Source organism: Streptomyces sp. SID13726 (assembly GCF_010548375.1).
Lineage (GTDB): Bacteria > Actinomycetota > Actinomycetes > Streptomycetales > Streptomycetaceae > Streptomyces.
This window is the reverse complement of record NZ_JAAGLY010000004.1, coordinates 285,345-343,015: the sequence shown is the minus strand read 5'-3', so window position 1 is coordinate 343,015 and position 57,671 is coordinate 285,345. Positions and strand designations below refer to the sequence as shown.

The 57,671-nt window shown below is 71.4% G+C and carries 41 protein-coding genes and 1 riboswitch (1 of these 42 only partly in view); of the genes, 23 read left to right on the top strand and 18 right to left on the bottom strand.

The annotated features are described in order from the left end of the window. Window positions 1-133: 133 nt before the first annotated feature. A complete protein-coding gene (locus tag G3I78_RS12755; RefSeq protein WP_164423659.1) occupies window positions 134-907 on the bottom strand; it encodes an SDR family oxidoreductase in 774 nt (257 codons plus the stop codon). A gap of 97 nt (window positions 908-1,004) precedes the next feature. After that, window positions 1,005-1,673, bottom strand: a complete 669-nt coding sequence (locus G3I78_RS12750) for an MOSC domain-containing protein (RefSeq protein WP_164423657.1) — start codon at window positions 1,671-1,673, stop codon at window positions 1,005-1,007. An 80-nt stretch (window positions 1,674-1,753) separates the two neighbouring features. On the opposite strand from G3I78_RS12750, the gene G3I78_RS12745 reads away from it, so the two are divergent. Then, window positions 1,754-2,653 (top strand): LysR family transcriptional regulator, encoded by a 900-nt coding sequence (locus G3I78_RS12745; RefSeq protein ID WP_164423655.1) that lies wholly within the window; start codon window positions 1,754-1,756, stop codon window positions 2,651-2,653. Between the two features lie 57 nt (window positions 2,654-2,710). Here the strand turns inward: G3I78_RS12745 and G3I78_RS12740 are convergent, their stop codons facing one another. Continuing rightward, complete coding sequence (locus G3I78_RS12740) at window positions 2,711-3,037, bottom strand: WhiB family transcriptional regulator (protein ID WP_007384136.1); 327 nt, start codon at window positions 3,035-3,037, stop codon at window positions 2,711-2,713. Window positions 3,038-3,418: 381 nt separating this feature from the next. Between G3I78_RS12740 and G3I78_RS12735 the strand changes: the two genes are divergently transcribed. From G3I78_RS12735 to G3I78_RS12720, 4 genes are all read left to right on the top strand, one after another. After that, the gene (locus G3I78_RS12735) at window positions 3,419-4,030 is read left to right on the top strand and encodes a response regulator transcription factor (protein WP_003948568.1); all 612 of its coding nucleotides are present in this window, start codon (window positions 3,419-3,421) and stop codon (window positions 4,028-4,030) included. A gap of 284 nt (window positions 4,031-4,314) precedes the next feature. Further along, window positions 4,315-4,902 carry a sigma-70 family RNA polymerase sigma factor gene (locus tag G3I78_RS12730; RefSeq protein ID WP_007384137.1) on the top strand — a complete coding sequence of 196 codons (588 nt, stop codon included), beginning with the start codon at window positions 4,315-4,317 and terminating at the stop codon, window positions 4,900-4,902. Window positions 4,903-5,055: 153 nt separating this feature from the next. Further along, window positions 5,056-6,558, top strand: coding sequence for an IMP dehydrogenase (gene guaB, locus G3I78_RS12725; protein ID WP_164423653.1), 1,503 nt, complete (start codon window positions 5,056-5,058; stop codon window positions 6,556-6,558). A gap of 118 nt (window positions 6,559-6,676) precedes the next feature. Further along, window positions 6,677-7,801 (top strand): GuaB3 family IMP dehydrogenase-related protein, encoded by a 1,125-nt coding sequence (locus G3I78_RS12720; RefSeq protein ID WP_020135750.1) that lies wholly within the window; start codon window positions 6,677-6,679, stop codon window positions 7,799-7,801. A gap of 670 nt (window positions 7,802-8,471) precedes the next feature. Here the strand turns inward: G3I78_RS12720 and G3I78_RS12715 are convergent. Continuing rightward, the gene (locus tag G3I78_RS12715) at window positions 8,472-9,689 is read right to left on the bottom strand and encodes a nucleotide sugar dehydrogenase (protein ID WP_164423651.1); all 1,218 of its coding nucleotides are present in this window, start codon (window positions 9,687-9,689) and stop codon (window positions 8,472-8,474) included. Window positions 9,690-9,976: 287 nt separating this feature from the next. On the opposite strand from G3I78_RS12715, the gene G3I78_RS12710 reads away from it, so the two are divergent. Next, window positions 9,977-11,683, top strand: coding sequence for a glycerol-3-phosphate dehydrogenase/oxidase (locus G3I78_RS12710; RefSeq protein ID WP_164423642.1), 1,707 nt, complete (start codon window positions 9,977-9,979; stop codon window positions 11,681-11,683). A 138-nt stretch (window positions 11,684-11,821) separates the two neighbouring features. Here G3I78_RS12710 and G3I78_RS12705 read toward each other — a convergent pair whose 3' ends face one another. Continuing rightward, window positions 11,822-12,889: a serine hydrolase domain-containing protein gene (locus tag G3I78_RS12705; RefSeq protein WP_164423640.1), complete on the bottom strand. Its 1,068-nt coding sequence runs from the start codon at window positions 12,887-12,889 to the stop codon at window positions 11,822-11,824. Window positions 12,890-13,182: 293 nt separating this feature from the next. Between G3I78_RS12705 and G3I78_RS12700 the strand changes: the two genes are divergently transcribed. The 8 genes from G3I78_RS12700 (at window position 13,183) to G3I78_RS12665 (ending at window position 29,277) form a co-directional block, all read left to right on the top strand. Next, window positions 13,183-15,435, top strand: a complete 2,253-nt coding sequence (locus tag G3I78_RS12700) for a serine/threonine-protein kinase (protein ID WP_164424178.1) — start codon at window positions 13,183-13,185, stop codon at window positions 15,433-15,435. 174 nt (window positions 15,436-15,609) lie between these two features. Next, window positions 15,610-18,555 (top strand): protein kinase, encoded by a 2,946-nt coding sequence (locus G3I78_RS12695; RefSeq protein WP_164423638.1) that lies wholly within the window; start codon window positions 15,610-15,612, stop codon window positions 18,553-18,555. Between the two features lie 152 nt (window positions 18,556-18,707). Further along, window positions 18,708-20,522: a serine/threonine-protein kinase gene (locus G3I78_RS12690; protein WP_164423636.1), complete on the top strand. Its 1,815-nt coding sequence runs from the start codon at window positions 18,708-18,710 to the stop codon at window positions 20,520-20,522. Between the two features lie 58 nt (window positions 20,523-20,580). After that, entirely contained in the window at window positions 20,581-22,293 is a 1,713-nt protein-coding gene (locus G3I78_RS12685; protein ID WP_164423634.1) for a serine/threonine-protein kinase, read from the top strand. Between the two features lie 85 nt (window positions 22,294-22,378). After that, a complete protein-coding gene (locus G3I78_RS12680; protein ID WP_164423632.1) occupies window positions 22,379-23,947 on the top strand; it encodes a serine/threonine-protein kinase in 1,569 nt (522 codons plus the stop codon). 196 nt (window positions 23,948-24,143) lie between these two features. Next, window positions 24,144-25,718, top strand: coding sequence for a serine/threonine-protein kinase (locus G3I78_RS12675; RefSeq protein WP_164423629.1), 1,575 nt, complete (start codon window positions 24,144-24,146; stop codon window positions 25,716-25,718). A gap of 137 nt (window positions 25,719-25,855) precedes the next feature. After that, on the top strand, window positions 25,856-27,469 hold the full coding sequence (locus tag G3I78_RS12670; protein WP_164423626.1) for a succinic semialdehyde dehydrogenase: 1,614 nt from the start codon (window positions 25,856-25,858) through the stop codon (window positions 27,467-27,469). 29 nt (window positions 27,470-27,498) lie between these two features. Continuing rightward, entirely contained in the window at window positions 27,499-29,277 is a 1,779-nt protein-coding gene (locus G3I78_RS12665) for a GMC family oxidoreductase (protein WP_164423624.1), read from the top strand. Between the two features lie 177 nt (window positions 29,278-29,454). Here the strand turns inward: G3I78_RS12665 and G3I78_RS12660 are convergent, their stop codons facing one another. Further along, entirely contained in the window at window positions 29,455-30,483 is a 1,029-nt protein-coding gene (locus G3I78_RS12660) for an LPXTG cell wall anchor domain-containing protein (RefSeq protein WP_164423622.1), read from the bottom strand. A 215-nt stretch (window positions 30,484-30,698) separates the two neighbouring features. Between G3I78_RS12660 and G3I78_RS12655 the strand changes: the two genes are divergently transcribed. Then, on the top strand, window positions 30,699-31,802 hold the full coding sequence (locus G3I78_RS12655) for a hypothetical protein (RefSeq protein WP_343243733.1): 1,104 nt from the start codon (window positions 30,699-30,701) through the stop codon (window positions 31,800-31,802). Between the two features lie 631 nt (window positions 31,803-32,433). Here G3I78_RS12655 and G3I78_RS12650 read toward each other — a convergent pair. Continuing rightward, window positions 32,434-32,688, bottom strand: coding sequence for a chorismate mutase (locus G3I78_RS12650; RefSeq protein ID WP_164423618.1), 255 nt, complete (start codon window positions 32,686-32,688; stop codon window positions 32,434-32,436). Window positions 32,689-32,954: 266 nt separating this feature from the next. On the opposite strand from G3I78_RS12650, the gene guaA reads away from it, so the two are divergent. Then, window positions 32,955-34,529 carry a glutamine-hydrolyzing GMP synthase gene (gene guaA / locus G3I78_RS12645; RefSeq protein WP_164423616.1) on the top strand — a complete coding sequence of 525 codons (1,575 nt, stop codon included), beginning with the start codon at window positions 32,955-32,957 and terminating at the stop codon, window positions 34,527-34,529. Between the two features lie 6 nt (window positions 34,530-34,535). Here the strand turns inward: guaA and G3I78_RS12640 are convergent, their stop codons facing one another. Beyond that, window positions 34,536-35,003 (bottom strand): pyridoxamine 5'-phosphate oxidase family protein, encoded by a 468-nt coding sequence (locus G3I78_RS12640; protein WP_164423614.1) that lies wholly within the window; start codon window positions 35,001-35,003, stop codon window positions 34,536-34,538. 138 nt (window positions 35,004-35,141) lie between these two features. On the opposite strand from G3I78_RS12640, the gene G3I78_RS12635 reads away from it, so the two are divergent. Then, a complete protein-coding gene (locus tag G3I78_RS12635) occupies window positions 35,142-35,948 on the top strand; it encodes a class II aldolase/adducin family protein (RefSeq protein WP_164423612.1) in 807 nt (268 codons plus the stop codon). Window positions 35,949-36,013: 65 nt separating this feature from the next. Here G3I78_RS12635 and G3I78_RS12630 read toward each other — a convergent pair whose 3' ends face one another. After that, a complete protein-coding gene (locus tag G3I78_RS12630; RefSeq protein ID WP_164423610.1) occupies window positions 36,014-36,886 on the bottom strand; it encodes a DUF4429 domain-containing protein in 873 nt (290 codons plus the stop codon). A gap of 219 nt (window positions 36,887-37,105) precedes the next feature. On the opposite strand from G3I78_RS12630, the gene G3I78_RS12625 reads away from it, so the two are divergent. Both G3I78_RS12625 and G3I78_RS12620 read left to right on the top strand, forming a co-directional pair. Continuing rightward, complete coding sequence (locus G3I78_RS12625) at window positions 37,106-38,392, top strand: hypothetical protein (protein ID WP_164423608.1); 1,287 nt, start codon at window positions 37,106-37,108, stop codon at window positions 38,390-38,392. A 484-nt stretch (window positions 38,393-38,876) separates the two neighbouring features. Next, on the top strand, window positions 38,877-39,407 hold the full coding sequence (locus tag G3I78_RS12620) for a DoxX family protein (RefSeq protein ID WP_164423606.1): 531 nt from the start codon (window positions 38,877-38,879) through the stop codon (window positions 39,405-39,407). A 39-nt stretch (window positions 39,408-39,446) separates the two neighbouring features. Here the strand turns inward: G3I78_RS12620 and G3I78_RS12615 are convergent, their stop codons facing one another. Together G3I78_RS12615 and G3I78_RS12610 are read right to left on the bottom strand one after the other, a co-directional pair. After that, a complete protein-coding gene (locus G3I78_RS12615) occupies window positions 39,447-39,707 on the bottom strand; it encodes a hypothetical protein (RefSeq protein ID WP_164423604.1) in 261 nt (86 codons plus the stop codon). Beyond that, window positions 39,694-41,100 carry a PspC domain-containing protein gene (locus G3I78_RS12610; RefSeq protein ID WP_164423602.1) on the bottom strand — a complete coding sequence of 469 codons (1,407 nt, stop codon included), beginning with the start codon at window positions 41,098-41,100 and terminating at the stop codon, window positions 39,694-39,696. Before G3I78_RS12610 ends, G3I78_RS12615 begins: the two co-directional genes overlap by 14 nt. A gap of 178 nt (window positions 41,101-41,278) precedes the next feature. Between G3I78_RS12610 and G3I78_RS12605 the strand changes: the two genes are divergently transcribed. After that, window positions 41,279-42,571, top strand: a complete 1,293-nt coding sequence (locus G3I78_RS12605; protein WP_164423599.1) for an ATP-binding protein — start codon at window positions 41,279-41,281, stop codon at window positions 42,569-42,571. Then, window positions 42,568-43,278, top strand: a complete 711-nt coding sequence (locus G3I78_RS12600; protein WP_164423597.1) for a response regulator transcription factor — start codon at window positions 42,568-42,570, stop codon at window positions 43,276-43,278. The genes G3I78_RS12605 and G3I78_RS12600 overlap by 4 nt, the downstream gene beginning before the upstream one ends. 24 nt (window positions 43,279-43,302) lie before the next feature. On the opposite strand, the gene G3I78_RS12595 is transcribed toward G3I78_RS12600, so the two are convergent. From G3I78_RS12595 to G3I78_RS12585, 3 genes are all read right to left on the bottom strand, one after another. Then, entirely contained in the window at window positions 43,303-46,125 is a 2,823-nt protein-coding gene (locus G3I78_RS12595) for an AAA family ATPase (protein ID WP_164423595.1), read from the bottom strand. After that, window positions 46,122-47,837 (bottom strand): DUF4062 domain-containing protein, encoded by a 1,716-nt coding sequence (locus G3I78_RS12590; RefSeq protein ID WP_164423593.1) that lies wholly within the window; start codon window positions 47,835-47,837, stop codon window positions 46,122-46,124. The genes G3I78_RS12595 and G3I78_RS12590 overlap by 4 nt, the downstream gene beginning before the upstream one ends. A 70-nt stretch (window positions 47,838-47,907) precedes the next feature. Next, entirely contained in the window at window positions 47,908-48,978 is a 1,071-nt protein-coding gene (locus G3I78_RS12585; RefSeq protein WP_164423591.1) for a C40 family peptidase, read from the bottom strand. A 455-nt stretch (window positions 48,979-49,433) separates the two neighbouring features. Here G3I78_RS12585 and G3I78_RS12580 point away from each other — a divergent pair, with 455 nt between their 5' ends. Next, complete coding sequence (locus G3I78_RS12580; RefSeq protein ID WP_164423589.1) at window positions 49,434-49,787, top strand: hypothetical protein; 354 nt, start codon at window positions 49,434-49,436, stop codon at window positions 49,785-49,787. Here G3I78_RS12580 and G3I78_RS12575 read toward each other — a convergent pair. Both G3I78_RS12575 and G3I78_RS12570 read right to left on the bottom strand, forming a co-directional pair. Then, window positions 49,765-50,748 (bottom strand): tellurite resistance/C4-dicarboxylate transporter family protein, encoded by a 984-nt coding sequence (locus G3I78_RS12575; RefSeq protein WP_164423587.1) that lies wholly within the window; start codon window positions 50,746-50,748, stop codon window positions 49,765-49,767. The two genes, G3I78_RS12580 and G3I78_RS12575, sit on opposite strands and share 23 nt — an antisense overlap. A gap of 161 nt (window positions 50,749-50,909) precedes the next feature. Continuing rightward, complete coding sequence (locus G3I78_RS12570) at window positions 50,910-52,058, bottom strand: C40 family peptidase (RefSeq protein ID WP_164423585.1); 1,149 nt, start codon at window positions 52,056-52,058, stop codon at window positions 50,910-50,912. Window positions 52,059-52,066: 8 nt separating this feature from the next. Further along, window positions 52,067-52,226, bottom strand: a riboswitch (cyclic di-AMP (ydaO/yuaA leader). Window positions 52,227-52,466: 240 nt separating this feature from the next. Here G3I78_RS12570 and pcrA point away from each other — a divergent pair. Further along, window positions 52,467-55,019 (top strand): DNA helicase PcrA, encoded by a 2,553-nt coding sequence (gene pcrA, locus G3I78_RS12565; RefSeq protein WP_164423583.1) that lies wholly within the window; start codon window positions 52,467-52,469, stop codon window positions 55,017-55,019. A 54-nt stretch (window positions 55,020-55,073) separates the two neighbouring features. Here pcrA and G3I78_RS12560 read toward each other — a convergent pair whose 3' ends face one another. After that, the gene (locus G3I78_RS12560) at window positions 55,074-56,708 is read right to left on the bottom strand and encodes a M23 family metallopeptidase (RefSeq protein WP_343243732.1); all 1,635 of its coding nucleotides are present in this window, start codon (window positions 56,706-56,708) and stop codon (window positions 55,074-55,076) included. A gap of 371 nt (window positions 56,709-57,079) precedes the next feature. Then, on the bottom strand, window positions 57,080-57,671 hold the 3' portion of the coding sequence (locus G3I78_RS12555; RefSeq protein ID WP_164423579.1) for an alpha/beta fold hydrolase. The gene runs 284 nt beyond the window's last position; the window shows 592 of its 876 coding nt (coding positions 285-876); its start codon lies beyond the right edge, outside the window; its stop codon occupies window positions 57,080-57,082.

Here is a 57,671-nt window from a genome sequence, read left to right as displayed (position 1 = left end):
GGTAGTCGCGGTAATCGTGCGCTTCGCGCGTCACTCCTCAAGCACTCCCGGGCCCCCGAGTCCGGCTCGAACATCCCTATTGTCCGCCTTTTGACGGCAGGACGGCAGACGTAGGCAGAGGAAAGCACCGGCCCTACTGCGGCCCGTACTTCCGCCCCGTCTTCGACGTGATCCCACCCAGCAGCCCCCGCGGCGCCACCTTCACCAGCCCCATCAGCGCCTTGTAACGCGGGTCCGGGATCGACAGTGACTTCCCGTGGGCCAGGTCCGTGAGGGCCGCCGCGACCAGCTTGTCCGCGTCGAGCCACATCCAGCCGGGGATGTTGTCCGTGCCCATACCGGCCCGCTGGTGGAACTCCGTGCGCACGAAGCCGGGGCACAGGGCCATCAGCCGTACGCCGCTGCCCGCGAGGTCCTTCGCCGCGCCCTGCGTGAACTGCACGACCCACGCCTTCGAGGCGCCGTACGTGCCACGGGGGACGAAGGCCGCCACCGACGCGACGTTCACGACACCGCCGCGACCCCGCTCCCGCATCGCCTCCGCCGCCGCGGACGTCAGTCGCAGCACCGCCTCGCAGTGGACCTTGAGCATCTTCAGCTCGTCGGCCATGGAGACGTCGAGGTAGCGGCCCTTGTTGCCGAAGCCGGCGTTGTTGACCAGGAGGTCGACCGGGGACTTGCGGTCCGCGAGGCGGGCGGCGACCGACTCGATGCCCTCGTCCGTGGCGAGGTCGGCGGTGCGGACCTCCGCCTCGATGCCGTGGCGGTCGTGGAGTTCGGTCGCCTGCTCCTGGAGCCGCTTGGTGTCGCGGGCGACGAGCACCAGGTTGTGCCCGTCAGCCGCGAGCCGCCGCGCGAACGCGGCACCGATGCCCGCGGTCGATCCCGTAATCAATGCCGTTGTCATGGCGCAAGGTTAATGACCAGGACCGACAGCGCCGGCCCACTGCACAGGGCCTCCCGATCGGTGAAGCCCCGGCGAACAACCGCAGGCCGACGGCCCGTCAGGCGCCGTGCTTGTCCGCATAGTCCAGCGCCCACTTCCGCAGCTCCGGATGGAGCGCCTCGCCCGCCGCCAACAGCCTTGGCTGGAGCGGCCGTTCGGTGGTCATCGCGCGAAAGGCCAGGGCGACCGTCACGTCGTGGTCCGGCCGGTGCAGGATCTCGACCGGGTCACCGGTACGGATCTCACCGGGCTCGATCACCCGCAAGTAGGCGCCCGGCGCCCCCTTCTGCGTGAACCGCTTCACCCACCGCTGCTCGCCCATGTGGCCCTGGAAGGTGCCGCACGGGATGCGGGCGCTGGTGATCTCCAGCACCACCTCGTCCCCGATGCGCCAGCGCTCGCCGATCAGCGCCCCGGAGACGTCGATGCCCTGGGTGGTGAGGTTCTCGCCGAAGTGGCCGTTGGCCAGCGTGCGCCCCAGCTCGCGCTCCCAGTCGTCGAGGTCCTCGCGCGCGACCGCGTACACCGCCTGGTCGTCACCGCCGTGGTGCTGCCTCTTGCACACCGCGTCCCCGGCCAGCGCGCTCCCGCCGACGCCCTTGGGGCCGGGTGCCGCCACCCGCACGGGTCCGTCGACCGGCCGCTTGTCGATCCCGGTGACGCCCTCGGGATTGTCCGTGTACGCGACGGCCTTCTCGCGGCCCAGATTCACCGACAGCAGCTTCATGACGGTCACGGTAGGGCACCATCCCCAAAGGGGCCACGCATTATTCGGCGCGAGGTCAAAGCGCCGCTTATCCTCGAAGGGTGATCGAGGCCCGTCATCTCCGTGTCCTGCGCGCCGTCGCCACCACCGGCTCCTTCTCTGCCGCGGGGCGCGAACTGGGCTGCACCCAGCCCGCCGTCAGCCAGCAGATGAAGGCGCTGGAGGCGTCCGTGGGCACCCCGTTGCTGATCCGCGGCGGGCGCGAGATGCGGCTGACCCAGGCGGGGGAGGCGCTGGTGCGGCACGCCGCCGGGATCCTCGCGGGGCTGACGGCCGCGGAGGAGGAGGTCGCCGCCATCGCCGGCCTGCGAGCCGGCCGCGTCCGGCTCGTCTCCTTCCCCAGCGGCAGCTCCACCCTCGTCCCGACCGCCCTCGCCGCCCTGCGCGCCGCGCACCCCGGCACCCGGGTCTTCCTGGAGGAGGCCGAACCGCCGCACTCCGTCGGCCTGTTGCGAGAGGGCGACTGCGACATCGCGCTCGCCTTCCGGTACGAGGGGGCCGCGGGCGGCAGTGAGTGGGACGACCTCGTCGTACGGCCCCTGCTCACCGACCGGCTCGTCGCCCTCGTACCGGAGCGGCACCGGCTCGCGCGCGCGGGGTCCGTGGCCATCGGGGAGCTCGCCGGGGAGTCCTGGATCGCCGGATGCCCGCGCTGCCGCGGCCAGTTGGTCGAGGTCTGCGAGGACGCCGGCTTCACGCCCCGCATCGACTTCGCGACCGACGACTACCCGGCGGTGGTCGGCCTGGTGGGCGCGGGCCTGGGCGTCGCCGTCCTGCCCCAGCTCGCGATCGAGTCCGTACGGCCGCGGGGCGCGCGCGTGGTCACGCTGGAACCGGCGGTCCGGCGGGAGATCGTCGCGCTCACCCTCCCCGACCTGGCCCGGGTGCCGGCGGTGGCGGCGACGCTGGAGCAGCTCGCGACCGCCGCCGGCCGCAAGTAGGCCGCACACGCGGAAGGGCACGCGCGTGCGTGCCCTTCCCGTTGGAGAAACGTTCCTTCAGTTGTTCGATGCGCCGCTCCCCACGGACGACGCCGACACCAGCCGGTGCCGCGCCCGTCCCATGAGCTCCTCGCGCTCGTCCTCGGTCAGCCCGCCCCACACGCCGTACGGCTCTCTCACCGCCAGCGCGTGCGCCGCGCACTGCGCGCGCACCGGGCATCTCATGCAGACCTCCTTGGCCGAGTTCTCGCGAGCGCTCCTGGCCGCACCGCGCTCGCCCTCCGGATGGAAGAAGAGCGAGCTGTCCACCCCGCGGCAGGCAGCCAGAAGCTGCCAGTCCCACAGGTCCGCGTTCGGTCCTGGAAGGCGGGAGAAATCTGCCATTGCGTGACCCCTTGTAGCCGTTCTGGGCGGATACGGTGTCCACGACCGTACATCTACGATCTAAGGAGATGAAAATATGACTCATTGCGAATCTAGCCTCAGACACCAGGAAATGGGAAGAAAAGGGTCTGAATGGGGCATGGGTTGTGATGAAACGTTGTGGGTCCGTCGCGCATGTCTGCACCGTGTCCGCACCCTCACGTAGAGTGCCGAAGACAGTGCGCAGCCCCGTAACTCTTTCGGGTGACCGTCGTTGAGAGTGCGGAGGCGGTTGAAACAACAAGTGCTCGGGCAGGCGTCCGAGACGGTCGACCGCACAGGTGACGATTTCGTACCAGCCTGGAGGCTCAAGGTGACGTGCATCAGCTGCGGAGGACGGCCATGACATCCGTCCTCGTCTGCGACGACTCCCCGCTTGCCCGAGAGGCGCTCCGCCGCGCGGTCGCGACCGTGCCCGGCGTCGAGCGCGTGACGACCGCGGCCAACGGCGAGGAAGTCCTCCGCCGCTGGGGCGCGGACCGTTCGGACCTGATTCTGATGGACGTACGCATGCCCGGGCTGGGCGGCGTCGAGACCGTGCGCCGGCTGCTGTCCGCCGACCCCGGTGCGCGCATCATCATGCTCACCGTCGCGGAGGACCTGGACGGGGTCGCCCTCGCGGTGGCCGCGGGTGCGCGGGGCTACCTGCACAAGGACGCCTCCCGCGCGGAGTTGCGGGCCACGGTGACGCAGGCGCTCGCCGACCCGACCTGGCGGCTCGCCCCGCGTCGGCTGCGGTCCGCCGAGATGGGCGCGGCGCCGACGCTCACCGCGCGTGAGATCCAGGTGCTCGAAGGCATGAGCCACGGTCGGTCCAACGCGGAGATCGGCCGGGAGCTGTTCCTGTCCGAGGACACCGTGAAGACGCACGCGCGGCGGTTGTTCAAGAAGCTCGGTGCGTCCGACCGGGCGCATGCCGTCGCTCTTGGGTTCCGGTGGGGTCTGGTTCGCTGAGAGTTCGGTCCTGCCGGCCGTTGCCGTGTGCGGGTTGTTCGTGGCTGGTCGAGCCCACGCGGCGGTAGCCGCAAATTGACACGGCCCCGCGCCCCTTTGGGGCGCGGGTGCTTGTTTCGGCGGCGATGCCGCATCCTTGAGATGTGGAGTCTCTCGGGGACGAGTCGGTCGAGCGGAAGGGGAGGGCGCAGGGGATGGGTTCCGGCGCACCTGCTCATAACGCTTCGGTGCACAACAACCAGCGCGATGCCACGGATCCAACGACGCCAAGGCACCATGGACCGATGCGCGACGACGAGGCTGCCCATCCCCATGGGGCGATCGGTGCGCTCGTCCACAGCGCGGTGGAGGGCGACGAGCAGGCCACGCACGACCTGCTCGCCCATGTCCACCCGCTGGCCCTGCGCTACTGCCGCACCCGGCTGTCCCGTCTCCCGGGCGACGCCCGGCACTTCGTGGAGGACCTCGCGCAGGAGGTCTGCGTAGCCGTCCTGCTCGCCCTGCCGCGCTACCGGGACACCGGGCGCCCCTTCGAGGCGTTCGTCTTCGCCATCGCCGCGCACAAGGTCGCCGACCTCCAGCGCGCCGCGATGCGCCACCCCGGCTCCACGGCCGTCCCCTCGGACGAGATGCCCGAGCGGCCGGACGACTCGCTCGGCCCCGAGGAGCGCGCACTGCTCAGCAGTGACGCCGAATGGGCCAAGAAACTGCTGGCCAACCTCCCCGAGAACCAGCGCGAGCTGTTGCTGCTGCGCATCGCCGTGGGGTTGACGGCGGAGGAGACGGGTCAGATGTTGGGAATGTCACCCGGTGCGGTCCGTGTGGCCCAGCACCGGGCGCTGAGCAGGCTGCGGGCGCTCGCGGAGCAGTAGTCCCAGGGCTGAACGGCCAGGGCTGAACGACCGACGCGTCCCTTCCGTACGAACATACGAAGCCCGGAGCGGGTCCGAACCGTGGAATTTGCCACCCTTGCTTCCCGTTAGCATGGACATCCGCACCGATCAAGGCCATTTGGGGAAGGTGTCATGACTGCAAACGTCGACGGAGTGCCCGGTAAATTCGCGACGCTCGGGCTGACCTACGACGACGTGCTGCTGCTGCCGGGGGCGTCCGAGGTGCTCCCCAACGCGGTCGACACCTCGTCCCGCATCTCGCGCAACGTCCGGGTGAACATCCCCCTCCTGTCCGCCGCCATGGACAAGGTCACCGAGTCCCGCATGGCGATCGCGATGGCCCGCCTCGGCGGCGTCGGCGTGCTGCACCGCAACCTCTCCGTCGAGGACCAGGTCAACCAGGTCGACCTGGTCAAGCGGTCCGAGTCCGGCATGGTCACCGACCCCATCACCGTGCACCCCGAGGCGACCCTCGCCGAGGCCGACGCCCTGTGCGCCAAGTTCCGCATCAGCGGCGTCCCGGTCACCGACCCGGCTGGCAAGCTCCTCGGCATCGTCACCAACCGCGACATGGCCTTCGAGTCGGACCGCAGCCGCCAGGTGCGCGAGGTCATGACGCCGATGCCGCTGGTCACCGGCCAGGTCGGCATCTCCGGCACCGACGCCATGGAACTGCTGCGCCGCCACAAGATCGAGAAGCTTCCGCTGGTCGACGAGGCCGGTGTCCTCAAGGGCCTCATCACCGTCAAGGACTTCGTCAAGGCGGAGAAGTACCCCAACGCCGCCAAGGACTCCGAGGGCCGCCTGCTCGTCGGTGCCGCCGTCGGCGCCAGCCCCGAGGCCCTGGAGCGGGCCCAGGCGCTCGCCGAGGCCGGGGTGGACTTCCTGGTCGTCGACACCTCGCACGGCCACAACAGCAACGCGCTCAGCTGGATGTCGAAGATCAAGTCGAGCGTCGGCGTCGACGTCATCGGCGGCAATGTCGCCACCCGCGACGGCGCCCAGGCGCTCATCGACGCCGGTGTCGACGGCATCAAGGTCGGCGTCGGACCGGGCTCCATCTGTACGACCCGTGTCGTCGCCGGCATCGGCGTCCCGCAGGTCACCGCGATCTACGAGGCCTCGCTCGCCGCCCGCCCGGCCGGCATCCCGCTGATCGGCGACGGCGGCCTCCAGTACTCCGGCGACATCGGCAAGGCGCTCGCCGCCGGTGCCGACACCGTGATGCTCGGCTCGCTGCTCGCCGGCTGCGAGGAGTCGCCCGGCGAGCTCCAGTTCATCAACGGCAAGCAGTTCAAGTCGTACCGCGGCATGGGCTCGCTGGGTGCCATGCAGTCGCGCGGCCAGGCGAAGTCGTACTCGAAGGACCGCTACTTCCAGGCCGAGGTCGGCTCCGACGACAAGCTCGTGCCCGAGGGCATCGAGGGCCAGGTGCCCTACCGCGGCCCGCTCTCCAGCGTCCTGCACCAACTCGTCGGCGGTCTGCGCCAGACCATGGGCTACGTGGGCGCGGCCACCATCGACGAGATGGAGTCCAAGGGCCGCTTCGTGCGGATCACCTCGGCGGGGCTCAAGGAGTCGCACCCGCACGACATCCAGATGACGGTCGAGGCGCCGAACTACAGCCGTAAGTGAGTCTTCACTGACAGCCACGCGCGCGTGAGGGCGGCTCCGGGAGCATCCGGGGCCGCCCTTGTCGTACCCGTCGGGGATACTGGAAGGCGCTGCAACGCATCAGGGAAAGGCCACACACGTGACTGAGATCGAGATCGGGCGCGGCAAGCGCGGCCGCCGGGCGTACGCCTTCGACGACATCGCCGTCGTCCCCAGCCGTCGTACGCGCGACCCGAAGGAGGTCTCGATCGCCTGGCAGATCGACGCCTACCGGTTCGAGCTGCCCTTCCTGGCCGCCCCCATGGACTCGGTCGTCTCCCCGGCCACCGCGATCCGCATCGGCGAGCTCGGCGGCCTCGGCGTGCTGAACCTCGAAGGCCTGTGGACGCGGCATGAGGACCCGCAGCCGCTGCTCGACGAGATCGTCGGCCTGGACTCCGAGACGGCCACCCGGCGCCTCCAGGAGATCTACTCCGCCCCCATCAAGGAGGAGCTGATCGGCGCGCGCATCAAGGAGGTGCGCGACTCCGGCGTGGTCACCGCCGCCGCGCTCTCCCCGCAGCGCACGGCGCAGTTTTCCAAGGCCGTCGTGGACGCGGGCGTGGACATCTTCGTCATCCGCGGTACGACGGTCTCGGCGGAGCACGTCTCCGGTTCGCACGAGCCCCTGAACCTGAAGCAGTTCATCTACGAGCTCGACGTCCCGGTGATCGTCGGCGGCTGCGCGACCTACACGGCCGCCCTGCACCTGATGCGCACCGGTGCGGCGGGCGTCCTGGTCGGCTTCGGCGGCGGCGCGGCCCACACCACGCGCAACGTGCTGGGCATCCAGGTGCCCATGGCGACCGCCGTGGCCGATGTCGCCGCGGCCCGCCGCGACTACATGGACGAGTCCGGCGGCCGGTACGTGCACGTGATCGCCGACGGCGGTGTCGGCTGGTCCGGCGACCTCCCCAAGGCGATCGCCTGCGGCGCGGACGCCGTGATGATGGGCTCCCCGCTCGCTCGCGCCACCGACGGTCCTGGCCGTGGCCACCACTGGGGCATGGAGGCCGTCAACGAGGAGCTGCCGCGCGGCAAGAAGGTCGACCTCGGCACGGTCGGCACCATCGAGGAGGTCCTCACCGGCCCGTCGCACATCCCCGACGGCTCGATGAACTTCTTCGGCGCGCTGAAGCGGGCGATGGCGACCACCGGGTACAGCGAGCTGAAGGAGTTCCAGCGCGTCGAGGTGACGGTGGCGGACTCGCAGCACAAGCGGTAGGCAGGGCTTACGTAGGCAGGGCTTACGGCGGCTTGAGGGCCGGTCGTCCCGGGTGGGGCGGCCGGCCTTTCGCGTGCCCGAAAGAGCTGGTGGGGGCGCGTTCGGCGGGGTGGGGGCGTGTGGTTGCGTTCGGGGCGAATGTGGGCCGAACGGGCGTAAGCGGGCGGTAGTGTCCTTGATCGGCGACCCGCTGTTTGGGGCGCCCCCTTCCAAGGAGCACGTCTCCGGACCCGGTGGCCCGGGGCCCGGCCCGGAGCTCCAACGGACCGCCCACCGGGCTCACTGGGCGGCGTCATGGAAGGGGGCGTGCCCATGGGCCGTCACCGCAAGCCCACCCGCTGGGATCGGATTCGTCTTCGGATGGTCCAAAGCCGGAGGAGGTGGGTTCTGCGGATCTTTGGCTGGTGAGCGGCCGCCCCTATAAACAGTAGGGGCGGACACCCGTAAACCAGCTAGGAGCCTGTCGCAGTAAGCCCCTGCGGCGGGCTCCACCTTGTTGGCGTGATGGTGAATGGCCGTCCCTGCGAGAACCAGGGGCGGACCTTCCCGGATCCATCCACGAGCCCGCCGTAGTACCCGCTACGACCGACCCCACCTGTCTCCGTAAGGTACCCGCGCCGCGCCCCGCATGCCACCAGCCCCGGAGCCCGCCGCACCCACGCGCCCCCCTTCACAACCGATGCGCCGCCCCCGTGGGCGTGGCCCCGCGCGTGTCCAGGAGCAGCTGGGCCTTCACCGACAGGCCCTGGAGGTCGTACGTGCGGTGCTGCTGGAGCAGGATCGTCAGGTCCGCGTCGGCCGCCGCCTCGTAGAGGGAGTCCGCGCGGGGGACCGGGCGGTCCAGGACGCTCCAGGACGGGACGTGGGGGTCGTGGTAGCTGACGGAGGCGCCGAGTTCCATCAGGCGTACGGCGACCTCCTGGGCGGGGGTGGCCTGCTGGTCGGCGAGGTCGGGCTTGTAGGTGACGCCGAGCAGCAGGACGCGGGCGGCGCGGGCCGACTTGCCGTGCTCGTTGAGGAGGGCTGCGGCGCGCTGGACGACGTAACGCGGCATCTGGTCGTTGACCTGCCGGGCGAGTTCGACCATGCGCAGGGAGCGGCCGCCGCCGGGGCTTCCGGCGGTCAGGTCGCGGGGGATCGTGTGGCCGCCGACGCCGGGGCCGGGGCGGAACGCCTGGAAGCCGAACGGCTTGGTCTCCGCGCAGCGGATGACGTCCCAGAGGTCGACGCCGAGGTCGTGGCAGAGGACCGCCATCTCATTGACGAGGGCGATGTTGACGTGCCGGAAGTTGGTCTCCAGGAGCTGGACCGTCTCCGCCTCGCGAGGGCCACGCGCGCGTACCACCTTGTCGGTGAGACGCGAGTAGAAGGCCGCCGCCGACTCCGTGCACGCGGGGGTGAGGCCGCCGATCACCTTGGGGGTGGTGGCGGGCGTGAAGTCGCGGTTGCCGGGGTCCACGCGCGTGGGGGAGTAGGCGAGGTGGAAGTCGCGGCCCGCGCGCAGGCGTGAGCCCTCTTCGAGGATCGGGCGCAGAACGTCCTCCGTGGTGCCGGGGGGCACCGGGGACTCCAGGATGACCGTGGTGTGCGGGCGCAGGTGCGCGGCCAGGGTGCGGGCCGCGGTCTCGACCTGGCTCAGGTCCAGGCCGCCGTCCGGGCCCGCCGGGGTCGGCGCGCAGATGACCGCCGTACGGACACGGCCGAGTTCGGCGGGGCCCGCGGCCGTCCGGAAGCCCCCCGAGAGCATCCGGCGCAGTTCTGCGGGGCTGAGGGAGCCGGCCTCGGGGCCGGTGCGGTAGCCGAGGGTGGGGATGCCGGCGGCGACGGCGGCCTGGGCCAGGGGCAGTCCGTAGGGGCCGAGGCCGATCACGGCGAGATCTGCGGGCATGGCGTGGGCCGTCCTTCCCAGTAGCCGAAGCGGGACAGGTGCGCAAGCCCTGTGGACTGGACGAGCGAGCGCAATGTCAGACTAGGAGTAAATATGACCGAAATACGGGATTGATTCCGTGTGTCTTCGGGTGGGGCCGGTGATCCCGTGTGGCCTTCGGGGTACGCGGCAGTGAAAGTTGTCCACAGGCTGGGGGCGACTGGTGGCTGAAGTCGTGCGGGCCGGTCAGACTTTGGGCAGGGGCGGGACGCGTGTGAGACCGGCGTGACCGACAGCGGGAGGCAGTGGTGAGGACAGCGACACTGGGACCGGCGCAGCGAGCCGAGTCGCTCGCGGCGATGGCCGAGCGTGAACTGGACGTGCTGGTGGTGGGCGCCGGCGTGGTCGGTGCGGGCACCGCGCTCGACGCGGTGACCCGGGGCCTGTCCGTGGGCCTGGTCGAGGCGCGGGACTGGGCGTCGGGCACCTCCAGCCGCTCCAGCAAGCTGATCCACGGTGGCCTGCGCTATCTGGAGATGCTCGACTTCGCCCTCGTACGCGAGGCGTTGAAGGAGCGAGGGCTGCTGCTCGAACGGCTCGCCCCGCACCTCGTGAAGCCCGTGCCCTTCCTGTACCCCTTGCAGCACAAGGGCTGGGAGCGCCTGTACGCCGGCTCGGGCGTCGCGCTCTACGACGCGATGTCGATGGCCCGCGGACACGGCCGGGGCCTGCCCACGCACCGGCACCTGAGCCACCGTCACGCCCTGCGGGTGGCACCCGCCTTGCGGAAGGACGCGCTCGTCGGGGCCCTTCAGTACTACGACGCCCAGATGGACGACGCCCGCTTCGTGGCCACCCTCGTGCGCACCGCGACCGCCTACGGCGCCAAGACCGCCAACCGCGCGCGCGTGACCGGGTTCCTGCGCGAGGGCGAGCGGGTGGTCGGGGCGCGCGTGCAGGACGTCGAGGCGGGCGGGGAGTACGAGATCCGCGCCAAGCAGGTCGTCAACGCGACCGGCGTGTGGACCGACGACACCCAGGCGATGGTCGGCGAGCGCGGGCAGTTCCACGTCCGCGCCTCCAAGGGCATCCACCTCGTCGTGCCCAAGGACCGCATCAACTCCTCGACCGGGCTGATCCTGCGCACCGAGAAGTCCGTGCTGTTCGTCATCCCCTGGGGTCGGCACTGGATCATCGGCACCACCGACACCGACTGGGACCTCGACAAGGCCCACCCGGCCGCCTCCAGCGCCGACATCGACTACCTGCTGGAACACGTCAACTCGGTGCTCGCGGTGCCGCTGACCCGGGACGACGTGCAGGGCGTGTACGCGGGTCTACGGCCGCTGCTCGCCGGGGAGTCGGACGCCACCAGCAAGCTGTCCCGCGAGCACACCGTGGCGCATCCGGTGCCGGGGCTGGTCGTCGTGGCGGGCGGCAAGTACACGACGTACCGGGTCATGGCCAAGGACGCCGTCGACGAGGCCGTCCACGCGCTCGACGTACGGGTCGCCGAGTGCGTCACCGAGGACGTGCCGCTGCTCGGCGCCGAGGGGTACCGGGCGCTGTGGAACGCGCGGGCGCGCATCGCGGCCCGCACCGGGCTCCATGTCGTCCGGGTCGAGCACCTGCTGAATCGGTACGGCGCCCTTGCGGAGGAGGTCCTCGAACTCATCGCCTCCGACGCGTCGTTGGGCGAACCGATGCCGGCCGCCGACGACTATCTGCGCGCCGAGATCGTGTACGCCGCCTCGCACGAGGGCGCGCGGCACCTGGACGACGTGCTGACCCGGCGCACCCGCATCTCCATCGAGACCTTCGACCGGGGCGTGCGGTCCGCCCGCGAGGCCGCCGAGCTGATGGCGCCGGTGCTGGGCTGGGACAAGGACCAGATCGAGCGCGAGGTCCAGCACTACGAGAAGCGGGTGGAGGCGGAGCGGGAGTCGCAGCGGCAGCCGGATGATCTGACGGCGGATGCGGCGCGGTTGGGGGCGCCGGACATCGTGCCGTTGTAGGTCGGGGTTGGCGTTGGTCGGTGTCGGCGTCGGCGTCGGTTGGGATGCGCCGGCGTCGGGGTCGGGCAGTGGCGGGGTCGGTCAGCGTCACTCGAACGAGTGTTGTGAGGTGGGATCTTCGTTCGGGGCCCGGTCGTTCTACGAGGTGCGGGGGCAGAACTCGGCGGCGAGCAGGGCCGGTTCGAGGTCGGGGTCTGCGATGTCCGTCGTGTTCACGCGGAAGGTGAGGACGCGACGGCCGCCGACCGTGGCTGCGGTGCGCACGTAGCTGCCGGTGATGCGGCCGTTGTGCCCCCACACCGTCGTGCCGCACGGCAGCTTCACCGGGAACAGCCCCATGCCGTACAGGCCGTGTGCGGTGCGGGTGTCCGTCATCTCGCGCAGCCAGCGCGAGGACAGCAGCCGCCCGCCGAGCAGCGCCGCGTAGAAGCGGTCCAGGTCGGCGAGCGTGGTCACCAGCTCGCCCGCGGCTCCGGCCACCCGTGGGTCGAGCGCGGTGACGTCGGTTCCGTCGGCGGAGTAGGTGCGGCCGTGCGGGGCGGGGAGAGAGGTGCGCGAGCCAGGGAAGGAGGTGCCCGTCAGGCGCAGGGGAGCGATGATCCGACGCTCGGCCTCGGTGGCGTAGGAGTGACCGGTGACCTGCTGGATCACCATGCCGAGTACGACGTAGTTGGTGTTGGAGTAGGAGTAGCGGCCGGGGTCGGCCGGAGGGTGGGTGAGGGCGATACGGACGGCTTGAACGGGGGTGAGGGGAACCAGGCCCCGGGTGTCCGCGGTGAAGTCGGGCAGACCGCTGGTGTGGGTGAGCAGGGCGCGCAGGGTCAGCGCGCGGCCGTCGCCGCCCGCTCCACGCACCAGACCGGGCAGGTGCCGCTCCACGGTGTCCGACAGCTTCAGCCGGTGTTCGGCGGCCAGTTGGAGGACGACGGTCGCGATGAACGTCTTGGTGATGCTGCCGGCGCGGAAGTGGTCGGCGCGGGCGATTCCCGGGCCCGCCTCGGCGTAACGCGCGCCGGTCTCCTCACCGGTCTGCTCACCGGTCTCCTCCCGGGCGAGCAGCGCGGCGGCGGGGGCCTCGCCCTGAGTGACCAGGTGGGGGAGGAGGGCGTCCGCGGGCGGGGTGCCGTGTGTGGTGGAGGTGACGGGGGCCAGGGCGAGCAGCGCGAGGGACACGGGGAGGGCCAGGAGGGTCCTCAACGGTGGCATCGGGGTCCTTCCTTGTCGGGGTCATCATGCCGGGTTGCGGGGGTGGGGGTTTGGGCGGGCCGGGGAGTGTGGGGTGAGGGGTGTCGTGGGTCGGCTGGAGCTGTGAGTTGAGGTGCGGCGTGGGTCGGTGGGAGGTGTGTGGGCGGGGGTGGTGTGGGTCGGGCGGGGGTGTTGTGTCGATGTCGGTGGGGGCGTGCCGTGGGGGAGGCGGAGTCAGGGGCACCCTGGGCGTCGGGCACTTGTCGGGTGAGGGACAATGGAGGCTCTGTCAGGGCGGGTTCATGAGGGGACGCATGTCGGACGCGGAGCGGGCGGGAGCATCCCGGCAGAACGAGAGCGAGCGTCTCCTCGCCGGGCGGTACCGGCTGGGAGGAGTGCTCGGCCGCGGAGGCATGGGCACGGTGTGGCGCGCCGAGGACGAGACCCTGGGCAGGACGGTGGCCGTCAAGGAACTGCGGTTCCCGTCCAGCATCGACGAGGACGAGAAGCGCCGGCTGATCACGCGCACCCTGCGTGAGGCCAAGGCGATCGCGCGGATCCGCAACAACAGCGCGGTCACCGTGTTCGACGTGGTCGACGAGGACGACCGGCCGTGGATCGTGATGGAGCTCGTCGAGGGCAAGTCGCTCGCCGAGGTCATCCGCGAGGACGGCCTGCTGGAGCCGAAGCGCGCCGCGGAGGTGGGCCTCGCGATACTCGACGTGCTCAGGTCCGCGCACCGCGAGGGCATCCTGCACCGGGACGTGAAGCCGTCCAACGTGCTGATCTCCGAGGACGGCCGGGTCGTGCTCACCGACTTCGGCATCGCCCAGGTCGAGGGCGACCCGTCCATCACCTCCACCGGCATGCTCGTCGGCGCCCCCTCCTACATCTCCCCGGAGCGGGCCCGCGGGCACAAGCCGGGTCCCGCGGCGGACCTCTGGTCGCTCGGCGGGCTGCTGTACGCGGCGGTCGAGGGCGCCCCTCCATACGACAAGGGGTCCGCGATCGCGACCCTCACGGCGGTGATGACCGAGTCGCTGGAGGAGCCGAAGAACGCGGGGCCGTTGAAGGACGTCATCTACGGCCTGCTCACCAAGGACCCCGCCCTGCGGCTCGACGACGCCGGTGCCCGGGCCATGCTCAGCGCGGTGATCCACGCGCCCGAGCCGAAGGAGGCCGAGCCGGAGCCGGCGCCGGACGCGACCCGGGTGGTGCCGTTGCCGGCCCAGCCGGAGGAGCGTGACGGCGGGTCCGGTGGCAAGCGTGGTGAGGGTGAGGGGCTGCGCGGGGCGCTGCGTTCCGTGCGCAAGGCGGCCGGTGCGGCGGCGACCTCGGCGGGTGCTGCGGCCCGGGCCAAGTCCGGGGGCGGTGCGGCGGGTTCGGGTGCCGGGAAGGTGCCCGCGCAGGCCTCCGAGGCGGCTCCGGTGGCGAAGGCCTCCCGGGGTGCGTCCGCCGCTCCGGCCTCCTCGTCGGCGCCTGCCTCTTCGTCCGCGTCAGCTTCTTCGGCTGCGCCGAGTTCGCCGTCCGCTGCGCCGTCCTCCTCGGCGTCGGCTCCCAAGGCGGCCCCGGGTGCCTCGGGTGCCCCGGCCGCGCCTGCCGCCAAGGCCGTACCGGCTCCCAAGGCGGCTCCGGCCTCTCCGGGCAAGGGCGCGGCGAGTGCGTCGGCCTCGGGCTCGGGTGGGGACGCCGGTGTCCGGGACGGGCAGACGCGGCAGTCCGACGCGGTTGCGGGCGGCCGGAGTTCGGGGTGGCCCGTGATGACGCCGCCGCCGGACATGGCGCCGAGGCCGGTGCCGAGGGCGCCGTTGACCGACGTGGTGCCGCGGCGGACGCTGGTGATCATCGCGGTGGTCGTGGTGCTCGCGGTCATCGGGACCGTGCTGGCCCTCACGCTCGGCGGGGACGACGACACCGACGGGGCGAAGGGCGGTGGCACCAAGGTGACGGCGGGCGCGAGCTCCAGTGCCGACACCAAGGAGGACGAGAGCGGCGGCACCCGGACCGACGGGGCCGCGACCGGGTCCGCCTCGGCGGAGACGGGGTCGGGGGCCGCGGAGAACACGCCGAGTGCCCAGGAGAGCGGCGAGAGTTCGGAGGGTTCCTCCGGTTCGGGCGGTTCCTCCGGCGACAGCGCGGTGGCCTCGACGTACAAGGGGGGCCAGGGGTACTCCATCGGGCTGCCGAAGGGCTGGAAGTTCCAGACCAGCAGTTCGGCGGGCGACCGGTTCACCGGGCCCGACGGGCAGCGGCTGCTCGTGGCCTGGACGTCCGAGCCGAAGGGCGACCCGGTGGCGGACTGGAGGAACCAGGAGCGCGGAATGCAGCGTTCCCAGTACCAGAAGATCCGAATAGAGAAGGTGAGCTACCGCGGCTGGAACACGGCCGACTGGGAGTTCACCTATGTGGAGAGCGGGACGAAGTACCGGACGATCGACCGGGGATTCGTCGTCGGCGACCAACTCGGATATGCGTTGATGTACACGGCGAAAGCCGCGAACTGGGGCAGTGAGCTGCGCGAGGACACATGGCAGACGCTCGCTCGTACCTTCGAACCGAAGTCGTGACGGGCGGTTCGGTGAGCGGTCCTGTGTTTGGGCCGTGAGATCTGGAATCCCCTCTTTGCGGGTTGCCTCCGGCACGTATCGTGAGTGTTTGCGGACCGTCCGCATCCAGGTGCGGGTACGGAACGGGCCGTGAGGCGAACGGAATTGACCGACCGGGCGGCCGAGGGAGGCAACGTGGACGACTATGCGGGTCGGGTACTCGCCGACCGCTACCGCCTGCCGCTGCCTCCGTCCGACGAGTACGAACTGAAGGAGACCCGCGCCTTCGACACCTACAGCGGGCAGGAAGTCCTGGTCAGGCAGGTTCCGTTGCCCGAGGTCGTCGAGGCGGAGGTGCTCGACGCGGAGGGGCTGCCGGACGGGTTCACGGCCCGGAACCCCCAGGGCGCGCGCCGGAGTTCGGGACGGAACGGCGCCCGTCGGCCCACGGAACCGGCCGTGCGACGGGCCGTCGAGGCCGCTCAGGCCGCCGCTCGTATTCCCGACCACCCCCGGCTCGACCAGGTCTTCGACGTGTTCGCCGAGGGCGGTTCGCTGTGGGTCGTCAGCGAGTTGGTGGCCGCGCGGCCACTGGCGGCGCTGCTCGCGGAGAAGCCGCTGACGCCGTACCGGGCGGCCGAGGTCGCCTCCGACGTCCTCACGGCGCTGCGGGTGCTGCACGCGCATGGCTGGGTGCACCGCAACATCACCGCTCGGACGGTGCTCGTCTGCGACGACGGCCGGGTGATGCTGACCGGCCTCGCGGTGGGCGCGGCCGAGGAGGCACTGTGCGGTTACGACCCGGTGCCGGTGGAGGCGGGCGAATGGGGCTCTGAGGGCGGGGAGTTCGGCGCCGGGTCGGATGACGGTGGACCCGGTGGTGCCGGTGGACCCACGGCTGTCGGGGCCGGAGCAGGTGGTGCGGCCGGATTCGGGGCGGAGGATCCCGAGGCCGCCCGGCGGGCCGCCATCGAGGCTCGGGAGGCCCGTGGGCTGCCCAGCGCCGGGGTGGAGACGGGGAACGGGGCGGCCGCCCCCTCCGGCGCGCTCGTCCGGCGGGAGGCCGACGGCGGTACGGACATCCGCGCGGCGCGGGCAGGGGCCATCGCCGCGTATCGCGCGGGCGCGCGGGCCGCGGCCCGGGTCCAGGAGGCGCAGAACGGCCGAGCGGCCCTCCCCGGAGCCCGCCCGGCCCCGGAGAACGACCCCGCCGCGCGCACCTACGGCGACGACCCGGCCGTACAGGCGAACGGGGCGACGGCACCCTTCCCCTCGGTGAACGGCGCGACGGAATCGCCCTTCCCACCGGCGAAGGGCGTGGCGCAGTCGCCGTATCCGGCGGGCAACGGTGTGGCGCAGCCGCCCTATCCGGCGGGGGCGAACGGCGTCGAGCACGTACCCGGTGCCGTGCCGCCGGGTCAGATAGCCGACCCCTACGGAGTGCGGCCGACCTCCTGGCACGGTGCCGCGCCGCGGGCCGGGGTGGCGGATCTGGGCCAGGCCGAGCAGGGGCGTACGGCGTTGCCGCCCTCGGCGGATCGCGGCGGCGCGGGTGACGGGCGCCTCGCGGGCCCCGGGTTCGGCGGGGCACCGGGCGTGCCCGTGCCGCCCCTCGGACAGGCGCCGGGCGCCGGGCAGGACGCGGTGGGTTATGCCGGGGTCCCGGACGCGCCCAGGGCGCCCGGTGGGACCGTGCCGTCCCTCGGGCAGGGGGCCGGTACGGACGGTCGTGGATTCGGTGGGGCCCCGGACGCGCACAGGGCGCCCGGTGGGCCCGTGCCGTCGCTCGGTCAGGGTTCCGACGGCGGGAGGGCTTCGGGTGCTCCCACCCGGTGGGACGAGCTCGCCCCCGCCGGGCCGGTGCCCGCTCGTCGTGGGCCCGCCACCGCGCTCGCCGCCGAGCGGGCCCGGCAGGCTCGGATGGCCGTGGTGGGGCCCGTCACCGAGCGGTGGGCGCCGGAGCAGGCCGGGCCGGTGCACGAGAACTGGCAGCTGGCCGCGCCGATCGGGCCGGCCACCGATCTGTGGGCGCTCGGGGCCCTGCTGTTCCGGGCCGTGCAGGGGCACGCGCCGTATCCCGAGGAGTCGACCGCCGAGCTGGTGCAGCTGGTGTGTGCCGAGCCGCCCGCGTTCGCGGAGGAGTGCGGGCCGCTGCGGCCGGTCGTGGAGTCGTTGCTGCGGCAGGACCCGACCGAGCGGCTGGAGTTCGAGGAGCTGCGGGGCTGGCTGCGGTCGCTGGTGCGGTCCGCGCCGGAGCCGGAGGCCGGTGCGCATGTCGTCGCCGCGCCGCCGGTCGACGCGAGCCGGCTGCCGATCATCCGGCGCCGCGGCGAGCTGGTGCGCAGACGGCGCGCCGGGCTGCCCGCGACCAGTGCGCACGGACGGCACAAGCGCGCCCGGGAGGAGGCCGCCCCCTCACCCCGCCGCCTGGGCCGCACCCTGCTGCTGCTCGTCCTGCTGATGATGGCCGCGGCGATCGCGTACGCCATGTACTTCATGCCGAAGTCGGACGCCGACGACAAGGGCTCCGCGAAGGAGACCGGTTCCACCAGCCAGGCAGGTCCGGCGCAGAGCCCGGAGCCGAGCGGCGAGGCCGGCGGCAGCGAGCCGCGCCCCGAGCAGACCACCCCCGAGCCGTCCAGGTCCTCCAGCGGCGCCGCCGAGACCCAGACCGCCGGGCCCGAGGTCGCCGACGGCTTCACCCTGCGCACGGACGCCGAGGGCTTCAAGGTCGCCGTGGCGAAGGGCTGGGACCGCACCCCGAGGAACGGCCAGGGCCAGGTCGTGTACGCGCAGGGCAGTTTCGAGCTGATCGTCGTACCCGGGCGGGACACCGCGGCCGTCGACGGCAGCGATCCGATGGTCTACCAGCGCGAGAAGGAGCCCGAGCTCCAGCCCTACCGGGACTCCAGCTGGGCCACCGCCACCGGGCTGAAGTCGATCCAGGTGGGCACCCGGGCGATGGCCGAGGGACAGTTCACCTGGACCGACTCCGAGGGGCGCGAGCTGTATGTGCGCAACCTCGCGATCCTGATCGGCGGGAAGTACCACGTGGTGCAGGTGCGCGGTCCGGAAGCCGAACGCGACGAGGTGACCCGGCTGTACGAGCAGGCATCGGCCACTTACCAGGTGACCGGCTGACGGACGCCGTTCGGGAGCCATGGGTTCACTGACGCTTCGCGGAAGCGACAACCGTCACAGTGCGGTCTCCTTGACGCCCCCCTGGTTCCCCTCGGCGCGGGCCGGTCCTTAGTCTGACTGCGTCAAGAGCATTGCGGGGCAACGTGAATCAGATGCAGGGCCTGCTCCTCGCGGGGCGCTATCGGCTGGCCGACCCGATAGGCAACGGTGGCATGGGCCGGGTCTGGCGTGCCCACGACGAGGTGCTGCACCGGGCCGTGGCGATCAAGGAGTTGACCGCCGCGCTCTATGTCTCCGAGAGCGACCAGGGCGTGCTGCTCGCCCGCACCCGTGCCGAGGCGCGCGCGGCGGCCCGGATCAACCACTCGGCCGTCGTCACCGTGCACGACGTGCTCGACCACGACGGCCGGCCGTGGATCGTGATGGAGCTGGTCGAGGGCCGTTCGCTGGCCGACGCGGTCAAGGCGGACGGCCGGGTCGAGGCGCGGGAGGCGGCCCGGATCGGGATGTGGGTGCTGCGGGCCCTGCGCGCCGCGCACTCCGCGGGCGTCCTGCACAGGGATGTGAAACCGGGCAACGTCCTGCTCGGCCAGGACGGCCGGGTCCTGCTCACCGACTTCGGCATCGCCCAGATCGAGGGCGACACCACCATCACCCGCACCGGAGAGGTCGTCGGCTCGGTCGACTACCTCGCCCCCGAGCGGGTGCGCGGCGCCGACCCCGGCCCGTCCGCCGACCTGTGGGCGCTGGGCGCCACGCTGTACACGGCGGTCGAGGGCAGGTCGCCGTTCCGCCGTACGACCCCGCTGACCACCATGCAGGCCGTCGTCGACGAGGAGCCCGCGGAGCCGCGCAACGCCGGTCCGCTCGGACCCGTCATCGCCGCCCTGCTGCACAAGGACCCGGCGGCCCGCCCGGACGCGGCCGAGGCCGAGCAGATGCTCGCCGAGGCGGCGGAGGGACGTCGGCCCAGCGCGGCACAGGCTTATGTGCAGACGCAACATGTGGGTCCACACCATGAGCCGTGGGCCTCCAGCGGATCCCACAGTGGGCTCAGCACACCGCCAACAGGCACATCGCCAACAGGCACACCGCCCACGGGTGCATCGCCCACGGGTATGTCGGCCACAGGCACCCCGGTCAGCGGGTCCTCGTACCCTTCGGCCACGGGACCGACGTACTCCTCGGGCTCAGGACCGTCGTACTCCTCGGGCTCGGGTCCCACGTACTCCTCCGGCTCAGGCCCGACGTACCACTCGGGCCCCGGATCGCCGTACCAGCCGACCGCCGCCACGACCGTCGGGCCGCCGCATCACACCGGCACCGGTCCGGTGGCCCCCGCGGTGCCGCGCAAGCGGCGTCGGCTGCGTTCCGTCGCGCTCGTCGTGGCGCTCGCCGCGATCGTCGGCGCCGGGACGGCGGTCGCGCTCCAGACCTGGGACCAGGGGCGGGACAAGGGCGGCGCGTCGCCGGCCCCCACGGCGACCTCGGACGAGGGGAGCTGGGTCCGGTACGACGATCCCGTGGGCTTCAGCGTCTCGCTGCCCAAGGGCTGGAAGCGGAGCGTGTTCGGCAAGCCCGCCGACGGGCTGACCCAGATCGACTACTCGCCGGACAAGGGCAAGCACTTCGTGCGGATCGCCGTCGACACCTCGCCGGACTTCAACGACCCCTACGCCCATCAGCTCGACCTGGAGCAGCAGCTCCAGCGGCTCAGGGACTACAAGCGCGTGAGCCTGGTGGAGAACACCTACCGGGACCGTCCGGGCGCCCGCTGGGAGTACACCTGGACCGCGCTCGCGAAGGACACGGAGTTCCCGGGGCCGCGCCGGGCCGTCGAGGAGACGTACATGTCCCGGGACGGCGTCGAGTACGCGATCTACATGTCGTCGCCCGCGTCGAGCTGGGCGACCACGAGCAAGCAGTTCACCGCGGTGCTCCAGGGCTGGAACGAGCCGACCGGCTGACGGAGTTGGCCGGTCGCCGCCCCGGAGCGGATCCGTCCGCTGCGGCATGATGGGGCGCATGGGGACCGAGGGAGGCACCTTCCGTGTGATCGCGGGCCGTTACCGCCTGGAGGCGAGGATCGGGCGCGGCGGCATGGGCGTGGTGTGGCGGGCCACCGACCAACTCCTCGGCCGGCGGGTGGCGGTGAAGGAACTGCCCCAGGACGAGACCCTCTCCGAGGCCGACGCCCGGCTCCAGCGCGACCGCACCCTGCGCGAGGCCAGTGCGGTGGCCCAGTTGCGCCACCCGCACGTCATCGTGGTCCACGACGTCGTCGAGCAGGACGAACGGCCGTACATCGTCATGGAGTTGATCGACGGCGGCTCGCTCGCCGACCGTATCGCCGCGCACGGTCCGGTCGACGCGGCCGAGGCCGCGCGGATCGGCGCCGACCTGCTGAGCGCGCTGCGGGCGGCGCACGAGGGCGGGGTGCTGCACCGGGACATCAAGCCCGCCAACGTGCTCGTCGAGTCAGGCACCGGCCGGGTCGTGCTCACCGACTTCGGCATCGCGCAGGTCGCGGGCGCCACCACCCTCACCGAGACCGGGTCGTTCGTCGGCTCACCCGAGTACACCGCGCCCGAGCGGATGTCCGGCGTCAGGACCGGTCCGGAGGCCGACCTGTGGTCCCTGGGCGCGCTGCTGTGCACCGCCCTCAGCGGCGAATCCCCCTTCAGGCGCGACTCGTTGGGCGGCATCCTGCACGCCGTCGTCATCGACGAGATCCGGCCGCCCGCCCAGGCCGCGCCCCTCCTCCCCGTCGTACGGGGGCTGCTGGAGCGCGACCCCGGGCGCCGGCTGGACGCGGTGGAGGCCGAGCGGATGCTGCGGGCCTTCCTGGACACGGGCCGCACACCGCCGCGCCGGGCGCCCGAGCGGTCGTACACACCGACCCAGCGGGACCTTCCGCTACGGCGGCCCGCGGTTCTGCGGGATCATCCGCTACGACGGTCCGCGCCCGAGCGGGATCAGCCGCCACGGCCGTCCCCGGCGCCGTCGCGGTCGGTCCGCGGGGTGCGGGCGGCCCTGGCGGGGTCGCGGCGGGGCGCGCTCCTGGCGGCACTGCTGGTCGCCGCGCTGGCGGGGGCGGGGGTGTCGGCGGCACTGCTGGCGGACCGGGGCGGGGACGGGAACGGGCGTACGGGGCCGGGGAGTTCGGCGCCGGGGACACCGACCGCCGGTTCCACGTCCGGGACGCCGACTGCCGGGTCCGCGCCCGGAACGCCGACCACCGGTTCCGTGCCCGGGACCCCGACCGCCGGTTCCACGCCCACCGCGGCCCTCCCCATCGCCCCCTCCGGGTACCGCGTCGCCGAGGACCCCGCCGGGTTCGCGCTCGCCGTGCCGGAGGGGTTCGGCCGGGAGCCGCAGGGGGAGCGGGTCTTCTATGTGTCGCCCGGGGAGACCTTCAGGATCGGGGTCAGGGTCGTCGAGCCCGAACCCGGCGGCCCGCTGGGCGTGATGAGGCGGGCGGCCGCCAAGGGGCCCGCCGTCAACCCCGGTTACCGCGACGGACGGGTCACCTCGACCGCGCACCGCGGACACCCCGCCGCCCTCTGGGAGTTCACCTGGGACGGCTTCAGCGCGGCCGAGGGCGCCCGGCACACCTACGACCTGTGCTGGGAGGCCGACGGGCGGCTCTACGACGTGTGGGTGTCGGCGCCGGTCGGGAAGGTGCGGGAGGCGAAGGAGCACTTCGACGTGGCGGTCGACACCTTCACGGCGACGTAGGGAGTCGTAGGGATACGTCACGGGTGTGTGACCGGAATGCGTCCCCTCTGGATGTGCGAGCGTCCGGCGCGATATGGATGAACCCATGAGCAGCAGCGGGGGAGTCGGCCACGAGTCCGACGAGACGACGAGTTATGTTCTGCAACCTCCCAGACCCCCTCAGCCCGAGCCGGGTGTCGGCCGGCTGATCGCGGGGCGCTACCGTCTGCTCGCCAAGCTCGGGCACGGTGGCATGGGTACGGTGTGGCGGGCCAAGGACGAGACGGTGGACCGCGAGGTCGCCGTCAAGGAGCCCCGCGTCCCGGAGCACCTTCCCGAGCGCGAACAGGGGAACGCCTTCGAGCGAATGCGTCGCGAGGCCCGTGCCGCCGCCCGGCTCGACCACCCCAATGTCGTGAACGTGCATGACGTGGCGGTCGTGGACGGCCGGCCGTGGATCGTGATGGAGCTGGTGCGGGGCCGTTCGCTGGGCGACGCGTTGCAGGAGGGCACCCTCGGGGCGCGGGAAGCGGCGAGAATCGGCCTCGACGTGCTCGGCGCGCTGGAGGCCGCGCACGCGGCGGGCATCCTGCACAGGGATGTGAAACCGGACAACGTCATGCTCGGCAGCCACGACCGGGTCGTGCTCACCGACTTCGGCATCGCCCAGATCGAGGGCGAGACCAGTCTGACCGACACCGGCGGCTTCGTCGGTTCGCCCGAGTTCATCGCGCCCGAGCGGGTCCTGGGCCAGCGCCCGGGACCGGCCTCCGACCTGTGGTCGCTCGGCGTGGTCCTGTACGCGGCCACGGAGGGCGTCTCGCCGTTCCGCCGCAGCAACACCCCCGCGACCCTCCAGTCCGTCCTCAACGCCATGCCCGCGCCACCCGCCGCCGCACACGGCCCGCTCGCCGAGGCCATCAACGGCCTCCTCCAGAAGGATCCGGCGCACCGCCCGAACGCCGCCCGGGTCAGGGCGCTCCTGGAGGCCACCGCCCAGCCGCCCGCCCCCGAGCCCAAGGAGATCGTGCGGACCGTGGAGGTCCCGGCGCGCGGCCTCCGGCTGGGCCGCAAGGCGTGGCTGGGGCTCGGCGCGGCGGTCGTCGCGGCCGCGGCGGTGGCGTATCTGGTGATCGCGGACCCGTTCGCGGGACCGCTGCCGGACAGCTGGGCCAAGAAGCACACCAAGGACGTCGCCGCGACGCTGGCCGTGCCGAAGGACTACCAGCCGGCCACGCCCGACCGGGAGACGGACAAGAAGCACTGGATCACGTACACCGACTACAGCGGCAGCATCTGGATCGGCCTGAGCCTCGACCGCAAGGCCGAGGACACCGGCAGCAACATCGCGGGCTCCGCCGCCGCCGAGATGTACGACGACGACAGCGGCTTCAAAGAGAGCGGCGACTACGACCTCGGCATGCCCGAGGGTGCGAAGACCCGGCCCGAGGAGACGACGTACCAGGGCCACAAGGCCGCCCGGAACACCGTCACCTACATCACCACCGACAGCCAGCATCCCCGCCCGCGCGAACTCCAGATCCTCTACTACCGGACCGCCGCCGGGGACATGTACAAGTTCACGGTCAGCTATCCCGGCAAGGGCGACTTCACCGAGCGGGGGCGTGAGGTGGCTCGGACGGCGCTCGCGAACCTCGGCGTCGACAAGCTCTGAGGGCCGGTCGGCAGCACATGTGGACACACGTACCGGGACCGCGGGCGCCGCCGCGCCGGCCGCGCATGTCCGTCTCTCCGCCGGCAGGTGCGGTCAGCCGTACACCACTCGGCTTCCTGGACGCGGGCGGGAGCGACATCTGACCCGGCCGGGACCCGCGTCGACAACGAGGCGTGTCGCGCGGTACTGATGGGGCATGAGCAACGACGGGGGTCCCGAGGATCCCAACGGCGTGCTGCTCGGCGGGCGTTACCGCCTCGTCGAGCGCATCGGCTCCGGCGGCGCAGGGACCGTGTGGCGGGCCCGGGACGAGCTCGCCGGGCGTGAAGTCGCCGTCAAGCAACCGAGGTTGCCCGGTGAGCCGGAGGACGAGGGGCACCGGCGGGCGGTGCACCGGCTCCAGCGGGAGGCCCGCGCCGCCGCCCGGGTCGAGCATCCCTCCGCCGTGACCGTCCATGACGTGGTGGTCGAGGAACAGGACGGGGAGGGCGGACTGCCCTGGATCGTCATGGAGTTGGTCCGGGGCGAGTCGCTGGACGAGACGGTACGACGGGGACCGCTCGGGTCCGCCGAGGCCGCCCGCATCGGCCTCGCCGTCCTCGGTGCCCTGCGTGCCGCTCACTCCGTCGGGATCGTGCACCGTGACGTGAAGCCGGCCAATGTGCTCGTCGAGTCCGGCACCGGCCGGGTCGTCCTCACCGACTTCGGTATCGACCACGTCCAGGGCGAGGAACCCCCCACCGCGGGCGGGGAGTACGTCGCCCCCGAGCGCGTCTCCGGCACCCACGCCGGCCCCGCGTCCGACCTGTGGTCCCTGGGCGCGCTCCTGTACACCGCCGTCGACGGACGGCCGCCTTCCAGCCGTACGGCATCGCCGGCGCCCCAACACGGCGGACCGCTGCGGGAGTTGATCGCCGGGCTGCTGGCCCCGGAGCCGGACGAGCGGCCCGAGGCGGGGGAAGTCGCCAGGGTTCTGGGGGAGTTGGCGCGGGATGCCGGGGGCGAGTCCCCGGCCGACGGCGCCGAGAGTGCCGTAGCCGTACCGGAGATGGTGCACGCCACCGTCGTACCGGCGAAGGCGCACGCCACCGTCGTACCGGACAAGTCGCCCTCCATCGACGTACCGGAAAAGTCGCCCTCCATCGCCGTACCGGAAGAAGCACGCGAAGATCCCGCACCCGCCTCCCTCGCCGCACCCGCCCCCACCACCCCTTCCCGCCGCCGCACCCTCCTCAGACTCGCCGTCGGCCCCCTCGGGATCCTGCTCGCCGGAGGCATATGGCTCGGGACCTCCTTCGCGGACGGGGCCGGTGAGTGGGTCGCGCATCGGGAGGGGGCGGTGGGGGCGGTCCTCTATCTGCCCCGGCAGTACCGGCAGCTCTACCAGGTGGGTGAGGCCGGGGACGCCTCCCGGCTGAGCGTCTACCACGACGAGGTCGACGAGGTCGTCGCCGTGCAGTTCGCCGAGTGGGACCGGGCGCCCGCCGCTCCGCTGGCCGAGGCGAAGGAGGCCGTGATCGGCATGGAGGGGCACGAGCGGGGCGCGGGGCGCTACACCGCCACCACCTTCCAGGGCGCCGAGGCCGCGCTCTCCGACGTCACCTACGACCCGGACGACCGGCCGGTCAGGGTGCTCCAGCTCGTCGTACGGACCGACGACGGCCGGATGTACCAGCTCCAGGTGCGGATGCCCAAGGGCACCCCGGAGGAGCGGAAGGGCGCCGCGCTCTTCAAGGGCGCCCGTGCGCGGCTGGAGATCGGGCGAAAATGAGACCGGGGTGATCGTCCCCGTACAACGCCCTGATCAGCGGGTTCTTTGCCACCGATCACTGGCAGTGTGGGTGCGGGACGTGAATGCCCGTTACCGACGGGTACCCAAAGGCCCCGCACCCGAATACCCTGCGGCTCATGACGGACGCGCAGGCCCCGGCCCAGACCGGCACGAACCCTCTCGCCCCCGCCCCCGAGGGCGCCCGTACCGCCGCCGACGTGGTCACCCCGGAGCTGGTCGCCCAGCTCACCAAGGGCGTGACCGGTTCCGGCCGTACCGCCAACCACACGCCGTTCACCGGCGACAAGCTGGCCGACCTGCCCGAGTCGACGCCCGAGGACGTGGAGAAGGCCTTCGCGGCGGCCCGCAGGGCGCAGGCGGTGTGGGAGCAGACTCCCGTACGGCAGCGCGCGGCCGTCCTGCTGCGCTTCCACGATCTGATCCTGGAGCGCCAGGCCGAGGTCCTCGACCTCATCCAGCTGGAGACCGGCAAGGCCCGGCTGCACGCTCACGAGGAGGTCCAGGCCGTCGCGGTCGCCGCCCGGCACTACGGCCGCAAGGCGCCCGCCTATCTGAAGCCGAAGCGGCACGCGGGCGCCATGCCGACCCTCACCCGGGTCACCGAGCTGCGCCACCCGCGCGGGGTCGTCGGCCAGATCGCCCCCTGGAACTACCCGCTCGAACTGTCCGTCGGCGACGCGCTCCCCGCCTTCGTCGCGGGCAACGCCGTCGTCATGAAGCCGGACACCGAGACCTGCCTGACCGCGCTGTGGGCGCGTGACCTGCTGGTCGAGGCGGGCCTTCCCGCCGACGTCTTCCAGGTCGTCCTCGGCGACGGCCCGGCCGTCGGCCCCGAGGTCGTCAAGCGCGCCGACTACGTCTCCTTCACCGGCTCCACCCGCACCGGCCGCGAGGTCGCCCAGGGTGCCGCCGCCCGGCTGGTCGGGGTCTCTCTCGAACTCGGCGGCAAGAACGCCATGCTGGTCCTGGAGGACGCCGACATCGAGAAGGCCGCCGCCGGTGCCGTCCGCGCCTGCTTCTCCTCGGCCGGCCAACTCTGCATCTCCATCGAGCGGTTGTACGTCCACGAGTCCATCGCGGACGCCTTCCTGGAGCGCTTCGCCGCCCGCACCAGGGCCATGCGGCTCGGCAAGTCCCTCGCCTACGGCGCCGACATGGGCTCGCTGGTGGGGGAGCGGCAGCTGGAGACCGTCACCCGGCACGTCGACGAGGCCTGCGAGAAGGGCGCCAGGCTCGTCGCCGGCGGGGTCGCCCGCCCGGACATCGGCCCCTACTTCTTCGAGCCGACCATCCTCGACGGCGTCACCGAGCCGATGGCCGTGTGCGCCGAGGAGACCTTCGGCCCGGTCGTCTCGATCTACCGTTTCAAGACCGAGGAGGAGGCGATCCAGGAGGCCAACTCCACGGCGTACGGCCTCAATTCCTCGGTCTGGACGAAGGACGCCAAGCGGGGCCGCGAGGTCGCCTCCCGGGTCCGCGCCGGCACGGTCAACGTCAACGAGGGCTACGCCTCCGCCTACGGCAGCGTCCAGTCCCCCATGGGCGGCATGAAGGACTCCGGCCTCGGCCGCCGCCACGGCTCCGAAGGCATCCTCAAGTACACCGAGGCCCAGACGGTCGCCGAGCAGCGACTGCTCCCGATGGCGCCCGCGCTGGGGATGGACGACGAGAAGTACGCGCAGTTCATGAGCCGGAGCCTGCGGCTGATGAAGGCCTTCCGGTTCAAGTAGGAACACCCGGTTCTCAACGAGGAGAGCACGTGCCCCAGGACACCTACGACTACGACGTCATCGTCGTCGGCTCCGGCTTCGGAGGCAGCGTCACCGCCCTTCGCCTCACCGAGAAGGGCTACCGCGTAGGTGTCCTGGAAGCCGGCCGCCGCTTCACCCGCGAGACCCTCCCCAGGAACTCCTGGGACCTGAAGAACTACCTCTGGGCCCCGAAGCTCGGCATGTACGGCATCCAGCGCATCCACCTGCTCGGCAACGTCATGGTCCTCGCGGGCGCCGGCGTCGGCGGCGGCTCGCTGAACTACGCCAACACCCTCTACGTCCCCCCGAAGCCCTTCTTCGAGGACCCCCAGTGGCGTGACATCACCGACTGGCAGGAGGAGTTGACGCCGTACTACGACCAGGCCCGCCGCATGCTGGGCGTACGGCTCAACCCGACGATGACCCCCTCCGACGTCCACCTCAAGGCGGCCGCCGAGCGGATGGGCGTCGGCGACACCTTCCACATGGCGCCGGTCGGCGTGTTCTTCGGCGACGGCGAGGACGCCGAGGGCACGAGCAAGGCGGCGCCCGGCGAGGAGACCCCGGACCCCTACTTCGGCGGCGCGGGCCCCGCCCGCAGGGCCTGCACCGAGTGCGGCGAGTGCATGACCGGCTGCAGGCACGGCGCGAAGAACACCCTGAACGAGAACTACCTCTACCTCGCCGAGAAGGCGGGCGCGGTCGTCCACCCCCTCACCACCGTCGTCTCGGTCACCGACGACTCCCAGGGCGGCTACGCGATCGCGACCCTGCCCACCGACGAGCGCCGCAAGGCGAAGGGCCGCACCTTCAAGGCCCGCCAGGTCGTCATCGCCGCCGGTACCTACGGCACCCAGACCCTGCTGCACCGCATGAAGACCGGCGGCCAACTGCCGTACATCTCGGAGAAGCTGGGCGAGCTGACCCGCACCAACTCCGAGGCCCTGGTCGGCGCCCAGACCGACAACCGCCGCTATCGCAAGGCGACCGGCGAGCGGAAGGTCGACTTCACCCGGGGGGTCGCCATCACCTCGTCCGTCCACCCGGACGAGAACACCCACATCGAGCCGGTCCGCTACGGCAAGGGCTCCAACTCGATGGGCAGCCTCTCGATCCTCCAAGTGCCGTACACGGAAGGCTCGTCGAGGGTGATGGGCTGGCTGGCGAACGCGGCCCGCCACCCCCTGCTCGTGCTGCGCTCCCTCTCCAACCGGCGTTGGTCGGAGAAGACCATCATCGGCCTGGTCATGCAGTCGCTCGACAACTCCCTGACGACGTACCTGAAACCGGACGGCGTCGGCAAGGGCCTGCTCACCGCACGGCAGGGCCACGGCGCCCCCAACCCCAAGCAGATCAGGGCCGCTTCGGAGAGCGCGACCGCCATCGCCGCCGATATCAACGGCTTCGCCGGGTCCAACGTCGGCGAGCTGATGGGCACCCCGCTCACCGCCCACTTCCTCGGCGGCTGCCCCATCGGCGCCTCCCGCGAGACCGGCGTCATCGACCCGTACCACCGGCTCTACGGCCACCCCGGGATCTCGGTCGTGGACGGCGCCGCGGTCTCCGCCAACCTCGGCGTGAACCCGTCCCTCACGATCACCGCGCAGGCCGAGCGCGCGATGTCGTACTGGCCCAACAAGGGCCAGCAGGACCCGCGTCCGGCCCAGGGCGAGGCCTACGTCCGGCTCGGCGCCGTCGAGCCCGAGGCACCGGCGGTCCCGGCGGAGGCCTTCGGCGCGCTGAAGCTGCCGTTCCTGGGGATGCCCGCGGTGCCGAAGAAGTCGTAGGACAAGGCACGCGACAGCGGCCGTAGGACCAAGGCGCGCGACAGCGGTCGTGGAACCAAGGCGCGCGACAACGGCCGTAGGACACACAACAGCGAAGGACCTGCGCCCCCCTCCGAGCGCAGGTCCTTCGCTGTTTTCTTGCGTCAAGCTGTATTACGGCTTTTGCGGCCCGATGACTCAGGCGTGCGCGCCGGCCGCCAGGCCCTTGCGCCGCTTCACCGCGAAGACCACACCGGTACCGGCGACGACGGCGAAGCCGCCGACCAGGCCGAGGACCGGCAGGGCCGAGCTGGAGCCGGTCTCGGCGAGCTGGCCGTCCACGTCGACGTCGTTGACGTTCGAGATCGGCTTCTTGCCGCCGGTCTGGGGCTTGGAGTCGTTCGGCTTGCCCGGGTCGGAGCCGGCCGGCAGGACCTCGAAGTAGTAGATGCCGTAGTTCTCGTCCTCGGAGAACCAGCAGCCCTTGTCGTCCGAGTACTGGGCGAGACCGACGGCGAGGCCGATCGCGCTCGGCACTTCGCGGTCGACCTGCACGCGCAGGCTGTAGCTGACCGACTTGCCGGCGTCGAGCGCGAAGGTGTTGAACGCGCCGCCCTCACCGAAGTCGGTGGCGATGTCCACCCACTTGCCACCCTGCTTGACCTGCACGGTGACCAGGCTGCTGTAGTCCTTCTCGAAGTCCCAGTCGACCGCGGCGACCCCGACGACGGGCGTGATGTTCTTGATCGTCTCGTCACCGGAGTTGCTGACGTTGAACTTGAAGTTCGTCCAGCCGCTGCCCGCCACGACGGTCTCCGGCAGACCGGTCAGCGAACTGTGCAGCACCTCGCTGTCGTTGACGACCGGGTTGCCGTCCTCGTCCACCGGGCACTCGTCGATGGGCCGGCCGCTCTCGCTCGCGGAGGCGCTGGCGGAGGCCGAACCGGAGGCGGTCGTGGAGGCGCTCGCGGACGCGGAGGCCGAACTCGACGTGTCCGTCGAGGGGCTGCTGGAGGCGGGGGTGCTCGCCGGGGCCTCCGGGGTCGTCGCCGGGTCCGCCGGGGTGCTCGCGGGGGCGCTCGGGGTGTTGTCGTCCGCGGCGGGCGTGCTCTCGGCCGTGGACGGCGAGGGCGACTCGTCCGCGAAGGCGCTGGGCGCTGCGAACAGGGCCAGCGGCGCTATCGCGGCGGTCGCGGCCGCGGCGGCCAGTGCACGACGAAGCTTCATGAAGACCTCGGTGAGTCGGGTGTACTGCGCTTTCCCGCAGCACGCGTCAGAGGAAAACCTCCGCGTGTGGGGCGCGGGAGGGCCCTTGGTACGTGAGGTTTGATCCGTGGCGACTGTGAATGGTTGTGCGGTCGTTCACAGAATTCTTATGTGGGCTGAGTCACACATGGGTTCTTCTTGTGAACGGGCTTTCCCAGCGATTAGAACTGTCGGACGTGTCTGAAGACCCCAAGATCCCGGACGACGTCTGGGAACAGTTCACCCGTGACACCGAACGGGACATCCGAGCCTCCGCCCCCAAGGAACCGTCCGCGCGCGCCCGTGAGGTGACGGAGCGGCTGCGGCAGCAGGAAGCGCGCGGCGAACTGCCCGAGGGCTGGCGCACCGGTCCCGCGTGGCAGGAGAAGAAGAGCCGGCGTGGTGTGTGGGGCGTCCTCGCCGTCGCGGTCGCCGTGGTGGCGGCCGTCGTCGCGGTGAAGCCCTCACTGATACCCGGCGACCCCTTCGGCAGCGGCGGCACCTCCGAGTCCGCCGCCTCCCCGCTGCCCGAGGAGACGACCGCCCCGACCGCCCCTCCCTCCGCCGTGTCCGCCGACATCCCGACGCTGGACGACCCGTTCGCCGGCTCACCGGCCAAGCAGTGGGCCGACGGCGAGGCCGGGATCGTCGTACCGAAGGCGAAGGCCGTGGGCGCCCAGTCCGCGGTGAAGGTTGAGCAGACCCTGAAGCTGACCAGGAAGCTCCTGGTCGAGTCCAACCTCAACCCGGCCACGCTGCGCGGCGAGCAGCCCACCGCGGCGCTCGCCCTCCTCGACCCCAAGCAGGGCGACGTCCTCGACCGCCTGAAGACCGGACTGCGCAAGCCGGACAAGGACCACGACCCGCTGTCGATGTTCAGCCGCTTCAACCCCGCCGAGGTCCGGCTGGTCGGGGACGTCGTCAAGATCCGCGGCCGGATGACCTTCACGGAGGGCAAGCACGCCTCCGTGGCCGTGCACGCCGACTACACCTTCGTCTACCCGGTCGTCCGCACCGACGGCACCACCGAGGTCACCCGCACCATCGTCCGCCGCGTCCTCGACGTCGAGCTCCCCGACCCGGCCAAGTACCAGGTCACCCCGGGCAGGCTCTCGGTCCTGCGCTACGACGAGAGCGCGGGCAACACCACCTGCGACGTCTACGACGGCTTCCTGCACCCGCAGTTCTCCTCCTCGACCGAGCCCACGGACCCGGCGCCCTCGGGCCCGACGACCGACCCGTACGACCGCAGCGAGGACATCGGGCGCGTCAAGGACTGCGGGACGGTGTCCCGGGTCTGAACCCGGATCCGGCGGAGTGCCGGACTCATGAAGGCGAAGGGCCCGGCTGACAACATGCGAAGGGCCCGGCTGGCGACATGCAAAGGGCCTCGGCTGACGACATGCGAAGGGCCCCGCGGGACGGACCGCGGGGCCCTTCTTTCGTCAGCACCGACGTCAGGGCAGCGCCGGTGCCTGGGAGCGGCGCCGGGGGGTTGCGCCGCTTGCCTGTGTGCCTGGGTCGGCGCCCCGGCGCACAAAGGGCGCGCGGGTGGTCTGGACCTTTGGCAGTACGGCATCGCAGTTCGAATGCAGTTGTCTACGGCGGGACTTGGGGGCTTTCTAGGCATCGTGCTGGATGGACGCGGCCACCGCAACCGTTTGGCCCAGCCTTGTGCCGTTACTTGTCCCGCCGGCCGGCCCCGGCGTCCCGGAGCCGACCGTTCTCTTGGGTGACCGGGCTGCTGTCCCCTGCCGTCCGGTCACTTCCTGGAGCGAGGTCCCACGACGCACGGCACGTTCCGTACGCCTCATCGCTCCAGCGAGCCACGCGTGGTTCTGTCGGGCCCGCCCCTGGCTGGCACGGACACCACCACCAACGAAGCGGTGCGCTCCGCGGTCACGCGCCGTACGGGTGAGGCGGGGTGCGAACTCAGATGCGACCCCTGCACAGTTCGAGGAGCGTCATGGCGAGCGAGGTGCCCGGCTTGCCGAGCGCCTCGCGGTAGCGGCCGAGGACCTCCATCTCACGGGCGAGGTGGACCCGCCGGCCGCCGGACGCGATCCGGGTCTGCTGGACGACGGCCGAGACCGCCGCCCGCTCCTGGATCAGACCGATGATCCGGTCGTCGATCGTGTCGATGCGGGCACGGGCGTCCGCGATGGTCGCTTCCGGTGTGGTGGTCACGCAGGGCTCCTGTGGGTGGGGTGGGGTGCCCCGGAGCGGCAGGGTCCGGAAGAAACGACAGGCGCCCCGGACCTTGTCGGCCCGGGGCGCCTGGGAAGTCGCTTGTCAGTTGCTCAAGCGGCACGACCATGGCAGCCGGTGGGCCCGGTGCCATAGGTGAACTGGAAGGTCGCGGTCTTGAGCATGGGGCCAGTATGCCACGGCTTCTTTTCGGCACCGGTAGACTCCGCCTCATACCCACCTCGCTCACCGCCGGAAGGCAACCCGTGTCATCAGCGACCCCAGCCGCCCCCGACACCGTCCTGGTCGTCGACTTCGGCGCGCAGTACGCCCAGCTCATCGCCCGTCGCGTCCGCGAGGCCCGGGTCTACAGCGAGATCGTGCCGAGCACCATGCCGGTCGCGGAGATGCTCGCGAAGAACCCCGCGGCGATCATCCTCTCCGGCGGCCCCTCGTCGGTGTACGCGGAGGGCGCACCGCGCCTGGACCGCTCGCTGTTCGAGGCCGGCGTCCCGGTCTTCGGCATGTGCTACGGCTTCCAGCTGATGGCCACCACCCTCGGCGGCACCGTCGACAACACCGGCGCGCGTGAGTACGGCCGTACGCCTCTCCACGTCTCGAAGTCGGGCTCGACCCTCTTCGAGGGCACCCCGGACGAGCAGCCGGTGTGGATGTCCCACGGCGACGCCTGCTCCGCCGCCCCCGACGGCTTCACCGTGACCGCGTCCACCGACGTCGTCCCGGTCGCCGCCTTCGAGAACGACGAGAAGAAGCTCTACGGCGTCCAGTACCACCCCGAGGTCATGCACTCCACGCACGGCCAGCAGGTCCTGGAGCACTTCCTGTACCGGGGCGCCGGTCTGAAGCCGGACTGGACCACCGGCAATGTGATCGAGGAGCAGGTCGCTCTCATTCAGGAGCAGGTCGGCGACAAGCGCGCGATCTGCGGTCTGTCCGGCGGCGTCGACTCCGCGGTGGCCGCGGCCCTGGTCGCGCGCGCCATCGGAGACCAGCTGACCTGCGTGTACGTCGACCACGGCCTGATGCGCAAGGGCGAGACCGAGCAGGTCGAGAAGGACTTCGTGGCCGCGACCGGCGTCAAGCTGGTCGTCGTCGACGCGGAGGAGCGCTTCCTCACCGCTCTCAAGGGTGTCTCGGACCCCGAGGAGAAGCGGAAGATCATCGGCCGCGAGTTCATCCGGGTCTTCGAGCAGGCGCAGGCGGAGATCATCGCGGACGCGGGCCCGGCGGTGGAGTTCCTCGTCCAGGGCACGCTGTACCCCGACGTGGTCGAGTCCGGTGGCGGCACCGGCACCGCCAACATCAAGTCCCACCACAACGTGGGCGGGCTCCCGGAGGACCTGGAGTTCCAGCTCATCGAGCCGCTGCGCAAGCTGTTCAAGGACGAGGTGCGGATGGTCGGCCAGGAGCTGGGGCTCCCGGACGAGATCGTCCAGCGCCAGCCCTTCCCGGGTCCCGGTCTCGGCATCCGGATCGTCGGCGAGGTCACCAAGGAGCGCCTGGACCTGCTGCGCGACGCCGACGCCATCGCCCGCGAGGAGCTCACCGCGGCCGGCCTCGACCGGGACATCTGGCAGTGCCCGGTCGTCCTGCTCGCGGACGTCCGGTCCGTGGGCGTCCAGGGCGACGGGCGGACCTACGGCCACCCGATCGTGCTGCGCCCGGTCTCCTCCGAGGACGCCATGACCGCCGACTGGTCGAGGCTGCCGTACGACGTCCTCGCTCGCATCTCGACGCGGATCACCAACGAGGTGGCCGACGTCAACCGCGTGGTGCTCGACGTGACGTCGAAGCCGCCGGGCACCATCGAGTGGGAGTAGGTCTTTTCAGGTCCGCTTGAGGGTGCGCATCGGCTCTCCGGGCTTCCAGACCTGGACGACCAGGTACTTGTCGTCCTCGACGTAGGTCCGCACGACCTCCGTCAGCTCGGTGCGGAAGAGGTGGAACGGCTCCGGCGGTTCCACCTCTTCGGTGTACCGGGCCTTGGCGCCGGGGTCGGTGACCTCGTGCGCGAGGCCGCCGATCCTGACGTCCCCGCCGCCCAGGGTCTGGCCCTCGCCGGGGTTGGCCTGGAGCCCGAAGCGGGGGTCCCGGCGCAGGTCGAGGGCCTTGAGCGAGTCCGGCATCATGCCCAGCCACAGCTCACCGCCCAGGAAGCGGACCTCCAGGCCGGAGGTGCGCGGTGAGCCGTCCTTGCGCAGGGTCGCGAGGACGTGGTGCGTGAAGGCGCCGAAGCGTTCCTCGACGGTCTTGGCGAGATCGGGTTCCGCGGAAGTGAAGGCAGCCCAGTTCATACCGGACAGTCTTCCGTCGATACCGGACATCTGCTGTCGGGTATCGACCGTGTACGCATCTTTACAAACCACCTCTGTTCTCCTGAGCTGACCGACGGTAACTTCCGCCCCGTAAGACAACCCAGTGCTGGAGGACACATGCACGGGACGCCCCTGGGGCCCACTCCGCCGATACCGCTGCCCACCGAGAAGCTGCAGTTCGCGATGCCGCCGATGCACGACTCCCTCGAGGAGGAGCGCAGGCACCGCAAGGAACGGCTGGCCGGCGCGCTGCGGATCTTCGGCCGGCTCGGCTTCGAGGACGGGGTCTCGGGTCACATCACCGCGCGTGACCCGGAGTTCAGCGACTGCTTCTGGGTCAACCCCTTCGGCATGCCGTTCAAGCACGTCACCGTGAGCGACCTGGTGCTGGCCAACTCCGACGGGCAGGTCATCGACGGCCGCTACCACGTCAACCAGGCCGCCTTCACCGTCCACTCCCAGGTGCACGCCGCCCGCCCCGACGTGGTCGCCGTCGCCCACTGCCACTCCGTGCACGGCCGGGCACTCGCCGCCCTCGGCGAACTCCTCGACCCCCTCACCCAGGAGAGCTGCGCCTTCTACGAGGACCACGCGCTCTACGACGCCTACACCGGAGTCGCCGTCGACGCCGAGGAGGGCCGCCGTATCGCCTCCGCGCTCGGCACCCGCAAGGCGCTCGTGCTGCGCAACCACGGGCTGCTGACCGTCGGCGACTCGGTGGACGCGGCCGCCTGGTGGTTCGTGTCGATGGAACGCTCCAGCCAGGTGCAGCTGACCGTCCGCGCGGCCGGGCGGCCGGTGCTCATCGACCACCGGGCCGCGGTGGCCACGCGGGAGCAGCTGGGCGGGGACCTGGTGGCGTGGATCAACTACCAGCCGATGTGGCAGGACATCAGCCGGAGCGAGCCGGATCTGCTGAGCTGAGCGAGCGGGATCTGCTCAGCTGAGCGAGCGAGATCCGCTGAGCTGAGCGAGCCGGATCCGCTGAGCTAGAAGCCGCGCAGTACGGCTGCCTTCGTCATCGTGAACTCCTCGTCCGTGAGCACGCCCTCGCGGTGCAGTTCGCCCAACTCCCGGAGTCTGCGCAGGAGTACGTCGTGATGGTCGGCCGGTGCGGCGATCGCGGCGGCCGGTGCCGACGCCGTGATCGCGGGGGCCGACGGATGGGGCAGCCGGGCCGTGACCGCCGTGGCGACCAGCGCCGTCAGCAGGTCCCGGCGGGTGCTGCCCCACAGATCGAGGGCGTACGGGTCCTTCTCCGGCGGCAGCTTCGAGAACGACGTCTCCCTCGTCACGAACCGCAGGAAACCGTCCTCGTACCCGGAGTTGGGCAGCCATTCGACGTGCGTGAGATTGCCGACGTGGATGATCCGCGGTCCCGTCGCGCGCTTGACGCGGTCGGAGGTGTCGGCCCAGTCGATACGGATCCGGGTGCCGTCGAAGGAGACCGTGCCGTCGGAGGAGCGCACCGAGACCGGGACCGGGGGCCCGGGCAACAGGTATGTCTTCGTCGGCTCCTTGGGGATCTGGTCGAGAAGGAGGGAGCGGCGGATCTCCTCGGCCACGTACTCGGCCACCCCGGCGCGGTCGACGTCCACGATCAGGCGGTACGGGTCGGCCGGGTCGGGCAGTCTGCCGCCGGTCGCGTGCAGGAGCGGGTCCGCGCCCTCGCGCAGCCGCATCCTGAGCCGGCCGCGCTTGCGTTCCGGCTCGAACGCCACGCCCGATATGGCCTCCAGGGGCACGGCGATCTCGCCGTACGTCTGCCGGAACAGTGGCACGGAGCGGTGGAGTCCCGGCGTGATTCTGACCGTTGTGCCGTCGAAGGCCCAGGTCCCGTCACGCTGGATGATCTCGGCCATACGGAAATTCTCGCAGCCGGGTCAACACGGCGGGCCCCTCTTCACCCGTCGCTTCACTTGCGCGGACCGGACCTGCCGGGCGGGGGCGGTGTGCCGTAGGGCACAATTCGCTGTCGTCGCGGGGGAGTTGTTCGGAGTTTTTCCGGGGCCAGAGTCGGAGCCGGTCGGCGTCGTCCGCCGTGCGGTCGCGGGACATCTTGGGGAAGGCGGGCGTCGGTCGTGGCGGTGCAGGATGTGAGACAGGGCGCGGACACGGGTGCGTTCGGTGCGCACGAAGGTGGCTGCACCTGCGGGGACTGTCCGCACGGGGCGCGGGCCGGGCACCGGCGGGCGGTGGCCGAGTTCCTGCTGAAGCGGGACGAGTTCGCCGCCGGACAGGGACTGCCCGCGGCCGTTGCGCACTCCGCGTCGGCCTCCCGGCAGTGGGTCTCGGAGGAACTGACCCAGTCCGCGGAGGTCGTCGCCGAGCGGGGACGGGTCGAGGGCACCGCCTGGCTCGCGCGACTGTGGCGCCGTACCGCGTACGCGGTGTGGGCGGCCGTGGTGGTGCTGCTCCTCGTCCAGGCGCTGACGGCGATCGGCGTGGGCTGGACCGCGGCGCGTACGGCCGGGCTGCTGGCGGCGCTGGTGGTGGCGGCCGCGCTGACCGCCGCGTCCTGGTTCCACCGGGCCCGGGGCGGGGTGCTCGCGCCGGTGATCGGTGAGGACAACCGGCTGTCGACGTCACGGGCGGTCGCGGTGGCCTGGGTCCTCTTCGTCGCCTACGCGGTGCTGGTGCTGGTCGGGCGGCTCGCCGCGGCCTCCGACTCCCGCGAGCGGGACCTGCTGATCTCCGGGCTCGATCTGGCCCGGGGCGCGGGTGTGGTGACCGTGCTCGCCGTGGTGTGCGGGATCGCCGTGCTGGTGCGGCGGGTGGTGGGGCTGCGGGTGATCGGGCAGCGGCTCCAGAAGGTGCGGGCGGACCGGCCCCGGGCGGCGGACCTGCTCACCGACGACTCCGGGCGGGGCGCGTTCGCGGACATCCAGTACGTGGTGATCGGGGCCGTCGCCCTGCTGTTCGCGGGCGTGCGGCTGGCCCGGCGGCCGGATCAGCTGCCGGATCTGCCGTGGGGGCTGGCGGTGGTGGTGCTGGTGTCCGCGGCGACGTATGTGGCCGGGAAGTACGCGGAGGGCGGGCGGCCGGTGATCCTTTCCGTGGTGCGGTCGCGGGAGGCGGGGGATCTGGACGGGCCGATCCGGACGGGCGACGACATCGAGATCCGGGGGGCGGGGTTCGTGCCGCCGGGGGCGCAGCGGGCGGATCGGCTGGCGCGGATGGTTGTGCGGATCGGGGTGGTGAATGTGCATGTGCCGTTGGTGCCGGTGGCGGGGGGTTTCAGCAATCCCTCGGACGAGGTGCTCACTGTGCCGGTGCCGGCGGATGTGGAGGCGGGGCGGGTGGAGGTGCGGGTGGTTACTGCGGCGGGGGTGGAGACGAATGGGTATGCGATTGATGTGACGGATTGAGGGTGGGTGGGTTGGTGGGTTGGTGGTTGGCTGCGGGTTCGGTGGGGGCGGGCGTTTTGCGCAGTTCCCCGCGCCCCTGGATGCCTGCGGCGGCCCGTTGCGGTTCGGTGGGGGCGTGTGTAGCGCGTGCTTGTGGTGGTGGGGTCGGGGCCGGGGTGGGGGGTATCCGTCCTCGGTCCGGCGGCTCGGTCCCTTGAGTAGTTCTCGGTAACGGACGCCGGCCGCTGCGGGCGGACACCCCCCACCCCGTCCCCTTCGCACCGTCGGCGACTGACGGCCCGTCGTGGCGCAGGTCCGCTGCAACTCGTTAGGGGCGCGGGGAACTGCGCGACCAGCCCCCACTCGCCCGCAGCCGCCCCACAACCGAACCCGGCACTCCAGTAGGCGCCCAAAACTCGGCCGAACGGCATTGAGCATCGCTGCCCGTTCATGCGTATCGTCATGTGAGGGGTCTCGGCACGCTGGTGAGAGGCGGCTCGGAGCGATGACTCATAGTTTTCGTACGGACACGCACGCCCCCTATTTCGACGAGGAACGGTCCTGGCGGGACAGTGTGGGCCAGTACGCCCTGCTGCCGTTGCGGATCTTTCTCGGGGTCACTTTTATCTACGCGGGCTTGGACAAGCTGACCGACAGTGCCTTCATGAAGGGCTCCGGGGCGGGGTCCATCGGGGACATGATGCGTTCGGTCAGGGACTCGTCGGCGATCCCGGCGCTGGTGGATCTGTCGTTGAAGAGTCCCGTCGGGTTCGGATACGCCATCGCCTTCGGTGAGCTCGCTGTCGGGATCGGGACGCTGCTCGGCATTCTCGCCCGGCTGGCCGCGCTCGGCGGGGCGTTGATCTCGCTGAGCCTGTGGCTGACGGTGAGCTGGGCCTCCGATCCGTACTACTACGGCAACGACCTCGCGTACCTGATGGCCTGGCTGCCGCTCGTCCTCGCGGGTGCCTCCGTGTTTTCCGTGGACGCCGCCTTGCGCGCCCGACGAAGGCAGCGGGCGGGAGGTTACCGGTAGCTCCGGTCGGCGGAGCTACCGGTGGCGGCGGTGACGCGGTCACTGCTGCTTTGAGGCCGGGCCCGTCGGTGGCTGCTGGTCGGGCTCGGGCTGCTTGCGGCTCGGGGCCCTGCGGTTTCGTATCGTGCGGGTGAGCACGCCTGCCGCTCCTGCCAGGCACAGGCCCCCTACGACCATGGGGATCACCGCGAACCACGGTGTCTCCCAGGCGCCGCCCGCGTCGCCGGCGTAGGTGATGCCCGCGAGGGTGAGGAAGACGCCGGCGATCAGCCTTCCCGGCTGGAACTCATGACGCAGCACGGGTCACCTCCGCCTGGCCGATGCCGACCCGCAGGTCGAGGTCGAGGGTGGCGGGGTTCTTGGCCGTCGAGGGCGCCGGCAGGGTGACCTCCTTGTGCTTGCCCGGTTCCACGTCCACGTCCTTCTCCGGGTCACCCGGCAGCTGGATGTCGCCCACGCCCACGTCGATGCTCGCCTTCACGGTGACGTCCGGCGGCACGATCACCACGAGTCGGCCCACTCCCACGTCGGCCTGGGCGGTGACGGTCTGTCCCTTGGTGAGATCGAGGCGGGTCAGGTCCAAGGTGCCCACTCCGGTGCCGAGTTCGTAGTCCTGGCGTACGGCCGACGCTGTTGCCGGGGTCCAGTTCGTGCGGACCCAGTGGGTGGTGATGTCCTTGGGGAGGGCGGCGGCGGTCGCCAGCAGGGCCGCTGTGATGACCGCCAGGAGGATCGAACCCGCTCCGGTGCGGCCCAGGAACGAGCTGACGGCTATGCCCAGGCCGAAGACGATCAGCGCACAGGCCAGGCCGGTCTGAAGACTGGTGCCGAGCGGGTGCTCGTCCCAGGTCGCCGCGGTGCCGAGGCCGCCCGCCAGCAGGGCGAGGAAGAAGACCCGGAAGCCGATCCAGCGCGGGCCGCGGGGCTTGGGCTGCTGGGCGCGGGCCGCGATCAGGTCCGCGCGCCGGGTCCAGGGGGTGCCCAGGCCGATGTTGACCGCCGCCGCGACGTCACGGTCCCGGGAGTCGCTCGGGCCCCACAGATAGCCCGTGCCCCCGACATGGGTGCCGTCCTTCACGATGGGGTCACGCCACCAGGACGGGTAGCCGGCGGCGACCGGCGGGGCCTTGGCCTCCGGCGGGGCGTCGGCGACCGCCTGGGCGGCGAGCGGGTCGGGGTCGGGGGTGCCGCGGTTGCGCGACCAGTACCCGGCGCCCGCGAGGAGCAGGGAGAGGACCACGGCGAAGGTCAGCACCCCGGTGTTGCTGAGCATGGTGAGGAAGACCCCGCAGCCGACCAGGGCGAACAGCACCCCGGTCAGGGCCTGGCCGTCGACCCGGCCGGTGAGGAGCTTGCGCACCTCGTTCTCCTCGTCGTCCTCGTACGGGACGAGGAGCCAGGCGAAGCCGTAGAAGATCAGGCCGATGCCGCCGATCGCGGACAGCACCGCCAGCGTGATCCGGAAGATCACCGGATCCATGTCGCACTGCCGCCCGAGCCCGGCGCACACCCCGGCGAGCATCTTGTGGCGCCGGTCCCGCCGGAAGGGCAGCGGGGCGGTGCTGTGCTCGGCGGTGGACACACCCCCCTCTCCGGGCGGCTGCGCGCCGGCGGGGGTGCCCGCGACGGGGCCGGTGCTCGGGTCCGGGCCTCCGCCGGATCCGGCGCCCGCGGCGTGCTGGTGATCTGTCATGTGTCCATGGTGACGGGCGAGGGGCCGCGACGGGAGTCGGAACGACCCTGGCCGGACCCTGATATCGGCCCTGAGACCGCGGAGGGAAGCGTTCGAGGCGGGCCCGCGGCGAAGATCAGGGGAGTCTCGGGGGACAACCCTGATGCCCCGGCACCCGGGCCGTGTGACCATCGATGGCATGCCGGAAGCCGCAGCAGCGCCACTCGTCGAACCGCGGCCGCCGCGCAAGCTCTACCGCAGCAGTGACGGACGCTGGCTGGGTGGTGTGGCGCGGGGGCTCGCCGGACATCTCGGGCTGCCCGTCATCTGGGTCCGGCTCGTCTTCGTCGGCCTGTTCATGGCGGACGGCCTCGGTGCCCTGCTGTACGCCGCGTTCTGGTTCTTCGTACCCCTGGGCGTAGGAGGGGTGGGCGGCCAGCGGCCCCCGTCCCTCGTGTCCACGGAGACCTCGCCCGACGGCCGCCGCAGGCTCGTCGCCCGCCGTCCCGACAAGGGCCAGATCGTCGCCCTGCTCCTCATGGTCGTCGTGGCCATGGTCTTCGTCGGCAATGTCAACGTGGGCAATGGCGCCAAGGCCTACCTCTGGCCCGTCGTCCTCGTCGGCGCGGGCGTCGCCCTCGTCTGGCGCCAGGCGGACAACGCCCGCCGGGCCCGCTGGATGGAGGTCGGCCGCCGTCGGCGCACCCTCAGCCTGCTGCGCGCCGCGGGCGGTGTCCTCCTCGTCACCGCCGGCGTCTCCGGGGTCTTCGTCCTCCAGGGCTCCGCCGCCCACCTCGGCTCCGTCCTCCAGGCGGCCCTCGCGGTCCTCGTCGGGATAACGCTCCTCGCGGGCCCGTATCTCGTCCGGATGACCCAGGACCTCTCCGAGGAGCGCCTCATGCGCATCCGCGCCCAGGAGCGCGCCGAGGTCGCCGCCCACGTCCACGACTCCGTGCTGCACACCCTGACCCTGATCCAGCGCAACGCGGAGAACGCGAGCGAGGTGCGCCGCCTGGCCCGCGCCCAGGAGCGCGACCTGCGCACCTGGCTCTACAAGCCCGAGGGCACCGGCAAGGACGAGGCCGACGAACCCACCGACCTCGCCGAGGCGGTGCGGCGCAACGCGGCGGAGGTCGAGGACAAGCACGGCGTGCCCATAGAGGTCGTGGTCGTCGGCGACTGCCCGCTCGACGAGAGGATCGGCGCACAGATGCAGGCCGCGCGCGAGGCGATGGTGAACGCCGCCAAGTACGGTGGCGAGGGCGGCGCCGTACAGGTCTACGCCGAGGTCGAGGGCAGGAAGGTCTTCGTGTCCGTCCGGGACCGCGGCCCCGGCTTCGACCTGGATTCGATACCCGCCGACCGCATGGGTGTCAGAGAATCGATCATCGGCCGCATGGAGCGCCACGGGGGCACGGCCCGGCTGCGTGCGGTGCCGGACGGCGGCACGGAGGTCGAGCTGGAGATGGAGAGGGCGGAGAAGACGTCATGAGCGACGAGGCGAACGGCACGGCGGAGGCCACCGGCGGCACCGAGGAGCGCCGGGTGCGTGTGGTGCTCGTCGACGACCACCGTATGTTCCGTACGGGCGTCCAGGCCGAGATCGGGCGGACCGAGGAGACCGGCGTCGAGGTGGTCGGCGAGGCCGCGGACGTCGACCAGGCCGTCACCGTCATCACCGCGACCCGCCCCGAGGTGGTCCTCCTCGACGTCCACCTCCCGGGCGGCGGCGGGGTCGAAGTCCTGCGCCGCTGCGCCCCGTTGATGGCCGACGCCGACCAGCCCGTCCGCTTCCTCGCGCTGTCCGTCTCGGACGCGGCGGAGGACGTGATCGGCGTGATCCGCGGCGGCGCGCGCGGCTACGTCACCAAGACCATCACCGGCACGGACCTCGTCAACTCCGTCTTCCGGGTCCAGGAGGGCGACGCGGTCTTCTCCCCGCGCCTCGCAGGCTTCGTCCTGGACGCCTTCGCCTCCACCGACGCCCCACCCGTCGACGAGGACCTCGACCGCCTCACCCAGCGCGAGCGCGAGGTCCTGCGCCTCATCGCCCGCGGCTACGCCTACAAGGAGATCGCCAAGCAGCTGTTCATCTCCGTCAAGACGGTCGAGTCCCATGTCTCGGCGGTCCTGAGGAAGCTGCAACTGTCGAACCGGCATGAGCTGACTCGGTGGGCGACGGCTCGGAGGCTCGTGTGAGGGCGGGCCGGGCGCGAGTCCGGCTCAAGGAGTGAGCGAACGGCGCTCGTTGCGGTGCAGGATGGCCGACTGAAGCAGGACGGCCACGATCGCGCCCAGCACGATCGCTGACGACGACCACCACCTCGCCCCGTCGCCGCCCGTGTTGAAGACGCTGTACAGGATGGAGATCCCGGCACCGAAGACGAACAGGACCGTGCTGATCAGATGTCCTGTCCTGCGCTTCCTCCTGATGTCGGCCTGGGACGCCGCCAGGTAGCCCTTCTCGACCTCCCCGAGCATCCAGCCCATGATCGAGGACTCGACGACGGCCAGGCTCCTCTCGCCGAGCAGTGCCTCCACAGGGTGCCCGGAGCTCTCCCAGTCCTCGGCGGCCGCGGCCAGTCTCTGGCGCAGCTGGAGCGCGGAGCCGGCCGCCTCGATCCACTGGCGGAACGTCGGCCACGCGTCCACGAGCGCGTGGTGGGCGAGCCGTACGCAGGGGTGCCGGGCCTCGTAGGTGGTGACCAACAGCCGTCGCTGGAGCAGCTGTTCGCTCAGATCGGTGGCTCCCATGGCCGCGATGGTCGCCGTGGACACCGCTCGCCTGTAGAGCTGGCCGTCGGAACCGACCGTACCGAGATGCAACAGGAACTCACGAGCCCGGCTGTAGTCGTCCGTGGAGAGCGAGCGGAACCATTCCTCCGCGGCCTGGACCAGGGTGCCCCGCACGCCACCCGAATCCATGTACGCCTCGTGGGTGAGATAGCCCTCGCGCCGGTACGTCCACATGTTGTGCAGGACGAACTGAAGGGTGGACGCGGCACTCGGCTCGTCGCCGACGTCCTTGAGCAGGAGGTCGACGAGGCCCGGCTCCAGCTGGAGACCCACGGCCCGGGCCGGCATCTCCACCGCCTGCCGTAGCTCGCCGGTGGACATGGGCCAGACGTTCACGCTCCGCTCCGGCTGTACGAGGAAGGCGGCGTGCTCGTGGGCCTCGGCCAGGAAATCGGCGCGCAGGAGGGTCAACGGGAGAATCGTCTCCTTGCCGACGAGCCCTCGCAGCAGGGCGAGTTGTCCCTCGCGGTCGGCGGCGTCACGGGCGAGCAGTCTCTCGAACTGGTCGAGTACGACCACGACCTTATGGGTGGAACCCGAAAGGCCGGTCACGGAACGCAGCGCCTCCTGCAACTCCTGGGCGCTGTCGTAGCGGTCGACCCTGACGACCGGCCAGACGTCACTGCCCGGCAGGCCGTTCCGGCGCAGCAGGGGAAGAACCCCCGCGTTCACCAGGCTCGTCTTGCCGCTCCCCGCCTCGCCGACGACCGTGCACGTCCCGAACCGCTCCAGGGTGTCCAGGACCTTGTTCATCAGCCCGTCCCGGCCGAAGAACAACGGCGCGTCGGCCTCCGAGAAAGGCATGAGCCCGCGATAGGGAGCCAGCTCCTGCCGGAGCGGCGGTCGGCCCTCCGTCTTCGACCGGTTCAGTCCCGCCCGCACGGTCTCCAGCAGCCGATTCGCGTCCAGACCCCGGCTGAAATCGAGGTACGTGTAGTTGCGCAGTTCCAGCGGCACCAGGCCGGTGCCGGGCAGCACCACCGGCAGCAGACGGGTCTCTCCCCTGGCGGCCACGGCACCCAGCTCGCCCAGCTCGTCAGGGCTCACCCCGCTCGGCGAGCCGACCAGAACCAGGCTGATCTTGGCCCGCACGGACCGCTCCCACCGCTCGCCGGGCGCGGCCTCCGCGACCCGGAGCCCGCCCTGCCCGGCCAGCAGTTCGCGGATCTGACCGGCCGCCTCCCGGCCCGTGTTGCCGTACGACAGGAAGACGTCCGGCGAAGTGAAGCGCGTCGTGGGGTCGTACAGCGTCTCGACCGGCCCCCGGCTGCCCGTGTCCCGTTCCTCGTCGGCGGGCGCCGGACGCAGCGCCGCCACCGCGTTCCGCTCGGGTGCCAGCAGGGCGATCGCGTTGCGCAGACTGTCGTACGCCCGCACGAGCGCCCGGCGTTCCACCGCCCGCCCCGGGTCCGTGATGACCTGCTCGTCGAACGCGTAGGCCGGAACATAGGGCACCTGGAGTTCCCAGAAGGTGAGCCCGGCCCGCTCCAGGACGTCCGGTGCGAACGGGTCGAACGTGCGCCGGAAGCGTCCGGCGAAGTCGTCGAGGAGCTCCGGGTCCTGCTGGTCGACGCGGGCCGGGACGACCAGGACCTCCAGGGGGCGGTCGCCGCGTACCGCGCGGACCTGGGGGGAGAGGAAGTGACGGACCATCCACGCGGTGCCGTCGAGGTTCTGGAGGTTGGGCGCGCACAGGGCGACGATGGTGTCGGCCAGCTGGTAGGCGCACACGCCACCCAGTTCCGTCACGCCCGTACGGCTGTCGACCAGGACGATGTCGTACCGCTCGGCGCAGGTGCGGCGGAACCACTCGAAGAAGAGCTCGCCCGACCAGACGTAGTAGAAGTCCTGCCAGTCGAAACGGCGCAGTTCGGCGCCGTAGCGGGAGATCTGGTCGTCCGTCTGGCGCAGCCCCGCCGTGAGCAGGTCGAGGCGTCCGCCGTCGGAGCGGCGGGGATAGACGGTGGTGATGTAACGGTCCAGGTCGCGGTACGCGTCCTCCTCGCCCTCGTCGGCCGCCGAAGAGGCCACGGACATCGCGTACTTGAACGCCAGGAGCAGGTCCAGCAGACCCTCACGGCCCCGCACGCGCGCGTGGTCGATGGGGAAGAAGTGCTCCAGGCCGGGTGCCTCCAGGTCGAAGTCGACCATCAGGACCCGCATTCCGCTTCTGGCCAGCTGGTCGGCGATGTTGGCGAGTGCCATGGAACGGCCGACGCCACCCTTGTAGGAGTAGAAGGTGACGATCATGTCCCTCCGCCTTCGGTGATGAGCCGGGCCATGGAGACAGTGGGCCGGGTGCCCAGTTCCGCCTCCAGACGCCGGGCCTTGTCGACGCTGGGTCTGGCGTTGCGGTAGGCGTCCAGGGTCTGCGGCAGGCTGGCGTGCAGCCATCTGTCCAGATGGAGTCTGCCCGCGACGTTCATCTCGCAGAGCGGATCGAGCACGTCGCCGAAGCGGTGGTGCGCGTGGTGGAGGCGTTCGGCCAGTACGTCCCGGATGAGTTCGTGCGGAGTACCGGTGGCCGGGTCGCCCGGGGAGAGCGTGATCAGGGAGACCTGTGCGCCGTCGTTCAGCGGGGACGCGAGGAAGGCCGCCTCCAGGTCGGGGTGGAGCAGGGAGAGTTCGTCGGCCACCACCAGGCAGCCGTTGCGGGCTATGTCGCGGAAGAGGAGGGAGTGCGCGGGGTCGTAGGACAGCAGATCGTCGAAGAGGTACGGCTGGAGCCTGATCTTTCTGCCGCGCAGCAGCAGGTCGGGATCGTTCACCCCGGCCACGGCGGTGTCCAGGACCTCGGTGATGGTGCGGCTCTCCGCGCCGAAGGGTCTCCAGTCCGTCCGCGAGGTGTCGTACCGGGCCCGAACCGACTCGGTCGACAGGCCGAAGCCCTGGACGATGTCGGCCACCTGCCCCGGAGGTGTCTCGCCGAGCAGGCACTCCGCCTCCCCGTCGGTCATGGTCACGATCACGACGGGGAGGCCGATCTCGTGGTCGGGGCGTTGCAGTCCGACGGCTCTCGAGAGCACGGCGTGCAGCCGGTTAGGCAGCGGGTGCGCGGCCGACTCGGCTATGACCTCGGTGATTCCCCAGCGCGTGGCATCGGGGGCCACCGCGGGGTCGGAGCCGGGGACGGTGATGCCGAGCAAGGGGTGGGCTGTGCGGGCGCGGGCCAGGTCCAGGATGCGGCGGGTGCGTTCCGGGTTCTCGCCGAGGACGGTCATCAGCGACGGGGAGAGCAGGAGGGCGACCGTACGTGCCGCGGTCACGGCCCGGTCCAGGGTGAGCATCTCCTGCGGGGTGGAGGTGAGCAGGTCGGTGGAGGACGTGGTGACACTCCACAGTCCGCGTACGGCGGTGGCGAGCCGGGCGGCCGTCTCCTGGTCCCTGGGGGCGTGCAGCAGATGCAGATCACGCGTCAGCCGTCGTGGATGCGGTGGTTCCGCGACGGACCTGGGCGGGTCGGCCGCACCGGCGGGAAGCCGCAGGTCGCCCGCCACGGCCGCCATCACCTCCGCTGCGAGCTGGTCGGGATTGGCGAACCAGCCGACGCCGTGCTCCTTCATCAGCTCCTCGCGCAGGCGTCTGATGCCCAGGGCGGGGGGCTCGCCGGGATGGGTCACGGCGTCGATGTGGTTGGTGTCCCATCTCGCGCCGTCCTTGACCAGGAAGACCAGCCGCTTGCGAGCCGCGGTGCCGGCCTTGCGGTACTCCAGTTCCGTGATCGACCGGCCGTCGGGGTTGTGCGGGCCGACCTCGGGGACGAAGCCGTAGCGGAAGGCGAAGAGCCCGATGTAGAGGTCGCAACTCTCCACATCGGCGAGGCACTTCTCCAACGGCCGCTCGTCGAAGGCGGCGTAGTCCTCCATGGCGACGACATCCAGCGGGAGCCTGCGCAGCGCGGCCAGTACCGCCGTCCTGAATTCCTTGAGATCGGACACCGTCGACGACAGATAGACCCTCACCCTGCGTACCTCGCTCCTCACGCGGTGAGGACAAGGTACAGGTGGGCGGCGGGATTTGGCGGGGGTCCGGTCAGACCACCCGGGTCGCTCCCGCGAACGGCATCTGGTCGATCGGTGCCTCTCGTACGGGGGCGGAGGGGTTCGGGGCGTGGATCATGCGGCCGTTGCCGATGTAGAGGCCGACGTGGCTGATGCCGGAGTAGAAGAACACCAGGTCGCCCGGGCGGAGTTCGGAGCGGGAGACGCGTCTGCCCGCGTCGATCTGGGCGTAGGTGGTGCGAGGGAGGGAGACGCCCGCGGAGCGGTAGGCGGCCTGGATGAGGCCCGAGCAGTCGAAGGCGTTGGGGCCGGTGGCGCCCCAGACGTAGGGGCTGCCGAGCTTGGAGTAGGCGTAGGAGACGGCCGCCGCGGCACGGGAGTTGGGGGCTTCCGAGGTGGCCGACCCGGGGGGCGTCAGGTCGTCGCGTGCGGCCGTCGAGGTGCGGGAGGCGCGGTCGGCGGCGGGCTCGGCCACACCGAGTCGGGCGCGGTCGGCGGCGGGCAGTCGGGACAGCAGGTCCCGGGCCGCGTTCAGCTTGCCGGTGATGGTCTTCTTGTGGCGCTTCAGTTCCGCCTGGCGCGACTTCAGCGAGGCCAGTTCGATGTGCGCGGCGCCGCGCAACTGCTCGATGTCGCGCAGCTGTCGGCGTACGTTCGCCACCGAGGCCGCCTGCCGGGCACCGGCCCGCTCGACGAACTCGGCGCCGTCCAGGTAGCGGTCGGGGTCGCTGGAGAAGGCGAGCTGCATCGCGGGGTCGAGGCCGTCGCCCCGGTACTGTGCCGCTGCGACCGAACCCAGCGCGTCCCGGGCCTCGTTGAGCTGCTCCGTCCGGCGCGCGGCCTCGTCCCGCAGGGTGCCGAGCCGGCGCTCGGCCGCCTCGGCCTTCTCCTGTGCGCCGTTGTACTTCTCGGTGGCGACCTCCGCCTGCTGGTACAGCTGGTCCACCTTCGCCTTGACCTGCGCCGGCGTGAGCTGCGGCTCGGCGTGTCCGGTCCCGTCGAAGCCCGTCGCGGTGGCCGCCCCGGCGAGGGCGATCGTCGCCGCCGTACGGACCGTATGGCCGCCCGCCGAGCGTTGACGGGGCTTGCGGTGCGCTGCCACGTGGACTGCACGTCCTTTCGTCCGACCGCCGACCCGGGACTTGGGGACGTACGAACGCCAGGGGGGAGCGGCCGTACGACCGCCCGGGGCGGTGTGCGCGTCCGGCGGCGGCCCGCACAGGGGGAGCCGGCCGCCGCCGGACCTTCTCGGCGGTGGTGGCCGACTGCCGCCCCTGGCCCGGGCGGCGGTGGGGAGCCGGTCACCTGGTGGAGGACGCTAAACCTGACGGTGTCGGTGCGGTAACGCGTTGTGCGGAAGTGCCGCGAGGGGACCGCCCGGTGACCGAAGGTGACCGTGATCCCGCGCCGGCGCCGTCGACTTCACGCGGTGCGCTGACCGAAGTCGGGATTTCGGGGCCGACGGGGGATGAGCGGTGCTATGGGCCGCATATATGCAAGATCCGCCCGAGGGGCCGGTGGAGACGGCCGGAGGGTCCAGGAATAGGCTCCGGCCTCATGGACGTACTCATCCATCTCTTCGTCGGCCTGCACATCATCGGCATCGCCTCGCTGCTCGGCGGCTTCCTCACGCAGATGAAGGCGATGGGCCGGGGCGAGGCCCGGTTCGTCCCCGCGATGCTGCACGGCGCCGCGACGATGCTGGTCACCGGGGTGATCCTGGTCGGCCTCAACCAGGCCGACGACCAGCACGTCAACAACATCAAGATCGGCGTGAAGCTGGCCCTGCTGATCGTGATCCTCGGTCTCGTCTATGTGAAGCGGGACGACGAGAAGGTCGACAAGAGCCTCTTCGGCCTGGTCGGGGCGCTGACCACGGCCAACGTATTCATCGCCGTCCTGTGGACCTGAGCGCCGTACGGGCCTCGTCGACCGCCCCCGCCGCCACGGCCAGCCAGGCCGCCACCGCCATCCACAACAGCACCTCGCCCGGCGTCCGCAGCCAGGAGACGTCCACGGCGGCGCAGACCGACAGGGTGGCCGCCGCCGTCATGCCCATGGGGAACACGGTGGCCCAGCGCCGCACGTCGTAGGCGAGCCGGGGGCGCGCGAACTCCGCCACCAGCAGTACGGCGTACCAGGCCAGGTCGAGCACCAGCAGGACGATGGTCACCGCGCGCAGGACGCCGTGGTCGTCGTCGTTCCACAGGTACAGGCGCGCGCTGTCGGCGGCGATCAGCTTGGAGCCGGCCAGCGCCGAGATGGCGAGCGCGCCGCCCGCGACCCAGTGGTCGCCCGCCCCCTCCAGCACCTGGCGCAGGTCGAAGCGGAAGAGCGCGACGCCGTAGAGGACCAGGCCGAGCCAGAACAGCACGAGCGCGGTGTGGGCGAGCCAGGCCGCCGACTCGGTCGCGGCGAGCGTGGCGGCGAGCACCGCGAGGCCCTGGGTGGCCACACAGCCCAGGAACACCCCGCCGGGCATCCGCCGCTTCCAGTGGCCCACGACGAGCACGATCAGCACCGGCCACAGCAGCGTGGCCAGCGCCAGCAGGGCCTCGGCGAGCGTCTGCCAGCCCAGAGCCGCGAACCGGGTGCCGAGGACCGTGGTGGCGGCCACGGCCGTCAGCGCGCCCGGTGTCTCGGCCTCCGCGACCCAGCGCGCACGCTCCCGCAGCAGTCGTACGGCGAAGTCGGCGGCCAGCCCCAGCCAGGCCGCGCAGCTGATCACCAGGGCGACCCGGGACAGCGTCTCGTGACCGGTCAGGTGCAGCCCGACCGACACGATGCCGGTCGCCATGACGGCGGCTCCGGCGGCCGGTGGACGCTGCGTCCACCACAGGCGCAGGGGGGAGGGCGGGGAGGTAGCGGACATGGAGCCGATGCTAGGAAGCTCCGGGCGGGTGGGCGACTCGAGACGATTACGTACGGTTACACGATTACGTACGGTTACGCGCGCGTGTGCGTGTGTCTTTGTGGGTGCCTTCAGAGGCCCGCAGAGGCACACGCACACGCACACGCGCGCGTAGAGGCGCCTCAGGCCGGCCGAACCACCCGGTAGATCGCCGACTCGCCGTCGTAGTAGATCGACTCCTCGCGGACGTATGCGCCCGGCTTCGGGGCGTGGATCATCATGCCGTTGCCGATGTAGAGGCCGACGTGGCTGATGTCGTCGTAGAAGAAGACCAGGTCACCGGGTTGGGCGTCGGCCAGGGAGACCGTGGTGCCGGCGTTCACCTGGTCGTAGGTGACGCGCGGGAGGTCGACCCCGGCGGCCTTCCAGGCGGCCTGGGTGAGGCCTGAGCAGTCGTAGGAGCCGGGGCCGGTGGCGCCCCAGACGTACGGCTTGCCGATCTGGGCGCGGGCGAACGCCAGGGCCTTGGCGGCCTTGGTGGCGTACGACGAGTCGGTCGCCGTGGACGCGCTCGAACCCGAGGAGCCGTCCTGCTGAGCCGCCTCCTGGGCGGCCTTCTCCGCGGCCGCCTGCTGCTGTGCCAGCTCGGCTGCCTTGCGGGCCGCCGCCTCCTGCTTCTCCTTCTCGATCGCCGCGAGCCGCGCCTTCTCCTGCGCGGTCAGATCCGACAGCAGGGCGCGCGCGTCGGCGAGCTTCTTCTGGACGGTCGCCTTGGCGGTCTTCAGGTCGCTCTGCGACTCGGTGAGCGTCTGAAGGCTCTCGGAGGCCTCCTGGCGCTTCTTCATCGTCGCGGACTGCTCGGTGACGTAGTCGTCGACCGCGCCCTTCTGGCGGCTCGTCAGACGGCCCATCAGCTGCGTCTGGTCGAAGTAGTCCTGCGGGGTGTCGGCGAGCAGGAAGGTCGCCGTGTCGGGCGCGGCGGCACCGGTGCGGTATTGGGCGGCGGCGAAGGAACCGAGCTCCTCCCGCGCCTCGTTGAGCTTCTCGGTGCGCTGGGCGACGTCCTCCAGGAGCGTGTCGACCTGCTTGCGCTGCTTGGTCGTCTTCTCCTTGGCGGCGTTGTAGTTGTCGGTCGCCGACTCGGCCTGGCGGTAGAGGTCGTCGACCTTCTTCTCGACCTCTTCGAGACTCGGTCTGTCATCGGTGGCCGGCGCGGCGTTCGCCGACTGGGACAGCAGGGCCACGGAGGTGAGGGCGGCCGTCGCGAGGGCCGGGGTCCGTATTCCTGCCACGCGCGTACCAGCGGGACGCGACTTGCGGTGCGACGCCAAGGGAGGCGACTCCTTCCGTACTCCGCCTACCGGGTTAGCTGTCGGGTTCGGGCGGGAAGGGTTGCCCTACGGCGCTCCCCTGCGCGGGAGTCGGCCGATTCACCCCGGGTTCGGTGGGTCCCCGGCTCCGGGCGCGCGGCGGCGCTGCGGACTCGGCGGAGGCCGTGCGGCCCGGCGACGTTCGCCGGTGGGGGTCGTACGGCCTGCTCGGCACGGTAGCCAACTGGTGTGGCCCTTGTGAAGGTTGATGTTCGATATGCCCGATACATTTTCGTGACCTGCCGCTCGCGAGCCGGGTGTCGCCGCTGGTGATCACACCTGGGAGCGGGGGGATCACGATGGGTGAAGCTCACGATGTTCTCGGGGCGGCGGCGGGCTGTCAGTGGGGCGCCCTAGACTCGGAGAGCGATGAGCAGCCTCTTTGACGACAGCTTCCTGGCGGACCTCCAGGCCCCTCGCGGGCACGAGGGGGAGCCCCCGCCGCCGCCCGAGGACGAACACGCTCCGGAGCCCGTTCCGGACGACCTGTTCGGCGGGAAGTTCGACGTGCCCCCGGACCGGGACGCCTACTACCGCGACGGCGCCCCGCGCCCGGCGGTGGACCCGGCGGCCCTGCTGGAAGGGCTGAACGAGAACCAGCGCGCGGCCGTCGTGCACTCCGGCACCCCCCTGCTCATCGTGGCCGGCGCCGGCTCCGGCAAGACCCGGGTGCTCACCCACCGCATTGCCCACCTCCTCGGCGAGCGGCATGTCCACCCCGGCCAGATCCTCGCGATCACCTTCACCAACAAGGCCGCGGGCGAGATGAAGGAGCGCGTCGAGCAGCTCGTCGGCCCGCGCGCCAACGCGATGTGGGTGATGACCTTCCACAGCGCGTGCGTGCGCATCCTGCGCCGGGAGAGCAAGAAGCTCGGCTTCACGTCGTCGTTCTCGATCTACGACGCCGCCGACTCCAAGCGGCTCATGGCGCTGGTCTGCCGCGACCTGGACCTCGACCCCAAGCGGTACCCGCCGAAGTCCTTCAGCGCCAAGATCAGCAACCTGAAGAACGAGCTGATCGACGAGGAGGACTTCGCCGCCCAGGCCGCCGACGGCTTCGAGAAGACCCTCGCCCAGGCGTACGCCATGTACCAGTCGCGGCTGCGCGAGGCCAACGCCCTCGACTTCGACGACCTGATCATGACGACGGTCAACCTGCTGCGGGCGTTCCCCGATGTCGCCGAGCACTACCGCCGCCGCTTCCGCCACGTCCTCGTCGACGAGTACCAGGACACCAACCACGCCCAGTACGCGCTGGTGCGCGAACTCGTGGGCACCGGTGCGCGCGACGAGGACACCCCGCCCGCCGAGCATGACCTGCCGCCCGCCGAGCTCTGTGTCGTCGGTGACGCCGACCAGTCGATCTACGCCTTCCGGGGCGCGACCATCCGCAACATCCTCCAGTTCGAGGAGGACTACCCGGACGCGACGACGATCCTCCTGGAGCAGAACTACCGCTCCACGCAGACGATCCTCACCGCCGCCAACGCCGTCATCGAGCGCAACGAGTCCCGCCGTCCGAAGAACCTGTGGACCAACGCGGGCGCGGGCGCGCGCATCACCGGCTATGTCGCCGACACCGAGCACGACGAGGCGCAGTTCGTCGCCGAGGAGATAGACCGTCTGACGGACGCGGGGGACGCGAAGGCGGGCGATGTCGCCGTCTTCTACCGGACCAACGCCCAGTCCCGTGTCTTCGAGGAGATCTTCATCCGGGTCGGCCTGCCCTACAAGGTCGTCGGCGGAGTCCGCTTCTACGAGCGCAAGGAGGTCCGGGACGTCCTGGCCTACCTGCGTGTCCTCGCCAACCCGGAGGACTCGGTGCCGCTGCGCCGGATCCTCAACGTCCCCAAGCGGGGCATCGGCGACCGCGCCGAGGCGATGATCGACGCCCTGTCCCAGCGCGAGAAGATCAGCTTCCCGCAGGCGCTCAAGCGGGTCGACGAGGCGTACGGCATGGCCGCGCGCTCCACCAACGCCGTCAAGCGGTTCAACACGCTGATGGAGGAGCTCCGTACGATCGTCGAGTCCGGCGCGGGCCCGGCGACCGTCCTGGAGGCGGTCCTCGAACGCACCGGCTATCTCGCCGAGTTGCAGGCGTCCACCGACCCGCAGGACGAGACCCGCATCGAGAACCTCCAGGAACTCGCCGCCGTGGCCCTGGAGTTCGAGCAGGAGTCCGGCGCGGCGGAGGGGGCGGCGGCGGACGGTGTTCCGGCGGAGGGCGCGGCTGGAGGCGAGGGCGGTGCCGCCGCGGTCGCCGCTCCCGTCGGGCTCGCGGCCTTCCTGGAGCGGGTCGCGCTCGTCGCCGACTCCGACCAGATCCCCGACGAGGACGAGGACGGCTCCGGTGTCATCACCCTGATGACCCTGCACACCGCCAAGGGCCTGGAGTTCCCGGTCGTCTTCCTCACCGGCATGGAGGACGGCGTCTTCCCGCACATGCGCGCCCTCGGCCAGACCAAGGAGCTGGAGGAGGAGCGGCGCCTCGCGTACGTCGGCATCACGCGCGCGCGTGAGCGGCTGTATCTGACCCGGTCCTCGCTGCGCAGCGCGTGGGGGCAGCCGTCGTACAACCCGCCCTCCCGTTTCCTGGAGGAGATCCCGGCGCAGCACGTGGACTGGAAGCGCACGGGTCCGACCGCCGCTCCCGCGGGACCGGTCTCGGGTGTCGCCGCCTCGCTGTCGTCGTCCCGCTCGCGCTCCTCGGCGTCGGGCGCGTCCGGGTTCGCCACCCGCAGGGGTGCGGAGAAGCCGGTGGTCTCGCTGGCCGTCGGCGACCGGGTCACCCACGACCAGTTCGGGCTCGGCACCGTGGTCGGGGTCAAGGGCACGGGGTCCAACGCCGAGGCGACGATCGACTTCGGGGAGGCCAAGCCGAAGCGGCTGCTGCTGCGGTACGCGCCGGTGGAGAAGCTGTAGCCCGCGCGGTCCGAGAACGAGAAGGGCGCTGGGCCCGAGGGGTTGTCCCGAGGGTTACGTCGGGTCCAGTCCGTGGCTGCGCAGCCACGGCAGCGGGTCTATGGCCGAACCGCCCGCGGGGTGCACCTCGAAGTGCAGGTGGGGGCCGGTCGAGTTGCCGGAGTTGCCGCTGTACGCGATCGGGTCGCCGGCCTTGACCGTCGTACCGGAGGAGACGCGGTAGCTGGAGAGGTGGCAGTACCACGTCTCCGTGCCGTCCTTCGCGGTCACGACCATCATGTTGCCGTAGGCGCTGTTCCACTCCGTGCGGACGGTGCCGTCGGTCGCGGCCATCACCGTCGTGCCGTAGGAGACGGGGAAGTCGATGCCGGTGTGCACGGACATCCAGTTGACGCCGGACTGGCCGAAGTAGGCGCTGAGACCCCGCTGCGTGACCGGAAGCGCGAACTTCGGACGCAGCCGCTCCTTACGGGCCGCCTCCTCCGCCGCCTTCTTCTTCTCGGCGACCTGCTGGGCCTTGAGGTCGATGCGCTCCTGCGTACGGCTGGCCCGGTCGGCGAAGTCGTCGGCGCCGGCCGAGAGGCTCGCGAGCTGGGTGTCCAGCTTGTTGTTCGCGGCGGACGGCTTCACGGCGGTCGTCTCGGCCGCGGTCGCCGACGTGTCCTTGTCGTCACCGGTCAGCGTGCCGACCGAGGCGGCGGCGATCCCCGCGACACCCATGACACACGCCGAGGGGACGGCGATCGTCATGAGCGCGGAGCGCTTCGCGGGCGTACGGCGACGGGAGCGGCCGGCGTTGCGCGCGGCTACACGGGAGCCGGGGGCGGGGCCGGGGGCCGGGGAGACCTCTTCCTGGTCGTCCAGGAGGGAGGTGCCGCGGTCAACTTCGGCGCCGGCGTCGGGGGTGTTGAGGTCGGAGGTGTCGAGGTCGTGCAGGGCGGGCATCTCGCCGGTGGCGGTCAACTCGCCGTCGTGCGGGGTGTGTTCGGCGTAGGCGTCGCCGTAAGGATTCGCCTCGTCGTACGGCTGGCTGTCGTCGTACGCGTGGTTCTCGTTGTACGGCTGGTTCTCGTCGTACCCGGTCTGCTCGAAGGCGGTCGTCGCCTGAGCCTGCGGGTCGGCCGGGGTGCCGTCGGAGTTCCACTGCGTGGCGTCGTACGTGCCGGTGTCGAAGGTCTGCGTGCCCCATTCCCACTGCTGGGTCCGGTCGGCCGGGGTCGCGGACTGGTCGGGCTGGAGCCAGGCGCTCGCGTCCCACTGGCCGCTGGCGTCGGTGCCGTTCGCCTGCGGGGGGATCGCGGAGAGCTGCTGGTGGTCGCCGCCCCACTGCGTGGCGTCGTACGCGCCGGTGTCGTAGGCGGCGTGGTGCTGGGCCGCGTACATGTCGTAGTTCAGCGTCTGGTGACCGCCGGTGGACCACGTCGAGGTGTCGTACGAACCGGTGCCGTCGCCCGGCATGTTGCCGAAGAGCGGGTCGGCCTCGAAGGTGCCGGTGTGCTGCGCGCCCGTGGTGTGAGCGGCGGTCGCGTGGGTACCGGTGGTGTCGAAACCAGTGGCGTCGTAGCCGCCGTACGTGGTGAAGTCGTCGAACTGGACTTCCTGGGTGCCGTACGACGCGTAGGGCGACGAGTCGGCGTCGGAAGCCGGAGCCGGGGTGGTCAGGGTCCCCGACGGGTGACGGTCGTTCACCAACTTCTCTTTCGCCTCGACAACAGGGGCTGCCAGAGCAGTGCGGCGACTGTACCCGGCGGTACGCGGGCGCGACAATCTTCAACTGGTTTCGGGCGCGCAGGAAACGGGCATTCGGCCGTGTTTCGGGGGACTGCGGGCGGGACTTTGGCCCTGTGTTCGAAGGTTGTTCGACGCTGGTGGGGTGCCCGGAGGCTGTGAGCCGGCTGTTGCGGTGTTGTGCGGGGCGGTTGCGGGGGTCGGATTGCGGGGGCGGCTTTGGGGGTCGGTTGTGGGGGTCGGCGTGGGGTGGCCGCCGGGTGATCGGGCGGCGGTCATGGGGTGGTCGGGAGGCGGTCGCGAAGGTGGCCGCGGGGTGGGCGATACGGCCGTTACGCCACGGTCAGTCCGCCCGCGCGGTCGGCCGTCTCCTCCCCGGCCCGTGCGGTGTCGAGCACCTGCCTTATGCCGGACGCGACGGCGGGGTGCACCGGCAGGGCGAGATGACCGATCCCGCTCACCCGGACGTTCTGCGCGACCAGGTCGGGGTGGTCGATGCAGGCGGTCTCCAGCGGGTCCATCAGATGGTCGAGGTCGCTCCAGAAACTGACGAAGTGCGTACGGCAGCCCGGCGCGGGCAGGGTCAGCTCCTCGAGCAGCTCCGAGCCGGGGCGCATTTGGCGCACGATCGGGTGCGCGTTCGCCAGCGGCACGACCCGGGTGCCGGAGTGCGGGGTGCCGAGCGTGACCAGGGTGCGGACCCGGGCGTCACCGCCGAGGCGCTGCACGTAGTACCGCGCGATCAGGCCGCCGAGGCTGTGCCCGACCACGTCCACCCGCGGACTGCCCGTGCGCTCGCAGATCCCCTCGATGTGTCGGCCGAGCAGCTCCGCGGCGGCGCGGATGTCGCAGGTCAGCGGGGAGTAGTTGAGCGACTCGACCTGCTGCCTGCCGTGCTGGGCGAGGCTGCGGCGCAGGAGCACG

What these genes read in the sequence shown, in the direction of transcription:
- G3I78_RS12750 (WP_164423657.1), bottom strand. Translation starts at nt 1,673, where the DNA reads ATGAAGCTGCTGTCGGTGAATCTGGGCCGCGAGAAGGCCGTCGCGTAC.
- G3I78_RS12660 (WP_164423622.1), bottom strand. Translation starts at nt 30,483, where the DNA reads ATGAAGCTTCGTCGTGCACTGGCCGCCGCGGCCGCGACCGCCGCGATA.
- G3I78_RS12605 (WP_164423599.1), top strand. Translation starts at nt 41,279, where the DNA reads ATGCCGGAAGCCGCAGCAGCGCCACTCGTCGAACCGCGGCCGCCGCGC.
- G3I78_RS12705 (WP_164423640.1), bottom strand. Translation starts at nt 12,889, where the DNA reads ATGCCACCGTTGAGGACCCTCCTGGCCCTCCCCGTGTCCCTCGCGCTG.
- G3I78_RS12670 (WP_164423626.1), top strand. Translation starts at nt 25,856, where the DNA reads ATGACGGACGCGCAGGCCCCGGCCCAGACCGGCACGAACCCTCTCGCC.
- G3I78_RS12735 (WP_003948568.1), top strand. Translation starts at nt 3,419, where the DNA reads ATGACATCCGTCCTCGTCTGCGACGACTCCCCGCTTGCCCGAGAGGCG.
- G3I78_RS12690 (WP_164423636.1), top strand. Translation starts at nt 18,708, where the DNA reads ATGCAGGGCCTGCTCCTCGCGGGGCGCTATCGGCTGGCCGACCCGATA.
- G3I78_RS12680 (WP_164423632.1), top strand. Translation starts at nt 22,379, where the DNA reads ATGAGCAGCAGCGGGGGAGTCGGCCACGAGTCCGACGAGACGACGAGT.
- G3I78_RS12700 (WP_164424178.1), top strand. Translation starts at nt 13,183, where the DNA reads ATGTCGGACGCGGAGCGGGCGGGAGCATCCCGGCAGAACGAGAGCGAG.
- pcrA (WP_164423583.1), top strand. Translation starts at nt 52,467, where the DNA reads ATGAGCAGCCTCTTTGACGACAGCTTCCTGGCGGACCTCCAGGCCCCT.
- G3I78_RS12675 (WP_164423629.1), top strand. Translation starts at nt 24,144, where the DNA reads ATGAGCAACGACGGGGGTCCCGAGGATCCCAACGGCGTGCTGCTCGGC.
- G3I78_RS12620 (WP_164423606.1), top strand. Translation starts at nt 38,877, where the DNA reads ATGACTCATAGTTTTCGTACGGACACGCACGCCCCCTATTTCGACGAG.
- G3I78_RS12755 (WP_164423659.1), bottom strand. Translation starts at nt 907, where the DNA reads ATGACAACGGCATTGATTACGGGATCGACCGCGGGCATCGGTGCCGCG.
- G3I78_RS12715 (WP_164423651.1), bottom strand. Translation starts at nt 9,689, where the DNA reads ATGCCCGCAGATCTCGCCGTGATCGGCCTCGGCCCCTACGGACTGCCC.
- G3I78_RS12580 (WP_164423589.1), top strand. Translation starts at nt 49,434, where the DNA reads ATGGACGTACTCATCCATCTCTTCGTCGGCCTGCACATCATCGGCATC.
- G3I78_RS12575 (WP_164423587.1), bottom strand. Translation starts at nt 50,748, where the DNA reads ATGTCCGCTACCTCCCCGCCCTCCCCCCTGCGCCTGTGGTGGACGCAG.
- G3I78_RS12730 (WP_007384137.1), top strand. Translation starts at nt 4,315, where the DNA reads ATGCGCGACGACGAGGCTGCCCATCCCCATGGGGCGATCGGTGCGCTC.
- G3I78_RS12595 (WP_164423595.1), bottom strand. Translation starts at nt 46,125, where the DNA reads ATGATCGTCACCTTCTACTCCTACAAGGGTGGCGTCGGCCGTTCCATG.
- G3I78_RS12740 (WP_007384136.1), bottom strand. Translation starts at nt 3,037, where the DNA reads ATGGCAGATTTCTCCCGCCTTCCAGGACCGAACGCGGACCTGTGGGAC.
- G3I78_RS12600 (WP_164423597.1), top strand. Translation starts at nt 42,568, where the DNA reads ATGAGCGACGAGGCGAACGGCACGGCGGAGGCCACCGGCGGCACCGAG.
- G3I78_RS12635 (WP_164423612.1), top strand. Translation starts at nt 35,142, where the DNA reads ATGCACGGGACGCCCCTGGGGCCCACTCCGCCGATACCGCTGCCCACC.
- guaB (WP_164423653.1), top strand. Translation starts at nt 5,056, where the DNA reads ATGACTGCAAACGTCGACGGAGTGCCCGGTAAATTCGCGACGCTCGGG.
- G3I78_RS12685 (WP_164423634.1), top strand. Translation starts at nt 20,581, where the DNA reads ATGGGGACCGAGGGAGGCACCTTCCGTGTGATCGCGGGCCGTTACCGC.
- G3I78_RS12630 (WP_164423610.1), bottom strand. Translation starts at nt 36,886, where the DNA reads ATGGCCGAGATCATCCAGCGTGACGGGACCTGGGCCTTCGACGGCACA.
- G3I78_RS12610 (WP_164423602.1), bottom strand. Translation starts at nt 41,100, where the DNA reads ATGACAGATCACCAGCACGCCGCGGGCGCCGGATCCGGCGGAGGCCCG.
- G3I78_RS12640 (WP_164423614.1), bottom strand. Translation starts at nt 35,003, where the DNA reads ATGAACTGGGCTGCCTTCACTTCCGCGGAACCCGATCTCGCCAAGACC.